Origin of the sequence: Sandarakinorhabdus sp. (assembly GCF_031430775.1) — a bacterium.
Taxonomy (GTDB): domain Bacteria; phylum Pseudomonadota; class Alphaproteobacteria; order Sphingomonadales; family Sphingomonadaceae; genus Sandarakinorhabdus.
Genome location: NZ_JANPCD010000077.1, coordinates 1 through 43,028, shown reverse-complemented (window position 1 = coordinate 43,028; position 43,028 = coordinate 1). Strand labels below are relative to the sequence as shown.

The window sequence follows — 43,028 nt, the reverse complement described above, 5'->3', positions numbered from 1 at the left end:
GAGCGAAGGGCGGTTCAAGGGCTCGGTCGTCGGGGTGCGCGATGTCATCGGTGAAATCGTGCTGGCGCATGACGAGCATATGCGGCCGCAGACCGACATGCAGTCGCTGGGTTCGCTGGCGCCGGCGTTCACCGCGATGGGTGAGCAGATGCCGGGTTTCGATGCCATTGCGCTGATGAAATATCCCGAGGTCGAGCGCATCGAGCATGTCCATACCGGCGGCAATTCATCGGGCATCGTCGATGGCGCCTCCGCCGTGCTCATCGGCAATAAGGAAATGGGCGAGAAATATGGTTTGAAGCCGCGGGCGCGGATTCGCGCCATGGCGAGCATTGGTTCCGAGCCGATGATCATGTTGACCGGGCCGGAGTTCGTCGCGGCCAAGGTGTTGCAGCGCGCCGGGATGACCAAGGACGACATCGACCTGTTCGAATTGAACGAGGCGTTCGCGTCGGTCGTGCTGCGGTACATGCAGGCGATGAATATTTCGCATGATCGCATCAATGTGAATGGCGGGGCGATTGCCATGGGGCATCCGCTGGGGGCGACCGGGGGCATGATCCTCGGCACGGTGCTCGATGAGCTGGAGCGGACCGGCAAGGGCACCGCGCTGATCAACCTGTGCGTCGGGGCCGGGATGGGCACCGGCACGATTATCGAGCGAGTATAGATCTTGGCTCAGAATGGTCCGCACCAAAAGACGATAAATGAACTCGCAGATGCAGACGCCGCGATTCACACTAAAGGTTTTTGGACTGCCGTCAGGAAGCTTGTTGGTTCACTTCCGAACGCGGATCTTTCAAATTTCACGCTCAGCACTTTTGTGCCTGATGCATACAAATTTGATCCTACAGCAAAACAGATTATTATTTATGAAGTTGAAAATACGAGTCGCCTCACAGCAGACAAGCTAGATGATCTTGCTTGGTTTTGGTTTGAATGGGACTGCTACGACTACGATGACTGGACCGTACAAGTATATGTTAAAGACTGTTTAGGTACGCCGGCCCGCCCTTTAAATATGCCGAACTTATACTATCAGCTTGTTGACCGGCAGATCGCACAAGATGCGCAAGAAGTGAGGGAATTGACATGACCGACACCGCAATCCGTTCCGAACTCGATGCCGATGGCATCCTGCTGCTCACCATCGATGTGCCCGGGCAATCGATGAATGTCATCACGCCGGAGGTGCAGCGCGACCTCGCCGCCGCCATCGTGCGGTTGAAGACCGACGATGCCGTCAAGGGCGCCGTGCTCACATCAGGCAAGGCCAGCGGCTTCATGGCCGGCGCCGACCTCAAGGGCATGGGCGCGCTGTTCGGAGGCGGCGCAAGCCTCCCCGAAGGCAAGAGCAAGATGGCCGCGCTGTTCGACGGCGTGTTCAGCCTCAACCGCTTGCTGCGCGATCTGGAAACCTGCGGCAAGCCGGTGGCGGCGGCGGTGAACGGCCTCGCGCTGGGCGGCGGGCTGGAGTTCATCCTCGCCTGCCATTACCGCGTCATCGCCGACAATCCCAAGATCACGCTTGGCCTGCCCGAGATCATGGTCGGGCTGTTTCCGGGCGCCGGCGGCACACAGCGCCTGCCGCGCCTGATGGGCGTGCAGCCGGCCTTGATGTATCTGTTGCAGGGCAAGAACATGAGCCCGCAGGAGGCGCTCAGCTTTGGCGTCGTGCAGGCGGTGGTGCCGGCAGCAGACGTTGTCGAAACCGCCAAGGCCTGGGTCAAGGCCAACCCGACCAAGAGCGTGCAGCCATGGGACGAAAAGAATTTCAAATTCCCCGGCGGCCCCGCCAGCGCCATGGCGCCGGGCTTTGCCCAGGCGTTCATGGGCGGCACCGCGATGACGCATGTCAACGCCGGCGACAACATGAACGCACCCAAGGCGATCCTGAGCGCAGTCTATGAAGGCACCCAGGTGCCGATGGACACCGCCATCCGCATCGAATCCAAATATTTCGCCAAGGTCGTCTCCGACCCGCAGGCCGGCAACATGATCCGCAGTCTGTTTGTATCCAAGCAGGCCGCCGAAAAGGGCGCGCGCCGACCCGCCGGCATTGCCCCGATGCCAACCAAGAAGATCGCCATGCTCGGCGCCGGGCTGATGGGCGCCGGCGTCGCCATGGTGACGGCACAGGCCGGTATCGAAGTGGTGCTGCTCGACCGTGATCTTGCTGCGGCTGAAAAGGGCAAGCAGTACACCGCCGACCGGCTGGCGAAAAAGCGCATGGACCCGGCCAAGGCGCAGGTCATCCTCGATCGCATCCACCCGACCGCCGATTACGCCGATCTCGCCGGCTGCGACCTGATCATCGAGGCCGTGTTCGAAACCCGCGAAATCAAGGCCGGTGTCACCAAGGCCACCGAGGCTGTGGTCGGCCCCGACACCATCTTTGGCTCCAACACCTCGACCCTGCCGATCACCGGCCTGGCGCAGGCCTGGAGCAAGCCGGAAAACTTCATCGGCATCCATTTCTTCTCGCCGGTCGAACGCATGCCGCTGGTGGAAATCATCGTCGGCAAGCAGACCGGCCCGGCCGCCATCGCCAAGGCGCTGGATTATGTCGCCGCCATCCGCAAGACGCCGATTGTAGTGAACGACAGCCGCGGTTTCTACACCTCGCGCTGCTTTGGCACCTATGTGCAGGAAGGCCTGGCGCTGCTGGGCGAAGGCACCGTGCCGGCGCTGATCGAGAATGTCGGAAGGCAGATGGGCATGCCCGTCGGGCCGCTGGCGGTGAACGACGAGGTCGGCCTCGACCTCAGCTACAAGGTCGGCCAGCAGACAAAGGCCGATCTGGGTGATGCCTACAAGCCCGGCCCCGCCGACGCGGTCATCACCAAGATGCACGAACTGGGCCGCCAGGGCCGCAAGAACGCCAAGGGATTTTACGTCTATCCCGAAGGCGGCAAGAAGCATCTCTGGCCTGAACTGGTGCAGACCGTCGCCGGCGCCCTCGCCGAAACGCAGCCGACACCGGCAGACGTCAAGGAACGCCTGCTGTATCGCCAGCTTGTCGAATGCGCGCGCTGCTTTGCCGAAGGCGTGCTGGAAACGCCGCAGGACGGCGATCTGGGGGCCATTTTCGGCTGGGGCTTTGCGCCGTTCACCGGCGGGCCGTTCAGCCATATGGACACAGTCGGGCTGGCCGGAGTCGTCGCCGTGCTTGACCGGCTGGCACAGGCGCACGGCGAGCGCTTCAGCCCGCCGCAGCTGCTCCGTGACATGGCGGCCAAGGGTGAGACCTTTTATGGCCGCGCCATGGCCAAGGCTGCGTGAAAACTGCCGGGCCGGGGCGCGCCCCAGCTTGGCAGCGGCGCAGCGCGCGATTAGCCTGCCCGCCAGAACAGGGGTCGATGCCGCATGAAAGTCGCCGAAGCGTTTTCGCTGAAATCGGGCCAGACCCTTCGCAACCGCATAGCCAAGGCGGCGATGACCGAAGGCCTGGCCGGCCGCGACGGCCTGCCCAACCAGGACCATGTCCGCCTGTATCGGCGCTGGGCCGCTGGCGGGCTGGGTCTGTCGATAACCGGCAACGTCCAGATCGACCGCGCACATCTTGAACGCCCCGGCAATGTCATAGTCGATGGCCCGCTTACGATAGATGCCAAAGCGGCATGGGCGCGCTGGGCCGAAGCTGCGCGCGCCGACGGCACGCGCGCCATCGTGCAGATCAGCCATGCCGGCCGCCAGACTCAAAAGGCGGTGAACCCCAGCCCCAAGGCACCGTCCGCGGTGCCGCTGGCGCTTCCGGGCGGCCAGTTCGGCATGCCGGTGCCGCTGCTTGAATCCGAAATCACCGTGCTCATTGCCCGTTTTGCCCATGCCGCAGTCGTCAGCCGCGAGGCCGGCTTCGACGGCGTTCAGGTCCACGCCGCGCACGGCTATCTCATCAGCCAGTTCCTCTCGCCGCTGGCCAACCGCCGCACCGATGCCTGGGGCGGCAGCCTTGAAAACCGGGCGCGTTTTCTGGTGGAGGCCGTCAAGGCCGTGCGCGCCGCCGCCGGCGCGGATTTCCTGCTGTCCGTAAAGCTCAACTCCGCCGATTTCCAGAAAGGCGGCTTTGCCTTTGACGATTGCATCGCCGTCGCCGGCTGGCTCAAGAATCTTGGTGTCGACCTGCTCGAAATATCCGGCGGCACCTATGAACAGCCGCGCATGATGGACATGGAAGGGCTGGAGGCGCGCGATGAACCGGCACAGGCCAGCACCCGGGCGCGCGAAGCCTATTTCGTCGATCTGGCCAAGGCATTGATGACCGGACAGACGCCGCCGCTGCTGGTCACCGGCGGGTTTCGCACGCTCAGGTCGATGGAAAATGCCGCCCAAAACGGCATTGCCATGGTCGGCGTTGGCCGGCCCTTGTGCGCGGCCCCCGAATGCGTCGCCGAATTGCTTGAGGGGCACAGCGACGAACTGCCCCGGCCCGAAGACAGCCTCGCCATCGGTCCGGGCTGGCTGGGGCCGCGCTCGCCGATCAAGCTGGTCCGCACCATGAACGGCTTTGCCGCGCAAAGCTGGTATTACCAGCAATTGCGCCACATTGCCTCCGGACGTGACGCGGTGAGCGGGCTGAACCCGTTCAATGCCTTTCTGGCCGAAAACCGCGAGAACAAGGCGCGAAGCTGATGGACAGGACGCGCTGCTAGCGCCAAAGCCGTGACCATGAGACGCCTGTTATTCCTGATGCTGGCGCTCGGCACTGCTGCGGGCCTGTTCATGCTTGCCACTGCGGTGCAGGACCCGGTCATCACCCGGTACCGCGTCCCCATCACCGGGTTGGCGCAGCCGCAGCGCATCGTCCATCTGTCGGACATCCATTTCAGCTGGATCGACATGCCGTCGGTGCGGCTGCGGCGCATCATCGCTCGCGCCAATGCCGAGCGCCCCGACCTGGTGGTCCTGACCGGCGATTATGCCGGCGCCAAGATCGTCGATTGGCCCGATATCCGGCTTGAAGATGCGCTGTATCCGCTGGCCGGGCTCAAGGCGCCGCTTGGTGTTTTTGCCGTGCCGGGCAACCATGATGAACCCTATTGGCTGCGCCGTGTCATGGCGCGCACGCCGGTCAGGCTGCTTGCGGGCGCATCTGTCGATCTTGGCCCGCTGGTGCTGGCCGGCGCTGATGACCTGCTGATCGGCGTGGACCCGATCGATGGCCTGAACAACGCCATCGCCGCCGTGCCGCCCGGCAAGCCTGTCATCGCCGCCAGCCACGAACCGGATTTCTTCGCGCGCCTGCCGCAGCATGCGCAGTTGCTGCTGTCCGGCCACAGCCATGGCGGCCAGATCAGCCTGTTCGGCCTCGCCTGGCTGCCGACCGAGTATATCGCGCGCCACCGGCGCGGGCTGTTTCGTGAAGGCCGCCAGACGCTGATCGTCAATTCCGGGCTGGGCACGACGCTGGTGCCGCTGCGGCTGGGTGTGCCGCCCGAAATCGTTGTGGTGGACCTTGTGCCGGCTCAGGCCGGCAGGAAGTCAGGGACCGAAAGATAGCGCTCGCCGGTGTCATAGTTGAACCCCAGTACCCGCGCGCCGGCGGGCAGTTCCCCCAGCTTGGCGGCAATGGCTGCCAGCGTCGCGCCGGATGAAATCCCGACCAGCATGCCTTCGACCGTCGCCGAACGCAGTGCCATCGCCTTGGCATCGGCGGCTTCGACCTGAATCACACCGTCAAGCAGTTGTGTGTGCAGATTGGCCGGGATGAAGCCGGCGCCGATGCCCTGGATGGGGTGGGGGCTGGGCTGGCCGCCCGAAATGACCGGCGAGGCCGATGGTTCGACGGCGAACACCTGAAGCTTTGGCCAATGCGGCTTCAGTGCCTGAGCGACGCCGGTGATATGCCCGCCGGTGCCGACACCGGTGACAATGGCGTCAATGGGCGCATCGGCAAAATCGTTCAGGATTTCCAGCGCGGTGGTACGGATGTGGACTTCGATATTGGCCGGGTTTTCGAACTGCTGGGCCATCCATGAGCCGGGGGTTTCCGCCACGATCTCGATGGCGCGGGCGATGGCGCCCTTCATGCCCTTTTCGCGCGGCGTCAGGTCAAAACTGGCACCATAGGCCAGCATCAGCCGGCGGCGTTCCAGCGACATGGATTCGGGCATGACCAGCACAAGCTGGTAGCCCTTGACCGCCGCCACCATCGCAAGCCCGATGCCGGTGTTGCCGCTGGTCGGCTCGACGATAATGCCGCCGGGCTTGAGGCTGCCGTCGCGCTCGGCCGCTTCGATCATCGCCAGCGCAATACGGTCCTTGATCGAGCCGCCGGGGTTGGAGCGTTCGGACTTGATCCACACTTCGGCGTCGGGGAACAGCCGGTTCATCCGGATGTGCGGCGTGTTGCCGATGGTTTCGAGGATCGATTGTGCCTTCATGCCTGTTCTCCGGTCTGAACCACGCTTCTATACCCCGGTGACGGCCTTGGCATCAATTTCATCGGGCACCACAAACCGGTCGGCGCGCCGCAATTCCGGAAACGCCCAAGCCCATATCACCGTCACGCCGATGGCGCCAAAGCCCCCGACCACGACTGCCGGCACTGCGCCCACCCAGGCCGCTGCCAGCCCGCTTTCGAATTCGCCTAGTTCGTTGCTGGCCGAAATGAACAGGCCGGACACGCTGCTGACCCGGCCGCGCATTTCGTCGGGGGTGTGCATCTGGATGAGGGTGCCGCGCACAAAGACGCTGACGGCATCGGCGGCGCCAAGCACGGTCAGCGCGACAAGGCTGAGCGGATAAGACGTCGACCAGCCAAAGACGATTGTGGACAGGCCAAAGATGCCAACACAGGCAAACATAACCGGGCCGACATTGCGCCCGAGCGGCCGTACCGCCAGCAGCAGCGCCATGGCAACGGCCCCCACCGCCGGTGCCGCGCGCAGTGGCCCCAGCCCCTCGACGCCGACATGCAGCACATCGCGGGCATAAACCGGCAACATGGCCGTGGCACCGCCCAGCAGCACGGCAAACAGATCAAGACTGATGGCGCCGAGCACGATGCGGTTGTGGCGGACATAGCTGATGCCATCGACCAGGCTTCGCCACGGCGACACGATCGAAGGCGGCGGGCGCGGCACCGGGCCGATCATCATCAGGCATATGAACGCCGAGCCAAACAGCACGGCGGCGACCAGATACGGAACGTGCGGCGCAATCGCATAGAGAAAGGCGCCCAGCGGCGGGCCGAGCACGGCGCCCGATTGCCAGCTGATCGAATTGAGCGCGATAGCCTGTGGCAGCAGCGCACGCGGCACCAGATTGGGCGCCAGCGCCCCCAGCGCCGGACCAACAAAGGCGCGCGCCACGCCAAGCAGGACAGCGACGACAAACAGCGACAGCATCGGCACGGTGCCGGATAGCGCCAGCCACCCCAAAGTCAGCGCGCAGGCCGCCTCCAACGCCAGCGCCGCCCGCGCAATGTATCGCCGGTCCATGCGGTCGGCGATGACGCCGACGACCAGCGACAGGCCAAACAGCGGCAAGAACTGCGCCAGCCCGATCATGCCGAGCAGAAATGCGGCATCCTTGGGAATCATCGTTTCGCGCGCCTGATCATAGACCTGCCAGCCGATGACAATGACCAGCATCATGCCGGCGACTGTTGCGAAAAAACGCGCTGCCCAGAATGCCCGGTAATCGGCGATTTTCAGCGGGGCGGGGATGGAAGGCACGACCTTGCCTTAAGGCCGGTGGTCCTGCTCCGCAAAACCTAAAGAGTTAACGAATCGATAACGCTGGTATCCGAAGGGCGTTTCTGGCAGTATCCGCTCGGGAGTTCAGTATGGACGGGTTGCGTTACGCACCGGGCTATTTGTTGGCGGCCGTGCTTGTCGTGGTCGGGCTGGCGCTTGGCTATGCGGCGTGGCTCGGCTGGGCCAAGGGGCTGGGTGTGCCCTGGGCGGCGGTGGCTCTGCTCATGAGCGTATTTGGTCGCCTGAACGTGTTCACGCTCGTCGGTGCCTATTTTTATGCCAATCTGCACCTCAACTGGAGCATCGAGCATTCGATTGCCTTTGCGTGTCTCGGCCTGATCTACATCACCCCCGGCGTGGTCGGTCATTTCATCGAGCTGTTCACCCGGCGCTACGACTGACCGGCATTCAGTCCTTTATTTCGACAAAGCTGTCGAGAACCCGCTTGCGCCCGGCATGGGTAAAATCGATTTCCAGCTTGTTGCCATCGACATGGACGACCTGGCCTTCGCCGAACTTGGCGTGAAACACTCGGGTGCCGGTCTTGACGCCGGGCCTGGCCTTCAATCCCACCGTGATAGCCGGCGCCGAGATCGCCGGCGCCCCGCCGCGCGGACCAAAATCACGCCCGTTCGAAGTGCTGCTGGCCCGGTTCCAGCCCGGCCCGCGCCCGCTGCCGCGCGCCACATCGCCAAACGGGTCGCCGCCCGCCAGCGCCGCGCGCCACAGGCTTGGCCCGCCGCTCATGGTGCTGATGGCTTCGATGTTGGCGGCGGGCAGTTCGGCGATGAACCGGCTGGGCAGGGCGGCCGTCCACTGGCCATAGACCTGCCGGTTGGCGGCATGCAGCACATGGGCTGATTTGCGGGCGCGGGTGATGCCGACATAGGCCAGCCGGCGTTCCTCCTCCAGCGCAGCAGTGCCGCCTTCGTCCATTGCCCGCTGGCTGGGAAACACGCCTTCCTCCCAGCCGGGCAGGAAGACATGGTCGAACTCCAGTCCCTTGGCGCCGTGCAGGGTCATGATCGTGATTTTCTCGGCCACATCGCCGGTGTCATTGTCCATCACCAGGCTGACATGTTCGAGGAACGAGGTCAGCGACGGATAATCGGCCATGGCGCGAGTCAGTTCGATCAGATTGTCGAGCTTGCCGTCTGCCTCGACCGATTTGTCGGCCTGCCACATGGCGACATAGCCGGATTCCTCCAGCACCAGTTGCGCCAGCGCATCATGCGCCATGGTCTCGCCCAGCGATCGCCAGCGCGCCAGATCGACCAGCAAGCCCTTGAGGCCGCGCCGCGCCATGCAGCGCCGCCATCGCCTTGTCGCCCAGCCCGCGTCTTGGCACGTTGACGATGCGCTCGAATGCCAGGCCGTCGTTTGGTGACACCATCAGGCGCAGATAGGCCAGCGCATCGCGCACTTCGGCGCGTTCATAGAAACGGAAGCCGCCGACAATGCGGTACGGCAGGCCGATGGCGATGAAACGGTCCTCGAACAGCCGTGTCTGGAACTGCGCCCGCACCAGGATCGCCATGTCGTTCAGGGATGCGCCATCGCGCGCCAGCCGCTCGGCGGCATCGCCCACGGTGCGCGCTTCCTCCGGCCCGTCCCATACGCCGGTGACGCGCACCGGATCGCCGGCGTTCAGTTCCGTGAACAGCGCTTTGCCCAGCCGGCCGCTGTTGTGCGCGATCAGCGCATTGGCGGCGCCCAGGATATGCGGCGTCGAGCGGTAATTCTGCTCGAGCCGCACCAGCCTTGCACCGGGAAAATCCGTATCGAAACGCAGGATGTTGGCAACTTCGGCGCCGCGCCAGCTGTAGATCGACTGGTCATCATCGCCGACACAGGCGATGTTGCGGCGGCTGCCGGTCAGCAGTTTCAGCCAGGCATATTGGGCGCTGTTGGTGTCCTGATATTCATCCACCATGATATACTTGAAGCGTCGCTGATAATCGGCCAGCACATCGGGATGCTCGGCAAAAATCGTCAGCATATGCAGCAACAGGTCGCCGAAATCCGCTGCGTTCAGGCCCTTCAGCCGTTCCTGATAGCGCGCATACAGCGCCGCGCCGCCCTTGCCTGGCACGCCATCACCAAAGCCAAAGCTTTCCCCCGGCGGCACTTCGGCGGGCGCCAGCCCGCGATTTTTCCAGCGGTCGATCAGCCCGGCCAGCTGCTTTGGCGGCCAGCGCTTTTCGTCCAGCCCGGCCTCGATGACGACCTGCTTGAGCAGGCGCAACTGGTCATCGGTATCAAGAATGGTGAACCGCTCGTCCAGCCCAACCAGCCCGGCGTGGCGGCGCAGCATTTTGGCGCACAGGGCATGGAAGGTGCCCAGCCACGGCAACCCTTCGGCCATGTCGCCCAGCAGCAGCCCCATGCGGTGGCGCATCTCGCGCGCGGCGCGGTTTGTGAAGGTCACCGCCAGCACTTCGGACGGCCACGCCAGCCGGCTGTACAGGATATGCGCCAGCCGCGCCGTCAATGCCTTGGTCTTGCCGGTGCCGGCGCCGGCCAGGATCAGTACCGGGCCTTCGGTGGTCAGCACGGCCTCGCGCTGCGGCGTGTTCAGCCCGGCCAGCCAGGGCGGCGGAGAACTGGGCGGCGAATCAGAAGGAAGCGGAACGGCCATAGGCGAACGATTAGGGAACATCGCGCGGCGATTCAACCCGGCGTGACCGCCGCCGTTGAAGCAGGGGAACGCAATTGTCGCTGGGGACGTCACCATGAGTTACATGTCACGGTCGCCGCGCCTGCGCAGACGGTCGCTGGGTTGGTTGCAGGTGCTGGGCCTTGGTCAGAGCAACGACAGCTTTTTCGCGCAGGTGCGCGGCGCCCAGACGGCGTTGCTCAACCGCCACGTGCCGTTCAATGTGCCGCTGCTTGGCCTCAATGTCGGAGCAGTCCTCTGGGCCTTTGGCGACGCTGCGCCCGCCGGTTCGCTGGCACCTTGGCTGACAGGCATTGCCGGCCTGGCAACCTTGTGGGTCGCGCGCAACATCATCGGACGCCGCCGGGCGCCGTCTGCCGAAACCAGCCAAGGTGCCTTTTGGCAGATAACCGCCGAAGTTGCCGCCTTTGCACTGTTCTGGACCGGCATTGTTGCGGCCCTGTTGCCAGGCCTGGGCACGACCGATCAGGCGCTGCTCATTCTCGAGACCATGCTTCTGCTTGGCGGTACGGGCTTTTGCACGGCCGTCATGCCGGTTGCCGCCATATTGGCCGCTTTGATCATCGGCGTTGGCAGCCTGATCGCTGTGCCGGCGGAATCGGCGTTGGCCGGCCCGATGGTGTCGCTGGCGGTGGGCACCTATGCGCTGCTGATCGCGCGCGGCGCCCTGGTGACCAGCTACACGATGATGGACCGCATGCGCAGCCAGATCGAGCTTGGCGAGCAGGGCGAGATCGTGCGGCTGCTGCTCAATGAATTCGAAGCCAACGGTAGTGACTGGCTACTGGAAACCGACCCCAAGGGCTATCTCACCCATGTCACATCACGCTTTGCCGATGTCGCCCGCCAGCCGCGCGCAGCGTTGCTTGGTCGGCCGCTCGTCGATCTGGTCGAAGGTGTCGCCGCGCCGGCGGCGCTCGCGGCGTTGATTGGCGCCGTCAGCGGCCGGCGCGCGTTCCGTGATCTTGCCGTGCCCGTCAAGATCGAAGGTGAAATCCGCTGGTGGAGCCTGTCAGGCACGCCCAAGAACGACCCGATGGGCCAGTTCACCGGCTTTCGCGGCGTCGGGCGAGATGTCACCGAAGTGCGGCAGGGGCAGGAACGCATTGCCCAACTGGCGCGGTTCGACCCGCTGACCGGGCTCGCCAACCGGGCCCTGTTCCGCGAAACGCTGGAGGACGCAGTGTCTCGCGCCGTGCGCACCCGGCACGATATTGCGCTGCTGTTTGTCGATCTCGACAGGTTCAAAATGGTCAATGACAGCCATGGCCATGATGCCGGCGACCAGTTGCTGCGGATGGTGGGGGAACGGCTCCAATCGGCGGTGCGCGGCGCTGCCACCATTGCGCGGCTGGGCGGCGATGAATTCGCCATTCTGCTGGCTGATGCCCAAGGCGACCGCGCCGAGAAAGTCGCGGCCCGCATCGTGCGTGTCCTGGCCCAGCCATTCACGCTGGATACGGGCCATGGCAATGTGCATGTCCAGGTCGGCGCCAGTGTCGGCTATGCGATGTCGCCCGTCGATGCTGCCACGCCGCAGCAATTGCTCAAATGCGCCGATCTCGCGCTGTACGAGGTCAAAAGCGCCGGGCGCGGCGCCGCCTGCCGGTTCCACGGCGCCATCCTGAGCCGCGCCGAAGACCGGCGTAGCCTCGAACGCGACCTTGCCCATGCCGAGGGACGCGGCGAACTGGTGCTGGCATTCCAGCCAGTCGTCGAGGCCAGCGACGAGCGCATCGTCGGCTTTGAAGCACTGCTGCGCTGGAACCATCCCGAGCGCGGCATCATCCCACCGCTCGATTTCATTCCCATCGCCGAAGAAACCGGGCTGATCATCCCGATCGGCCGTTGGGTCATCGACAATGCCTGTGCCTGGGCCATTCGCTGGCCCGAACACATCCGCATCGCGGTGAATGTGTCTCCGGCGCAGATGGGCGACACCGGTCTTGTCGATTTTGTCGCCGCAACGCTGGCGCGGCACGGCCTGGCGCCGGAACGGCTGGAGCTGGAGATCACCGAGCATCTGTTCCTGGCCGACCGGGCCGATATCACCGCGACACTGGCCGGGCTGCGGGCGCTGGGCGTGACCTTTGCCATCGACGATTTCGGCACCGGCTATTCGGGGCTTGGCTATCTGCACAAGGCCGCGTTCAGCCGCATCAAGATCGATCGCAGCTTTGTGACCCGCGCCGCCGAGCCGGGCAGCGACGCCAAGGCCATCATTCAGGCAATCGTGCGGCTTGCCGGCTCGCTCGATATGGCAACGACTGCCGAGGGCACGGAAACCCGCGCGGAATTCGAGGTCATCCGCGGGCTGGGCTGCGGCCAGGTGCTGGGCTATCTGTTCGGCAAGCCGATGCCGCCAGAAGAAGCGACTGCGCTGGTCGTGAAGCAGAAACGACTGATAGCCGTGTAATCGCAGACTGCCTCAGCTGTCCGCCCACGCCTTCAGTAGCGTATGCGCAATCGCCAGCGGCGGCGGCGCCAGCCATTCACCCGTGCCGGCCATGGCTGCGTGCACGTCCTCCTTGGTCACCCAGCGCGCCTCTTCCAGTTCCTCGTCGTCCAGCGTGATGTCGAAATTTTCGGCCTCGGCAAGGCAGGCGATCATCAGGCTTGACGGGAACGGCCAGGGCTGGCTGGCGAGATAGCGCACGCGGCCGGTGCGGATGCCGGCTTCCTCGAACAATTCGCGGCGCACGGCCTCCTCAAGGCTTTCCCCGGCTTCTACGAAACCCGCCAGCGCCGAGAAGAACCGGCGCGGAAAGCGCGGCTGGCGGCCCACCAGCGCATGGCCGCCCTTGACGGCCAGCATGATGACCACCGGATCGACACGCGGAAAATGCTCGGCGCCGCAGGCACCGCAATTGCGGGCATGGCCCGCCTTGGTCATTTGTGTCGGCGCGCCGCACACCGCGCAAAACCCGTGGCGGGCGTGCCAATCCAGCAATGACCGGGCATGGGCGATGGCGGCGGCCTGCGGCGCCGGCAGCATGGCGCCGGCAGCGCGCGCATCGACCAGCGTGCCGCCGAAATCACGCACCAGTTCATCGGATGGCGCGGCGGCGGCAAATCGCGGTGCCTCGCCGTCAAGGCCCAGGAACACCGATGGTGCGTCATGCGGCACATCAGACCGATAGGCCCATAAAATGGCGTCGGAGCTGCTGTTCAGCACCGGTTTCAAATCATCCATTACCAGCCAGCGCGCATTCGGGTGCGCGCGCAGTGCCACAAGGGCGCCGGCATCGCGCCTGAGGTGGTCGGCGCGGTCGAGCCGCGATCCGGTGAAGCCGGTGACCGGTGTGTCTGGCCCATCGAAAAACATTCAGACTGTCTCCATCCGCGCCGCTAATGCCCGCACCGCCGCCTTTCGGAACACCGTTGGCAGGCCGCTGTCCAGCAGCTTTTCCATCATCACCCATTCGCCGGGCAGGTCAGGCCGTGTCGGCAACATCGTCGCCGCCACCGCCAATGTCAGTTCGAAATGCGTGAAGCCGTGGCTGACTGCCCCCCAGTCCTGCCAGTCCGCAGCAAACGGGGGCAGGGCATCGCCGCTCCAGTTGCATGACGGCAGGGCGCGCATGCCGCCGAGCAGGCCCTTGGCGGGGCGAATAACCGTCAGCACGGCGCCGCCGCACTCGATCCACCAGATGGTGCCGCGCCTTTCAGGGCGGGCGCGCTTGGCCGGCTTGACCGGAAACGCCTGCGGTGTCCCCAGCGCGCGGGCGGCGCAGCCGCCGGCAATGGGGCAGGCGCTGCAATCGGGGCTGCGCGGCGTGCAGATGCGCCCCGCCAGATCCATCACGCCCTGTGCAAAATCGCCGGCATGTGCGGGCGCCATGGCCGCGATAGCCGCGCGAATGTCGGCTCGGGCACCGGGCAGCGGCGCGGTGATGCCGGCATGGCGGGTGATGACGCGCTCGATATTACCGTCGATGACGATGGCCTGCCGGCCAAAGGCAAAGGCGGCGATGGCGGCTGCGGTGTAATCGCCAATGCCGGGCAGTGTTCTCAAAATCGCCTCGTCGCAAGGAAACACACCGCCGAACCGCTGCGTTACCGCCCGCGCACAGGCCAGCAGATTTCGCGCCCGGGCATAATATCCCAGCCCGGCCCAGGCCTGCATCACATCGCCGTCATCGGCCGCCGCCAGTGCCGCCACATTCGGCCAACGCGCGGTGAAATCGGCAAAATAGGGCCGCACTGCCGCGACGGTCGTCTGTTGCAGCATGATTTCCGACAGCCAGACGCGATACGGAAAATCGGCATCATCGGGCAGCGCTGCGCCCGGCGGCACGCGCCAGGGCAGGGCGCGGGCATGGGCGCCGTACCAGGCGATCAGGCGGTTGGCAGTATCGGACACAGCCCTGCTATGGCATGAAGCCGCCATGCCCCGAAAGCCCGCCGATACCCCGCAACAGCCACCCGCGCGCACGCGCCGCGTCCGTGCCGTGGCCGATCTGGTGCCGGCAATCAGCGGTCAGGCCTTCAAGCGCTTCGGCTTTGCCCAGACCGCGATCGTGCAGCGCTGGACCGAGATTGTCGGCGAGAATTATGCCCGTCACAGCCGCCCCGAATCGCTGCGCTTTCCGCCCGGCGAAAAAACCGGCGGCACGCTGAAAATCGCCATCACGGGCGCGCTGGCCCCCATGTTGCGCCATGTCGAACCGCAGGTGTTCGATCGCGCCAACCGTGTGCTGGGCCACGGCGCGGTGGCGAAACTGGTGCTGCGCCACGCCGATATCGACGCGCCGCCGAAACCGCAGCCGCCGCAGCCGCCCGCCGATCTGGGCGACGAGACGCGCTCGACCTTGAAAGCCATCGCCGACCCCGATTTGCGCGCCAGCCTCGAATCGCTGGCGCAGGCGCTGGCGAGTGGAAAGGGACCGCCGATTATCCGGTGAGGTGGCAGCCCTCGCCCCGCCGCCTCTGGCCAGCGGTCGGCCCGCGCGCTACACATGCGGCATGCGCCAACTGACCTTCGCCGTGATCTTTTCCGCCGCCATCGCCGCGCCGCTTGTCGCCGCCCCCGCCAAACCGGCGGCTGTCCGCACCGCCGCCCGCGACTGGTCGGCGATGGTCAGCGCCACCCCGCAAGGCGGCATCCTGCTCGGCAATCCGGCAGCACGCGTCAAACTGGTCGAATTCGGCTCGTTGTCGTGCAGCCATTGCCGCGATTTTCACGGCCAGGCCATGCCGGTGCTCAAGGCGAAATATCTGAAATCCGGGCGGCTTTCTTACGAATTCCGCAGTTTCGTGCGCAACGGCGCCGATCTTGGCGCGTCGCTGGTGCTGCAATGCCAGACGCCGCGCGCGGCATGGGCGATGGCCGACCGTTTCTTCGCCGGCCAGGACCAATGGTTGCTGCCGTTCACGAAACTGACCGCCGAGGACACGGCAAAGATCAACGGTGCCTCCGAGGATGAAAAGGCGCTGAAAATGGCGGCGCTGGGCAAATTGCCCGAGCATGTCGCGACGCTGGGGGTGCCGCGCGCCCGCTATGACGCCTGTGTCGCCGACAAGCCCGCGACGCAGCGCCTGCTCGCCATCCGGAACGACGCCATTACCAACTGGGGCCTCGAAGGCACGCCGACATTCGTGCTGGCAGGCAAGACCGTGCCGAATATCTTCACATGGTCCGAGCTGGAGCCGCGCATCGTCGCGGCGCTGGCGGCGCGGCCCTGAACGGCGCTTGTTCTGGCGCTTGTTCCTTGCCGCGCAAGGCCGTAAACCTGTGCTCGCATAACCCAGTCGAAAGGCCTTTCATGTCGCTGCGTTCCGGTTCCGCCTTTGCCGTTCTTGCCCTGCTGTCCGTTGCCGGCTGCGGGGATCAAAAGGCCGCAGCGCCGGCGGGCGACACCGCCGCCACACCAATCGCTCCGCCGGCCGGGCAGGACTGGACGCAGATGATGGCCGCAACGCCCGAGGGCGGCTTTCGCGTCGGCAACCCCGATGCCCGCGTCAAGCTGGTCGAATTCGCCTCGATGACCTGCCCGCATTGCCGCGAGTTTCATGAAGAAGCCAATGCCGTCATCAAGTCCAAATATGTCGCCAGCGGCAACGTCAGTTATGAATATCGCAGCTTTGTGCTGAATGGCCCTGACTATGCCGCCTCGCTGCTGGCACGCTGCGGCGATGCCCCGACATTCTTCGGCCTGCTCGATGCCTTTTACGCCGATCAGGCGACCTGGACCGAGCCGTTTTCCAAGTTGACCGACGCCCAGAGCAAGACGCTTGGCGCCATGCCGCAGGATGAACAGATCAAGGCCATGGCCGAGCTTGGCGGGCTGGACGGGTTTGTCCGCACGCGCGGCATTCCCAAGGCCAAATTCGACCAATGCCTGGCCGACAAGGGCCAACTCGACAAGCTGCTCGAACTGCGCACCCAGGCCACCGACACCTACAAGCTGACCGGCACACCCGGCTTCATCATCAACGGCACCACCCAGGACGGCGTGTTCACCTGGAAGGAGCTGGAACCGCGCCTGCAGGCGGCGCTTCGCTAAGGCTCTGATTTGGAGTTCCGCAAACTTCGCCTGTCGGGATTCAAATCCTTTGTTGAACCGGTCGATCTGATGATCGAGCCGGGACTGACCGGCGTTGTCGGCCCAAATGGCTGCGGAAAATCCAACCTGCTCGAAGCCTTGCGCTGGGTGATGGGCGAAGGCAGCCCCAAGTCGATGCGGTCGGGCGGCATGGACGATGTCATCTTTGCCGGCACGGCGGGGCGCCCGTCGCGCGAGGTGGCGCAGGTGACACTCAGCCTTGCGGGCGCCGCCGGCGAGGAGGTCGAGGTCTCGCGCCGCATCGAACGCGGTGACGGATCGGAGTATCGCCTGAATGGCCGCGATGCCCGCGCCCAGGACGTGCGGCTGTTGTTTGCCGATTCGGCCACCGGCGCCCACAGCCCGGCCATTGTCGGGCAGGGCCGCATCAGCGCCATCATCGCCGCCAAGCCCGCCGAGCGCCGGCAATTGCTCGAGGAGGCTGCCGGTATCGCGGGGCTGGCCGTGCGCCGCCGTGAAGCCGAAATCCGCCTGCGTGCCGCCGAAGCCAATGTCGCCCGGCTCGATGATGTCGTGCGGGCGCTGGAAACCCAGGCCGCATCGCTCAAGCGTCAGGCGCGCACCGCCGAGCGCTATCGCGCCATTTCGGACCGGCTGAAAACCGCCGAAGCCAGCCTGATCTTTGCCCGCTGGCAGGCCGCCCGCCGTGCCAGCGAAGCCGCCACTGCCGCCGCCGCCCATGCCGAGGCCATGACCGGCGACCTGACCCGCGCCGCTGCCTCGCTGAGCGCCGATGCCGCAAACGCCAGCGCCGATTTGCCGGCCCTGCGCATGGCCGAGGCGCAGGCTGCTGCGGCTGTACAGGCGCTGCGCCAGTCGCGGGCGCTGCTGGATGCCGAAGCCGCCACCGGCAGCCGCCGCGAGGCCGAACTGGCCCAGACGCTGGTCAGTGTCGCACGCGATGACCTGCGCGAATCGGGACTGGCCGACGACGCCCGGACTGCTGAAACCCGCCTCGCGGCCGAAGCGGCGCGGCTGCAGGACGTGCTCGCCGCTGGCCGCGCTTCGGCACCTGCGGCCGACGCAGCGCTGTCTGCAGCCACTTCGCGTGCAGGTGTTGCCGAAGCCGCCCTGTCGGCTGCCGTCGATGCCCATGCCGCTGCTGCGGCCAGCGCCCGTGCCGCCGGCGATGCGGCAGCGGCGGCGACCACACGTCTGGCGCGTGCGCAGGCCGAGGCGCGCGATATTGCGGCAAGACTGGCACGGCTTGCGCCGGCGCCGGACACCGGCGGGCTGATCGGCGCCGTGGACCTTGCCTTGGCGGCGCTTGCCGAAAGTGAGGCCGCCTTGGCGCAGGCCGAAGCGGCACGGCCAGCGACCGAAGCCGCCAGGGCCGCCGCCGCCAGCGCCGCATCGGCCGCCGCCGCCACGCTGGCAAGCCTGGGCGCCGAAGCCGATGCACTTGGGCGCCGCCTTGCTGCCGATACCGCCAAAACCGCCCGAATCGCCGACCGCATCGAAACCCGCCCCGGCCACGAGGCCGCTCTGGCCGCTGCGCTGGGCGATGATCTTGATGCGGCGCCCGCCGATGCCGGCGCTGCCGCTGCCCGGCGCTGGGCCGGCGCGCCAGCGTTTGGCGATGATCCGCCACTGCCAGCCGGTGTTCCCAGCCTTGCGGCCATGGTGACGGCGCCGCCCGAACTTAGCCGGCGATTGGCCCAGATCGGCCTGCTCGATGGGGCGCCGTCTGCGGATCTGCTGGCGGCGCTGCGGCCCGGACAGCGCTTGGTGACGCTGGACGGCGCACTGTGGCGTTGGGACGGTCTGGTCGATGCTGGCGGGCGCAGCGATGCCGCAGCGGCGCGGCTGCGCGCCCGGCGCCGCGCCGCCGAACTCGAAAGCGAAATGGCCGCCGGCCGTGCTCAAGTCGCAGATGCCGCCGCCGCCCGCGCCGTCGCCGATGCCGCTGCTGTTGCCGCACAGTCCACCGAGCGCGCTGCCCGCGCCGCACGGGACAATGCCGCCCGGACACTGGCCGATGCCCGCGCCCGGCTTGCCGCCGCGCAAACGGCACAGGCGCGGCAGGCAGGCGAGGAAGCCAGCCTGAAAACGGCGGCCGAACGCAGCGCCGCCGAACATGCGCGGCTTGCTGCCGAGGCCGATGCCGCGCGCGCTGCCGTGCCGGATGCTGCGGCCTTGTCCGGATTGTCGTCGGCGCTCGTTGCGGCGCGAAGTGCAGCCGAGACGGCGCGCAGCGATTGCGCAGCCGCCCGCGCCGCCCTCGAAGCGGTGGTGCGCGAAAGTGCCGCCGCCAAGGCGCGCATGGATGCCATCGCTCAGGAGCGTGCCGGCTGGCAGCGCCGCCGCGACGCCAATATTGCCCAGCAGGCGGAGCTGGCGTCCCGCAAGGGAGCGGCCGAGGCCGAACAGGTGGCTCTTGCTGCGCGAAAACGCGAGATTGCGGCTGAAATCGCCGCTTTGGCCAGCCGCGCTGCCCAGGCTGATGCCGCCCGCGCCGACGCCGGTGACAAGCTGGCAGCGGCCGAATCGGCGCAGGCACGCATCGCCGCCCAGGCCCGCGCCGCCGACGAGGCTGTGGCTGCTGCCCGCGAGGCCCGCGCCACAGCCCGCGCCGAGGCCGAGCATCAGGAACAGGCGCGCGCCGAAGTCGAGCGTCTGTCCGGTGAGCGGTTCCAGTGCCCGCCGCCGGTGCTTCCGGGCCGGTTCGATTTCAGTCACGAGGGCGGCGACCCGGCGGCGCTGGCGGCAGCATATGAGACGCTGAGCGAGGACCGCGAACGGCTCGGCCCCGTTAATCTGCGCGCCGATATCGAGCTGAAAGAACTGGAATCGCAGGCCGAAACAACGGCTGCGGAAAAACAGGAACTCGATACGGCCATCGCGCGGCTGCGTGGCTCCATCGGCAGCCTCAACCGCGAAGGGCGGCAGCGATTGCAAGCCGCGTTCACGGCGGTGGATGCCCATTTTCGTGTGTTGTTTGCCGATCTGTTCGGCGGCGGCGAGGCCAGGCTGGCGCTGATCGAATCCGATGATCCCCTCGAAGCCGGGCTGGAAATCATGGCGCAGCCGCCGGGCAAGAAGCTGCAATCCCTGACGCTGTTGTCGGGCGGAGAGCAGGCGCTGACGGCCACTGCGCTGATCTTTGCGCTGTTCCTGTCCAATCCGGCACCGATCTGCGTGCTCGACGAGGTGGATGCGCCGCTGGACGACGCCAATGTCGAGCGTTTTTGCGACTTGCTCGACCGCATGGCGGCTGAAACCCGCACGCGCTTCCTGATTGTCACGCACAATGCTGTGACCATGAGCCGGATGCACCGGTTGTTCGGCGTTACCATGGGCGAGCCGGGTGTTTCGCAGTTGGTCAGCGTCGATCTGCAGGCTGCTGAAAAACTTCTCGCCACAGCCTGACCCATGGGTCCGTGGGCCGTTTCGATCGTTCAACGATTACGAAACGGGAGAACGAGAATGCCGTACAATATTCTTGGACGCTTGACTCTGGGCCGCCTGACTCTGGCCGCTGCTATGGCGGTGGCATTGGCGGGCTGCAGCGGCGGCTATGGCCGCATGGCCTACAACAGCGACTATGACCGCTATTATGGCGACAACCGGGGGTACAGCTCGGTTCCCTATGGCTACTCCGGATCGAATTTCGGTTGGTGGAACGGCTATTATTACCCCGGCACCGGCGCCTATGTTTACAATCGCCGCGGCAATCAGCGGGCCTGGTCGCGAAGCCAGCGCCGATACTGGGAAAACCGGGATGCCCATCGCGGCGACCATGGCAATCGGCCCGGCATGCACCGGGATCGCCGCAACTGACATGTGGCGCCGTTGCTGCTGATGCTTGCGCCGGGCTGGCGGCAGATGGCTGCCGGCCCGGCATCGGCCCAATTTTGCACTGCACTCCTTTGCTGATGTGCACTGCACAATGGTTGACACCGCGCCCCCCCACCTCTAGACGCCCCGCCAAGTCCTGACGGCCTGCCGCCAGGGCCTTCTGCCATAGGTGCCAGCCGGCGCCGCCGGCAGACAGGTGTTGACGACAGGGGTTCCCCCGCTTTGGCCAACGACCGCAACGACGAGGATGTTCTCGCGCGCCGCATCGCTGCGGCCCGGGCGGCAGAACCGTCGCGCAAGGACGGTGCCAAGCGCGAGGAAAGCCAGGGCTGGGCAATTGCCGCCGAATTCATCGGTGCCATGCTGGTCGGGGCTTTCATCGGCTGGTTCATTGACCGGCAGGCTGGGACCGGCCCCTGGGGTCTGATTGTGTTGTTGTTGCTGGGGTTTGCCACGGGCCTGCGCTCGGTGCTTCGCCAGCAGAAGAAGTTCGACGGGGAATAATACTCGCCATGGCCAACCCGATGGAACAGTTCACCATTGAGCGGATCATTCCGCTTGAAGTGGCGGGCCGTGACCTGTCCTTCACCAACAGCGCCCTTTGGATGCTGTTTGCGATGCTGCTGGTGTCGGCGTTCCTGTTCGTCGGCACTGCGCGCCCGCAGCTGGTGCCCGGCCGCATGCAGGCCGCTGTCGAATATCTCTATGAATTCATTCGCGACATGCTGCGCGAAAACGTCGGCAAAGAAGGCCTGCGCTATGCCCCGCTGATCTTTGCGGTGTTCGTGTTCGTGCTGGCCTGCAACCTGCTGGGTATGGTGCCGTTCATCGGCTCCTTCACGCCGACCAGCCATATCGCCGTGACCTTTGCGCTGGCCATGATCGTCTTCGTTCTGGTGGTGTTCGTCGGCTTTGCCCGCCACGGCCTGCATTTCTTTTCGCTGTTCCTGCCCGAAGGCACGCCGCTGTTCGTGGCGCCGCTGGTCGCGCTCATCGAATTCCTGTCGTTCCTGTCGCGGCCGTTCACGCTTGCCATCCGGCTTTTCGCCAACATGACCGCTGGTCACGTGCTGATGAAGGTGTTCGGCGGGTTCGTTGTGTCGCTGGGTGCGGTCAACCTTGGCCTCGGTCTCATTCCGCTGGGCGTCAATGTCGCACTGACGGCGCTGGAACTGCTGATTGCGGTTGTGCAGGCCTATGTCTTTGCCTTGCTGGCGTCGATCTATCTGAACGACGCCGTCAATCTTCACTGATTTCACTTACCACTCAATCTGAATCCACCTGGAAGGACTTAAAATGGACGTTGCATCTGCCAAGCTGATCGGTGCCGGTCTTGCTGCCATGGGCGCCGGCTTCGCCGCCATCGGCGTCGGCCTCATCTTCGGTATGTTCCTGCAGGGCGCGCTGCGCAATCCCGGCGCTGCCGACAAGCTCGGCGCCCGCCTGATCTTCGGCTTCGCCGTGACCGAAGCGCTTGGCCTCATCGCGGCGGTCGTCGCGCTCGCCCTGGCGTTCGGCTGATCCTGCTGGCCCCGGGCTTGCCCGGGGCCGACTGCTGCGCTCCGGCTTCGGCCGGGGCAACCTGCCGCATCACCGCTTTCATGAAGGCCAGATCCGTGCCTCAGTTCGACCCCGCCAATCTTCTGTCCCAGATGGTCTGGTTCATCGCGATCTTCGCGGTGCTCTATTTCGCTGTGGTGCGTCCCACCCTGCCCAAGGTTGGCCGGGTGATCGACGAGCGGGAATCGCGCGTCGGCGCCGATCTGGATGCCGCCGAAAAGGCCAAGGGCGAAGCCGATGTGGTGCGCGCGCGCTATGACGAAGGCATGACCTCGGCCCGCGAAGCTGCACAGGCGCAAGTTGCCAAGGCCAAGGCCGAAGCCGCTTCGGCTGTCGAAGCGCGCATGAAGGATGTCGCGGCCCGGCTGGATGCACAGGCAGATGCCGCCGCAGCCACACTCGGCGCGGCGCGCGCTGCTGCCCGTGACAGCCTGTCGGCAACCACCACCGAACTGACGGCGCAGGCCGTGGCGCGGCTGACCGGCCTCGATGTGCCGCCGGCCGAAATCGCCGCTGCCATCGCTGCCCAGAAGTAAGGACCAAGCCGTGGCCGAAGAACACAGCGTCACTGCCGGGACGCAAGCCGCCGGCCATCACGAAGAAGCGACCCTCATGGGGTTCGGCGCTGAAACCTATGTCTATGTCAGTGTCGCGATTTTCCTGGTGCTGGCCATCTGGCTCGGCAAACTGCCCTCGCGCATCACTGGCGCGCTTGACGAACGTATCGCGGCCGTCAAACGCCAGCTGGCCGAAGCCACGGCACTAAAGACCGAGGCCGAGGCCCTGCTCGCCGATGCCAATGCCAAGAAAGCCGCTGCCGAACGCGATGCCGCTGCTATCCGCGCCCGCGCGGTTGCCGAAGCCGGCGAACTGGTTGCCGAAGCCGAAAAGGCCGCCAGCGACACCATCGCGCGCCGCACCGCTGCCGCTGCGGCAAAGATCGACGCTGCCGAACGCGCCGCCACGGCCGACCTGCGCGCCGATGTTGCCGCCCAGGTCACCCGCGCCGCTGCTGCCATCATCGCGGCCCGCGCCGACAAGGACATGCAGAACCGTCTGACCGACGACGCCATCGCCGGGCTCGAACGCCGCCTGCATTGAGACTTCCTGGGTCCCGACCCTAGAACGGATCGATATAACAGGCCGCCACACCCCCGCTGGCACATGCCGGTGGCATGGGCAGGGCGCCCGGATAGCTTGGCAATTCATGGCAGCTACCGTTGCAGGTTGGCCCGTTCTGGGTGTTGCGCCATGCTGGCTGGCTGCTGATTGGCACATAACGCGCTGTTCCGCCGCTTGCTGCTGAACCGCTGTTGTCGGTCGAGGCCCTGACGCGCAGCGTGAAATTGCCATGGTCGACGCCGGTCATCGCGCGCCGCAGCAGCTTGGCCCATGTCGGATCGTCGGGCGACACCAGGTACACATTGTTGCCGGTGTGGCAGCCGGTGCAGTTTTCCGACAGCATGTCGCCGTCCTGAAGCTCGGCAATGCGCAGGATCGTGCCGCCGCGCCAGTCCACCGGCGACGCGGCCACGCCATCACTGCGGAGCTTGTTGTCCCAGAAACAGGCCGCGCCGGTCATGGCGCTCTGGCAGATGATGCCAGCGGCGGTGCTGCCATTCACCGGCGCGCGCGGCAGCGCCACACAGGCACCGCGCACAGCCGGATCATGATAGGTGAACACCCCGGCATATTCGCCGTTTCGCAGCAGATTGCGCCCCAGCGCTCCCTGATCGACCCAGGCCGTGCCGGTTTGCGCCCAGTCCGGCGGGATTGGCACTCCGGCAGCGCGGCAGCGCGCCATATAGCCGGTATCGGGGGCCGGGCGCACCAGGTCGGGCCACCATTTCCGTATCAGCTCCGATATGCGGTCCGAGATGCGCAGCGGCCTCAGCCAGCGGATATGGCGCAACAACAATTCGTTCTGGAGCCGATATTTGAGGGCTTCATTGCCTTCGATCTTGCTGGCGATTGCCGCGATGACTGCCGCATTGAGCAGCATCCGGTCGGCTGGCGAGACATCGCCGCTGGCCACCACCTTGTCATATTCGGCCTTGATGGCGATGTGCCTGCTGTCCTTGGTCGCTCGCGCCTCGACGGCCCCGAGCAGCGCGGCCTGTTTGGCGAGCAGGCTTTGGTCGTCAAACCGTATCTCTCGCATCGCGGCGTCGAACACCATGCCATGGCCGGCATTGGCGATCTGGAGCGGGTCGGCGTTGGCCTTTACCGGGATACGCCTGACAGCCGCGCTGGTGTCGGCGATGTCCTTGGGCGTACATGATGCAATGATCATGGCAGCGGCGATCATCAGTACAGGCAAAACAGCATTGCGCATCTGGGCACTCCCGAAACACAAAGGGTCGCGGCGCATAGTGCATCACGGAACGCGGGTGCCCGCAAGTACCGTGCCCGGCCGCCGGACGGGCATTCATTGCAGCCAGCGCCTGTTTTTGTTATTGCCGGCATTGTGATCACGCAGCGCGCCTTGATGAGCCGATGAGGCTGACGCCATGCCACCCAGCCGGTGGCCTGGCGAATTGCCTGTTGTCGCTCGTCGAAAGTTGCCGCCATGCCTGAATTCGCGATCCAGTTTGCCAGCCTGTTGCCTGCCGATGTTCTGGATATCGATATGTTGCTCGATGCCCGCTTTGGCCCGGCCCGGCGAGGCCGCACCGCCTATCGGTTGCGTGACGGCATGGCAGCGATACCGGGCCTGTCGTTTGTCGCACGGAATGGCGCGGCGCTGGTCGGCAGCCTACAAAGCTGGCCGCTGCAACTGCGCGCCGGCAATGCGGTGCATCCGCTGATCCTGCTCGGGCCAGTGGCGGTTGCGGCCGATCGGCAGGGTGAAGGCATTGCATCGGCGCTGATGAGCCGCGCGCTGACGGCCGCCGATGCGGCTGGGGCGCCGCCCATCGTGCTGATCGGGGATGCGCCATTTTATGGCCGTTTTGGCTTTGCGGCGGATGCGACCCGGCATTGGGTGTTGCCCGGCCCGGTGGACCGGGCGCGGCTGTTATTGCGCGGCGGTGCGGCGCTGCCTGTGCACGGCGCGCTCGAACCGGGGGTTTCGCGCCGCGCCGCGGCATGACTTCCCCTTTGCGTGCGCGTCTGCGCCCCCTATGAACAGCTGCGTGACCACCGACTCCCTTGGCCGCACCCTCGCGGAACTGATTGCCCTGCAAAAACAGGGCAAGGCGCCGCCTGTGCATCTGTGGCACCCGGCCCATTGCGGCCCGTCGGACATGCGTATTGCGGCGGATGGCACCTGGTTTCATCAGGGCAGCCCCATCGGCCGCAAGGAACTGGTGCGGCTGTTCTCCACCATCCTGCGGCGCGAACCGGACGGCAGCCATGTGCTGGTGACGCCAGTGGAAAAGCTGGATATCGCCGTCGATGATGCGCCGTTTGTTGCCGTGGAGGCGACCAGCGAGGGCGAAGGCCGGACGCGCAGCATCGTCTTTCGCCTGAATACCGACGCACTGGTTGCCTGTGGCCCGAACAACGCGCTGACCGTTAATACGGCGCCCGATGGCACGCCGCGCCCCTATCTGCATGTGCGCGGCGGCCTGATGGCCCTGGTGAACCGTCCGGTGTTCTACCAGCTCGCCGACATGGCGCTGGCCGAAGGCGGCAGCCCGCCTGGCATCTGGAGCGACGGCGCCTTTTTCCCGTTCATGGCCGCCTGATGCATGTGTCCGCCCTTCGTGCCGCGCTTGCTGCGGCGGGACCGCCAGGGCAGGGCGGCGACTGGGATCTGATGGCCAATCCAGCGCCGGCAACGACGGCGCTGACCCCGGCGGCCGTGCTGATTGCCGTCACCAACGAGGCGCAGCCGCAATTGCTGCTGACCCGCCGCACCGCGCATCTCAAGGCTCATGCCGGGCAGGTCGCCTTTCCCGGTGGCCGCGTCGATGCGGGCGATGCCGATCCGGTCGCAGCGGCCCTGCGCGAGGCAGACGAGGAAGTGGCGCTCGACCCGGCGCTGGTCGAAGTGCTCGGCACGTCCGACCATTACCGCACCGGCAGCGGCTATCTCATCACGCCGGTGATCGGTGTGGTGCCGCCGGGCATCGTCTATCGCCCGCATCCCGGCGAGGTTGCCGAGATTTTCCATGTGCCCTTTGCCCATGCGCTGAACCCGGCGCACCATGAACGCCACAGCGGCATGTGGCAGGGCGAGACCCGGCATTATTACATCATTCGCCACGAAGGCCGCGCAATCTGGGGCGCGACGGCCGGTATGCTCGTGACCCTGTCGCGGCGGCTTGGCCTGTGAGCGCATTGCTGTGACCGCGTTGCCGCAAACGCTGCCGCCGCGTCCATGGGCCGATACGCCGGCCGGGGTCGCGCTTCTTGCCGCGCTGGACTGCGCAGCCGGGTCAAGCCGGCTGGTCGGCGGCGCAGTGCGCGACGCGCTGCTGGGATTGCCCGTCAAGGATATCGATCTGGCCACGGTGTTTGCGCCTGAGGAGGTGATGCAGCGGCTGCGCACCCATGGCCTCAAGGCTGTGCCGACCGGACTTGCGCACGGCACGATCACGGCGGTCGGTGACGGTTTGGCGGCCGAGATCACGACGCTGCGCCGCGATGTCGCGACATTCGGGCGCCATGCCGAGGTCGCCTTTACCGATGACTGGCGCGAAGACGCGAGCCGGCGCGATTTCACCATCAACGCCCTGTATGCGACGCTGCCCGGCGGCGCGATCAGCGATTATTTCGGAGGCCGTGACGATCTGGCCGCCGGGCGGGTGCGTTTCATCGGCGATCCGCTGGCCCGCATTGCCGAAGATCATTTGCGCATTTTGCGGTTCTTTCGATTTTCGGCGCGTTTTGCCGGCGTTATCGATGAAGACGGGCTGGCGGCCTGTGCGGCCCGTGCCAACGACCTGATGGCCCTGTCGCGCGAACGCATAGCGATGGAGATCAAGGGCTTGCTGGAAACCGGCGACCCGCTGCCCACCCTGGCGCTGATGCTGGAGCGCGGTGTGCTGTCGCCGGTGTTGCCGGAAATCACGTCGGACCGGCTGGCTGTGCTGGCCCGGACCATCGCGGCCGAGACACAAAGCGGAGTGCCTGCCGCCTGGCAACGCCGCCTGGCCGCCTTGCTGCCGCCGGCGTGCGCGCCTGAAGTCACGGCGCGGCTGCGCTTGTCCAATGCTGATCGCGCCCGGCTTGTGCTGGCTGTGCAGCCCATGCCGGCCGGCCCGGCAACAACAGCAGCCTATCGCGACGGAACGGCTGTTGTGGTGGACCGGCTGTTGATGGCCGGCGATGCCGAAGCAGCGGCGGGCATTGCGGGTTGGCAGCGCCCGCGTCCGCCGGCATCGGGCAAGGATATCATCAGCCGCGGCATTGCGCCCGGCCCGGACGTCACGGCTCGCTTCAACCGGTTCGAGCGGGCCTGGGTCGCTGCCGGCTTTCCTGTCGATGCAGCAGCGGTGGCGGCGCTGCTGGATGAAGCCGCGCGCTGATGGCGTTCGCCGTCAACCGGCCCTTGGCCGCCCCCGGCGCGGCGCCGGCGACAGCGCGGCCTTGACACCGCGCCGGGCCAGCGCTTCACGCAGCAACACTTCGATCTGGGCATTGACACTGCGCAATTCGGCCGCCGCGACCCGTTCCAACGCTTCGTGAAGCGCCGGATCGAGCCGCAGGGCGAAAGGCTTTCTGGTTGTCACCAGACTAGTAAAGTGTGCCTGTATTGAGCACTGGCTGGGTGTCACGCTCGCCGCACAGCACTACCATCAGGTTGGACACCATGGCGGCCTTGCGCTCGTCATCCAGCTCGACGACCTTTTTCTCGCTGAGCATCGCCAGCGCCATCTCGACCATGCCAACCGCGCCTGCCACCAGCGTTTCGCGGGCCGCAACAACGGCTGCGGCTTGCTGGCGCCGCAGCATGGCGCCGGCGATTTCCGGCGCATACGCCAGATGCGTGAAGCCGCATTCGTCGACGGTGATGCCCGCCACCGTCAGCCGCGCGATCAATTCGGCCCGCAACTCGCCGCTGACCTGGTCGTGATGGCCGCGCAGGGTGACCTCCTTGTGTTCGAAATCATCATAGGGATAACGCGCCCCGATGGTGCGGACCGACACCTCGATCTGGGCTGCGACAAAGCCGCGATAATCATCGACGTCGAACAGCGCCTGTGCCGAATCGGTCACGCGCCACACTACCTGCGCCGCCATTTCAATCGGGTTGCCGCGCTGGTCGTTGACCTTGATCGTTTGTGAAATCAGGTTGTTGGCGCGCATCGACAGTTTTGACTTGCTCATCCATGGCCAGGTCCAGCGCAGGCCGCTGGTGCGGTCGGTGCCGTGATAGTCGCCAAAAAGCGTCAACGCCGCCGCTTCGTTGGGCTGGAGGCTGTAAAAGCCGGGTGACAGGAGAGCCGTCAGCAGCATCAGTCCGCCAGCAACAAATGGCGGGTGCTTGTTCATGATCGCCTCGATCAAGCTCAATGCCGTCAGCACGACAAGCAGCAGCACGATTCCCAACATGAAAAGGCCGTTCAGGCCCGAGCCGGGCAGCTCGCGGCTGGGCTCGCGGACGATGGTATCAGACATGAAATTCCGTGCCTCCCGTTTAATACGATATCATAATTATATTGTATTAAACCGGTTGGCAAGCGGTTTTGCAGGCGCCCTAAACCATCACTCGCCGGCTTCGGGCGGCTCCGTGGGCGGGGCAGGGCGGCCCGTGCGGCTCATGAGCACGACAACGACAAGACTGAGCAAAAGCAGGACGACAACGGCCATGGTCCTGTCAGCGTTTCGTGGTGTCGGTGTCGGTATCGGTTTCGGGAACCGGCACATCGCTCGGTCGGCCCTTGAACAGGTTGGCGGGATCGCGATACGCCAGCCAGACGAACCAGGCGATCATGGCAAAGAATGAGACGATGAGCAGGATGACGCCGCCAGTGAACATGCAAGAACCCCAGATGATGTGTGTCCAGAAAATAGCCCGCGCCCGGCCGCGTCAACAATAGCGGGCCGAGGCGTCTTTGGCGAGACAGGCCGGCGCTTCGCGGAACGTTGTGTCAGTCGCCCCCGCCGCCATCACCGCCGCTATCGCCAGCATCACCGCCGCTGTCATCCCAACTGCCGCTGCTGCCGCCGCCGCCAAAGTCTCCGCCGCCAATGTTTCCACCGCCCGAGTCCAGCGCGAAGTCGCCAGTCTGGTCGCCGCTCTGCTCACCACTCTGCTCATTGGCGCCAGCCAACCAGCCGCCACCGCCGATGTCCCGTTCGTCTGCCGGGCCGCTATCCATGACGCCGCCGCCGTCGCTGCCACGGCCAGCCGCCTTGGCGGGTGCGGCCAGCAACAGCAGAACCACGACGACGACGATGATGATGGCAATTGTCATGCGGCGCCTTTCGATTGCTTATCCAAACCGATTGTCGCGCGGAAAGCCGGTCGGCGGCAAGCGGCCGGCGCTGGCCCGCGCACCTTTCCAGAAGGTCAGGTCGTTTTCGGTGCGGGTGCGGCCCGAAGCGCCGCCCATCGCCCAGCTCAGCCCCTCGGCCATCACAAAGCTGCGCGCATCGCCCATGCCGCCATCCTTGTATTTCTGCAGGGCGACGCCCTGGCCGCGCTGCATGACCGGCAGTTCGGCAAGGTCGAACACCAGCAGCTTGCGGTTCTCGCCTATTACCGCGACCATGTCGTCGGTGGCGGCAATCGGGCGCACCACCATAAGCTTGGCACCGGTGCGCGGCGTCATCACTTGCCGCCCCTTGCGTGTTTCGGCCAGCAATTCAGCAGATTCGACCAGGAATCCGCGTCCGTCATTGGCCACCAGCATCAGCCGTGCTTCGGCCTGCCAGACCGACAGGCTGACAATCTGCGCCTCCTCGACCAGGTCGATCATCAGGCGCACCGGCTCGCCAAAGCCGCGCCCGCCGGGCAGTTTGTCGGGGCTGAGCGTGTAGAAACGCCCGTCGCTGGCCGCCATCATTAACCGGTCGGTGGTCTGGGCATGAAAGGCAAAGGCCGGGCCATCGCCTTCCTTGAATTTCAGCGCGTCGCCGGCGCCCAGATCGATGTGGCCTTTCATGGCCCGGATCCAGCCCTTTTCCGAACAGATGATGGTCAGCGGCTCGCGGTCGATCATGGCTTCGAGCGGCACGAACCGCACGATCGGCGCGCCCATGACATCGGTGCGGCGCTTGCCGAGCAGCGTATCCGGGCCATAGGCGGCGCGGATCGCCGACAGATCGCCGATCAGCCGTGCCGTCTGGATTGCCGGCGAAGCCACCAGTTCGCGCAAGGTGACGGCTTCGGCGGTCAGCGCGGCATTCTCGCGCGTGATCTCGATTTCCTCCAGCCGCCGCAGCGACCGCAGCCGCATGTTGAGAATGGCTTCGGCCTGCACATGCGTCAGGTCGAACGCCGCCATCAATTCAGCGCGCGCATCATCGGCCTCGCGGATGATGCGGATGACTTCGTCGAGATTGAGATAGGCCTTGAGCAGCCCGCCCAGTACTTCCAGCCGCGCCTCGATCTTGCCGAGCCGGAAACCGGCGCGTGCCAGCAGCACGTCACGCTGATGCACCAGCCATTTCGACAGCACCTGTTTCAGCGACAACACACCGGGGCGGCCACCGTCGAGCACGTTCATGTTCAGCGGCACGCGCACTTCGAGATCGGTCAGCTTGAACAGGCTTTCCATCAATATTTCGGGATCGACATTGCGCGAGCGCGGCTCGATGACGATGCGCACCTGGTCGTCGCTCTCGTCATCGATGTCGCCCAGAATGGCGAGCTTTTTCTCCGACACCAGTTCGGCCAGCGCCTCGATCAGCTTGCCCTTGACCACCTGATAGGGAATTTCGCTGATGACGATGCGCCACATGCCGCTTTTCAGCTCTTCGCGGTGCCAGCGCGCGCGCAGCCGATAGCCGCCGCGCCCGGTCATGTAGGATTCGGCAATCGACCCCGCCGGTTCGACCATCACGCCGCCGGTGGGGAAATCCGGGCCTTGCACCGGCCCGCCGCCCGATGCCAGCAGCGCCGCATCAGGCGTTTCCGGATCGGCAAGCAGCAGCAGCGCCGCGTCGCAGATTTCGGCGGCATTGTGGGGCGGGATGCTGGTCGCCATGCCCACCGCAATGCCCGATGAACCGTTGGCGAGCAGGTTGGGGAACATGCCGGGGAACACCTCCGGCTCCTCCTCCTCGCCATTGTAGGTGGTGCGGAACGGTACCGATTCCTCGTCCAGCCCGTCCATCAGCGCCGTGGCCGCAGCCGTCAGCCGCGCCTCGGTGTATCGCATGGCGGCGGCATTATCGCCGTCGATGTTGCCGAAATTGCCTTGGCCATCGACCAGCGGATAGCGCAGCGCGAAATTCTGCGCGAGCCGCACCATGGCGTCATAAACCGACTGGTCACCGTGCGGATGGTATTTGCCGATGACATCGCCAACAACGCGGGCGCATTTCTTGTAGCCTTGCGCCGGGTCGAGCTTGAGCAACCGCATCGCCCACAACAGGCGGCGATGCACCGGTTTCAGGCCGTCGCGCAGGTCGGGCAATGACCGCGCCGTGATCGTGGACAGCGCATAAACAAGATATCGCTCGCCAAGGGCGGTATCAAAGGGTGCATCGACGATATTGTCGGTCAGTTCGGGAGGGGATGATGCCATTCCCTACCCTTAGCCGGGGAACAAAACGGGGTCCAGCGCTGCCAGCCTGTCGATGAAGCGTTGCCGTGTCGGCACCAGCCGCTGCGCGCGCGGCCCCAGCAGGTCACGGGCCAGGAAAAAGCCGCTGAGCCGCAATCCGCCGGCAACATCTGCCGCTGTCGGCGCGCCATTTCCCAGCACAAAGGCGGGCAGGGGCAGCAATTTGGCCGCGTGGGGCAGGCCGGCGCCCAGGCTGACGGCCTGGCGTGAACGCGGCGAGACATAGGCGAGTTCGTCACGGGCACCGGTGGCCGCGCAGCTGCTCAGGTCAAGCCCGAGGCCCAGCCTGGCGAGCAGCAGCAATTCATAGCGCACCATGGTTTCGCCGAGCAGTCGCGGCGGCGCATCGGCCGCAATCGCGGCCGTCATGGCGTCCAGCCCTGCATAAAGATCCGGGTGGCTGTCTCCTTCGGCCAGCGTGGCTGCGGTCACTGTGGTGGCCCAGTCGAGAGCTGCGAGACCCAGGCCGCTGCCCGCGAGCGCCGCGCGTGCGCTGTGCAGTTCGACCTTGGCTTGCCCCATGCCGCCACCGGCCCGTGGCCGCAGCACAAGCGAGACAAGGTTGCCCGGTTGCAGCGTGCCGCGCAGGGCGCGCGATCGTCCGCCAATGACATAGCCCGCCACCAGGCCTTGATCGGGCGTCAGGAAACGAACCACCGCGCCATGCTCACCATGGGGCGCCAGGCTGAGCACGAGTGCGAGGCCATCGATGTGCAACATCCACCCTCGTCTAGGCCAGGAGCGGCCTTCGCGGCAACGGCCGCGCCGACGCGAATCGGCTTTGGGCGCGCCAAAAGGTTGCTGATCGCCGCGCCTGCTGCCAAGCCATTGATGAACAAGACACTTCCACAGTGCTAATCTTTCTACTTGATTAAGAAAACGTAAACACTTAGAAAGGAGTTATAGGTTTCAGGGGTTTTCAGTATGTTTCGTTCGATTGTCGTTGCAGCCGCTCTGGTTGTTGCTGCGCCGGCCGTGGCCATCACGGTGCCCAGCACGCCATTCTCGGCAAGCGCGATCGGCAACAGCTTCACGGTGAATTATGGTGCCGGTTTCCTCGGCGGCACGCCCCAGGCCGGCCTGACGGCCAAGTCCATCTTTCGCTTGAGCGCGCTCGGCGGCTCCAACGGCAATGGCGCCTGGACCGACTGGACTTTCACCATCGACTATCTCGGTAACACGTCGGGCGGTCCTGTCCAACGCTCCCGCCTGTCGGGTTTTGGTTTCAACGTCGCTCCCAACATCGTTGGCAAGTCATCGACGGGCATGTTCGACATCACCGGGGCCGGCCAGATTTCCAATGGCGTCAATGTCGAGGTCTGCTTCCGCGATGCCGGCGGCGGCAATGGCTGCTCTGGCGGTGCCAACGGTGGCCTGTGGGGCGGATCGTTGGTCACCAACCAGTCCATCCCCAATGGCAACAATCCGGTCAACACCTTCACGCTGCGTTTTGGTGCGGCCCAGAGCACCATCATCCTCGACAATTTCGTCGTCCGCTATCAGGCAATCGACATCGCCAATGGCCAACAAGGCGGCTCCGGTATCGGTGTATTCGGCGCAGCGCCCGTGCCGGAACCGGCAAGCTGGGCGATGATGATCGCCGGCTTTGGCCTGGTGGGTGCGGCCGCGCGCCGCCGCAAGCTGCAGGTAGCCTGACAGCCGCTGGCTGCGAACAGTCTTAACCTCAGTCCGTCCAGTCGAGCCCGGCGTCGCGATAGACGCCGCGGTCTTCGGCCCAGTCTTCCTTGACCTTGACGTGCAGGAACAGATGCACCGTCTTGCCGGTCAGTTCGCTGATACCGGCGCGTGCAGCCGAACCGATTTCCTTGATGCGGCTGCCGCGATTGCCCAGCACAATGGCCTTTTGCGTGTCACGTTCGACCAGGATCTGCTGGTGGATGGCGATGCTGCCATCGCGGCGTTCCTCCCATTTTTCGGTCTCGACGGCACTGGCATAGGGCAGTTCGGCGTGCAGTTGCCGGTACAATTGCTCGCGGGTGATTTCGGCGGCCATCAACCGCGTCGTGGCATCCACCAACTGGTCTTCGGGGTAGGCCCATGGCCCCGGCGGCATCGCGCCCGCCATATGCGCCTTGAGCTGCGGCACTCCGTCGCCGGTATGGGCGGCAACGAAGAACACATCGGTGAAATTGACCTTGGCGCTGGCCGCTTGCGCGAGGATCAGCAGCTTTTCCTTGACGGTGATATCGACCTTGTTGAGCACAAGGATCTTGGGTTCGGGCCGGTCGGCCAGCGCTGTCAGGATCGCTTCGGATTCGCCGCGAAACCCGGCCTTGGCATCGACGACCAGCGCGATGAGATCGGCGCCGTGCGCGCCGTCCCAGGCGGCCTTGACCATGGCCCGGTCCAGCCGGCGGCGCGGTGTGAAGATGCCCGGCGTGTCGATCAGCAGCAACTGCGATGCGCCTTCGACGGCAATGCCGATCAGGCGCGTGCGGGTCGTTTGCACCTTGGCCGAGACAATGGCGACTTTCTGGCCGACCAGCGCGTTGACCAGCGTCGACTTGCCGGCGTTGGGCGCACCGACGATGGCGACAGAGCCGCAAAAGGTCGGCGGCAGGACGGTGTCTTCGGTCATCGCTTCGGTATTGGCTTCAGTCATGGGTCAAGTCTTTCCAGAAGCGCCAGCGCGGCGGCCTTTTCGGCTTCCTGTTTCGATGCGCCTTCACCAGTTGCCGGCTCGTCGCCGCGCACACTGGCCTCGATGGTGAAACGCGGGGCGTGGTCGGGGCCTTGCCGGTCGATGACAATATAAACCGGCATGCCGCGCCGGTGCTTAAGCGCCCATTCCTGCAGCCGGCTTTTGGGATTGGCAAGATAGCCGCTGCCTTCGGTCGCAAGCCGGCCCCATTCGCGCCTGACAAAGGCTTCGGCGACCGCCCAGCCGCCATCGATGTACAAGGCCGCAACCAGTGCCTCGGCGACATCGCCCAGCACATTGTCGGACAGATGCAGGCCCTGAACCTTGGCCTTGCGTTCCATGATGACATGACCCGGTACCCCCAGCGCGCGGGCCACGCTGGCATTGGCCGATCCCTCGACCAGTGCATGCAGGCGCGCCGTCAAGCCGCCCTCGTCCTCGCCGTGCTGCTGGTACAGGAACGTCGCCACGACACAGCCCAGCACCCGGTCGCCCAGGAACTCCAGCCGCTGGTAATTGTCCGGCCCCATGCTGCTGTGCGTCACGGCGCGCAGCACCAGTGACGGGTCGGCAAAATCATGGCCGAGGGCCGATTTGGCCCATAGGGCGAGTTCGGCATCTGTCTGGCGGGCGTTCATCGCTGTTGCCGTGACCGCAGATGCCGCATCGGTCAAGCGTCTGTTGCCCGCCATGCGCCTGTCACATGACGCGTGCAGTGCGCGCCGCAAGGCTGGACTTCGCCGCCAACCGGGGAGACACAGGGTATATGACCGTCCAGCAGCGCCTCCGCACCCTTGCCGCCAGCTCCTTGAACATCGCCGGCGCCTTTGCCGCCGACCCTGACCGGTTGGCGCGGCTGTCGGTCGATGTCGCCGGCATCCACGCCGATTTGTCCAAGCTGGCAGTCACGCCCGAAATTCTGGACGCCCTATTGGCATTGGCGCAGGAAAGCGATGTTGCCGGCTGGCGGGCAAAGCTGTTTGCCGGCGAAATCGTTAATCCATCCGAAGGCCGCAGCGCAACCCATGTCGCGGAACGCGGCCTTGGACCGGGCGCTGCCAATGCCGCCGCTGCCACTGCCCATGCCGACATGCTGGCATGTGCCAACAGGTTGCGCGCCGATGGCACACGCTATCTGGTCCATATCGGTATCGGCGGGTCCGGGCTGGGGCCGGCGCTGCTGGTCGATGCACTGGGCCGCGACGGCGACGGACCGGCTATCGAGATCGTCGCCAATGTCGATGGCGAGGCGCTGTCCCGGGCCTTGTCGCGCTGCGATCCGGCGCACACCAGTTTTGCCGTGGTGTCCAAGACGTTCACCACCACCGAAACACTGACGAACGCGACAAGCGCGCGGGCATGGTTGGCCGCCGCCGGGATTGCCGATTCGGCTTCGCGCTTCATCGGCATCACCGCCGCCCCCGAACGCGCGCAGGCATGGGGCGTGGGCGAGGTGCTGGCGTTCGCGCCTTCGGTGGGCGGGCGCTATTCGCTCTGGTCGGCTGTCGGCTTGCCGTTGGCGGTGCGCTGCGGCCCGGCGGCATTTGCCGATCTGCTGGCCGGCGCGGCGGCTATGGACCGGCATTTCCTCGATGCCCCGATGGCGCGCAATCTGCCGGTGCTGGCCGGCATGGCCGATGTCTGGGCGGCGCGGTATTGCCGGCAGCCGGTTCGCGGCGTCTTTGCCTATGACGAACGGTTGCGGCTGCTGCCCGCCTATCTCCAGCAGCTGGAGATGGAATCGAACGGAAAATCCGTGACGCGCGACGGCGCCGCCACAGATAGACCCACTGCCGCCATCACCTGGGGCGGCACCGGCACGGACGCCCAGCATGCGGTGTTCCAGTTGCTGCACCAGGGCAGTGTCATCGGCCCGACCGAGTTTCTGGCGGTCCGCACACCCGGCCATGACATGACCGGCAGCCATCACCGGCAGTTACTGGCGAACTGCCTTGCCCAGGGCGCGGCGTTGATGTGCGGCCGCACGCTGGCCGAGGCGCTGGTGCTGGCGGGCGGCGATGCGGCGCTGGCGGCTGCCAAGACCTTTACCGGCAATCGCCCGTCGGCAACTTTGCTGCTGGACCGGCTGGATGCCCGCACGCTGGGCGCGTTGATTGCCTTTTATGAACACCGCGTGTTCGTGGCGGCGGCACTGATGGGCATCAATCCGTTCGATCAATGGGGCGTCGAACTGGGCAAGGAATTGGCCATCGCGGCCCTCTCCGGCGCCGCGCCGGATTTCGATCCTTCGACGCGTGACCTGATGGCGCGCGCCGGGCTTTGATCGGGCCGCGATTTCCTGAACATCAGGCGATTGCGCCCGATTGGAAATGGTTCAGTCCTGTTCGCGCCAGACACCGCCGATCAAGGCTTCGACCGGCTTGAACCTGGTCTTGTATGCCATGCGGTCACAGCCTTCGATCCAATAGCCGAGATAGACATAGGTCATGCCGGCGCGGCGGGCGCGCATGATGTGGTCCATGATGATGAAATTGCCCATGCCCGCGCGGTCCGCTGTACCGGGCCTGCCGACTGCATCGGGATCATAAAAGCTGTAGATCATGCTCAGCCCGTCCGACTGCTTGTCGGTAAGGCAACATCCCACCAGCCGCCCCGGTCGGCCATCCACCGACGGTTCGCGATATTCGACCACCACGGTATCGACCGGTGATTGTTCTATCATGTCGGAGAAATCATGCGTGTCCATCGCCGCCATGCCGCCTTGTGGGTGGCGCGCCGCCAGATAGCGGCGCAGCAGCGCCCATTGTTCCTCGGTCGCCCAGGGCTGGCAGGCATGCACTTCAAGGTCGGCATGGCGGGCCAGCAGTTTCTTCTGGCTGCGACCCGGCGCAAAGCGTTGCACCGGCACGCGCACCGACACACAGGCCTGGCAGCTGTCGCACGACGGCCGATAGACGACATTCTGGCTGCGGCGAAAACCGATGCGGCCCAGGGCTTCGGCCATGTCGCGGGCATCGTCACCCTTGATTTCGGCAAAGACCTTGCGCTCGGTCCGACCCGGAATATACGGGCAGGGACTTGGCGCCGTCACGAAGAAGCGCGGAAAGCGGTAGCTCTGATCGGTCAAGCCGCCCTCCCTGGCGCTGGCCTATGAGTTCAGCTGGTCCGGCCCGACTCCGCTGCATGTGTGCAGTCTAATGCGTCCAAACCGCCAGAAGCTACACGCTTTTTCAACGTTAACGATTCTTTACCGTGATCGGGTGCCCGCCGAAAGGGCGATCAATCGGTTTCGATCGAACGCACTTCATAGCTTGCTGCGCGCAGCGCCTCGATCAACCGGTCGAGATGATCGCGGTCGCGGGTTTCGCATTCGATATCGGTGATCAGGCCCTTGGCCGGCAGGTTGGTAAACACCCGCTGGTGATAGATTTCGATGATATTGACCTGCTGCTGATCGAAAATCCGCGCCACTTCGAACAGGGCGCCCGGCCTGTCCTTCAGGCGGATGCGCAGCCGCGCCAGCCGGCCCGACCGCGCCAGTTCGCGCAGCAGCACATTGGCCAATAGCCGCGTGTCGATATTGCCGCCGCACAGCACCAGCCCGACCTTCAGCCCGCGAAACCGGCGCGGATGCGCCAGCAGCGCCGCAAGACCAGCCGCGCCCGCACCTTCGACCACGGTCTTTTCGATGGTCAGCAGCATGGACACCGCCGTTTCCAGATCGCGTTCGCCGACCAGCACAATGTCATCGACCAGCGCGCGCACAACCTGCGATGTCAGCACGCCCGGCGTCTTGACCGCAATACCTTCGGCCAGCGTATCGCCGTCGCACACCATCGTCTGGCCCTTCATCAGGGCATACATCGATGGGTAAAGCTCGGCCTCGACACCGATCACTTCGATGCCCGGCTTCAGAGCCTTGGCAACCGTCGAAATGCCCGAAATCAGCCCGCCGCCGCCGATCGGCACGACCAGCATATCCAGATCGGGCACATCGGCGAGCATTTCCAGCCCGACCGTGCCCTGGCCCGCCATGACACGGGCATCATCGAAGGGGTGGACAAACACAAAGCCGCGCTTGGCCGCCAGTTCATGGGCATGCGCGTCGGCATCCTCGAACTTTTCGCCGTGCAGCACGACATGGGCGCCGTGCCCTTCGGTCTGCTGCACCTTCACGATGGGGGTGAAGCGCGGCATGACGATGGTGGCCGGGATGCCCAGCCGCCTGGCGTGATAGGCAAGCCCTTGGGCATGGTTGCCGGCCGAGGCCGCGATAACGCCGCGCGCCCGCTCCTCAGGGGTCAGGCTGAGCAGCTTGTTCAGTGCGCCGCGCTCCTTGTAGGCGGCAGTGAACTGGAGATTTTCGAACTTCAGCCAGACATCGGCGCCTGTCACCTGCGACAGGGTTTCGGATCGCAGGCACGGCGTGCGGATGACGGCGCCTTCGATCGCGATGGCCGCCGCTTCGACATCGGCGAGGCAGATGGGCAAATTGTTATGGGCGAGGGGAGAGGGGACGGTCATGGCGCTGTGTAACTGGCAGCGTGCGGCAATTCTACCCCTGCCGACCAGGCGCCACCTCTTGGCCCTTGCCCGCGCCCGCCACGCGGCGCTATCGCTTGTCCATGAAGATCAGCTTTCTCGGCCTCGGCGTCATGGGCGCCCCCATGGCTCGCCATCTTGTCCATGCCGGCCATGATGTCACCGTCTACAATCGCACGCCCGCAAAGGCCGATGCGTGGGTGGCGGCGCACGGTGGCCGCGCAGCCGCCACGCCCGCCGCTGCCGCTGATGGTGCCGACGTGGTGCTGGCCTGTGTGGGCGCCGATGCCGATCTGCGTGCCGTGACGCTGGGGCCGGATGGCGCCTTTGTCGCCATGGCGCCCGGCAGCCTGTTCGTCGATCACACCACAGTGTCGGCCGCCATCGCCCGCGAACTGGCCGATGTTGGCGACCGGCGGGGTTTGCTGGTGCTCGACGCGCCCGTTTCGGGCGGGCAGGCGGGCGCTGAAAACGGCGCGCTGACGATCATGTGCGGCGGCAGCGAGGCGGCGTTCGCCGCTGCAAGTCCGGTGATGCAGGCTTATGCAAAACGCATGGGCCACATGGGCCCGGCCGGCGCGGGTCAATTGACCAAGATGGTCAACCAGCTGTGCATCGCCGGCGTGCTGCAAGGCCTGTCCGAAGGGCTGGCGCTGGGGCGCGCTGCCGGCCTTGATCTGGATGCGGTCGTCGATGTGATTTCCAAGGGCGCGGCGCAAAGCTGGCAGATGGACAACCGTGCCGGCACCATGGCGCGCGGGCAATTCGATTTCGGATTCGCCGTGGACTGGATGCGCAAGGACCTCGGTTTGGCGCTGGATGAAGCGCGCCGGCTCGGTGTGCCGCTGCCGCTGGGCGCGCTCGTCGATCAATTCTACGCCGATGTGCAAGGCATGGGCGGCGGCCGCCAGGACACGTCGTCGTTGATCCGCCGGCTGGTGCGCTGATACCAGGTTTGCGGCAGGCGGCTTGCGGCAAGGCGGCAGCCGTCCTAGGCTGCGAAGATGGGGAAAATACACGCATCACTGGCCGCTTTGCTGGCCTTCGTAGCGGCGCCGTTGGCGCTTGCGGCTTCGCCGGCCATTGCCGACACGCTGTATATCAACGCCAATGGCTACACGCTGGGCGGCGACGGCGCCCTTCAGCGGTTCGCTGCGCTTCAGGTCGGTGATGACGGCCATGTCGTGGCGACTTTTCCTGCCGGCGCGGCATTGCCCAAAGGCAAGAAGATCAATCTCAAGGGCGCCACGCTGCTCCCTGGCCTGATCGACGCGCACGGCCATGTCATGGGATTGGGGGAACTCAAGCTCGCCATCGACCTGAATGGCACGACCAGCATCGCGGAAGCGCAGGCCCGCATCCGCAAGGGCACGCCGAAAAGCGGCTGGATCAAGGGCAGCGGCTGGAACCAGGAACGCTGGAGCGAAGGCGGCCAACCCATCGGGCGCTTCCCCACCGCCGCCGAGCTGGACGCTGCCACCGGCGGCCGCCCGGCCTTTCTCGAACGCGTCGATGGCCATGCCGGCTGGGTGAACAGTGCTGCCATAAAGGCGGCCGGCATCACCCGCGACACGCCGGATCCGGCTGGTGGCCGCATCGAAAAGGACGCCGCCGGCAATCCGTCGGGCGTGCTGGTCGATGCCGCCATGAAACTGGTCACCGATGTCATGCCGGCGCCGACAGTGGCCGAGGGCGATGCAGTGCTCGACGCGGCCCTGCGCACCATGGCCAGCGTAGGCCTGACCAGCGTGCATGATGCCGGCATGGACCGGCAAGTTTGGGACCGTTACGTCCGCTATGCCGACACCGGCAAGCTGACGACGCGCATCTATGCCATGGCCTATGGGCCGAAAAATCGCGCCGAAGTTGCCCCGTCCGGCCCCATCGGCTGGGGCTGGGACGACCGGCTGGCGATGATGGCGATGAAGCTGCAAGCCGATGGCGCCTTGGGCAGTCGCGGCGCCTGGATGATGCAGCCTTATACCGACGCGCCCAATTCGCGCGGGTTGCCGTTCTTCCCTGAAACCCAGTTGCGCCAGATGATCCTGCAAGGCTCTGCGGCCGGCTTCCAGGTCAATGTCCATGCCATCGGCGATGCAGCCAATGGCGCGGTGCTCGCCGCCTTTGCTGCCATGCCCGAAAGCCAGCGCAGCGCCCTCAGGCACCGCAACGAACACGCGCAGATCGTCGCTGTCGAAGATTTGCCGCGCTTTGCCCGGCTCGGCATCATCGCCAGCATTCAGCCCACCCACGCCACGTCCGACAAGGGCATGGCCGAAGCGCGCGTCGGCGAGGCCCGGCTGGCGGGCGGTTATGCATGGAAAACAATCATCGACAGCGGCGCGCGCATTGCCGGCGGCAGCGATTTCCCGGTCGAGCCGCCCAATCCCTTTTTTGGTTTGCACGCCGCCGTCACCCGCCAGTCGCGCGATGGCCTGCCGCCCGAAGGCTGGCGCATGGCCGAGGCAATGACCCTGCAGCAGGCATTCGCCGCCTTCACCACGGACGCGGCCTTTGCCGGCCATGCCGAGAACAAGGTCGGCACGCTGACTCCGGGCAAATGGGCCGATTTCATCATCACCGACACCGACCCGTTTGCCTCACCGCCGGGCGATCTGTGGAAAATCGCCGTGCGTGAAACCTGGGTTGCGGGCCGCCGCGTGTTTCGCAAAAGCAAATAGCCATGGAACTGCGTCTCGATCGCCGCCAGTTGCTGGCGGCCGGCACTGCTGCGGCCCTGCCATTGCCGGCGCTTGCCGCAGTGGCCGTGCCCGATGACACCCAGGCGCTGGCCCAGCACATCATCGCTGGCCACACCAGCGCCCGCGCCGTCACCGAAGCTGCGATCACCCGGCTGGAAGCGGCGCAGGCCAAGCTGAACTGCGCCGTTTTGATCGACCGGGCTGCGGCCGACCGCCTGCCCAAGGTGCCCGGCGCCGCCCCGGTGCTGCCGACGCTCATCAAGGACTTGAACGATTGGCAGGGCCAGCCGACCCGTAACGGCAGCCGCGCCTTTGCCGATGTGCCGCCCGCCAAGGCCGACGACCCGTTTGTCGCGGCGTTGACCGGCCTTGACCTGAACCCCATCGGCAAGAGCGCGACACCCGAATTCGGCCTGATGTGCGTGACCGAGCCGTTGGCGCGCGGGCCGACGCGCAACCCATGGAACCCCGACCTGTCGCCGGGCGGGTCATCGGGCGGCAGCGCGGCGGCGGTGGCATCGGGCGTCGTCACCATCGCCCATGCCAATGACGGCGGCGGCTCGATCCGCATCCCGGCCTCGCTGACCGGGCTTTTCGGTTTCAAGCCGTCACGCGGGCGATCAAAAGGCATGACGCCCAAGGATGATGCCGCCGATATCGCCGTCGATCATGTGCTGACGCGCAGCGTGCGGGACAGCGCCTTTGCGCTGTTGCGCCTGCAACAGGCCGGCGCCGAAGGGCTGGCGCCGCTGGTTCCGGCGGGGCAGACCGGCCCGCTGACCATCGGCGTGCTTACCGCCACTGCCAATGGCACCGTGCCCGATGCCGAGGTGATGGCCGCCATCGCCGGTGCCCGTGCGTTGCTGACCCGGTTGGGCCACAAGGTCGTCGATGCCGAATGGTCGTTCTCGCCATCTGATTTTGCGCGTGATTTCACCGATTTCTGGGCGATGGCCGCGGCACGCTCCGCTGGCGAGGTTCGCAGCAAGCTTGGCGCCGATGCAGCGGCAAGGCTCGAACCGCTGACAGCGTATCTTGCGGCACGCGGCGCCGCGATTGCCCAGGCCGATGCCCGCGCCATCATCGGCCGCTTGTTTAGCTACCGCGAGGCCTATAATGCCAGCTTTGCCGGCATGGACGTGCTGATGACTCCGGTGCTGACCCGCCACGCCATTCC

Annotated in this window: 40 protein-coding genes and 2 pseudogenes; 26 read left to right on the top strand and 16 right to left on the bottom strand. The window is 65.7% G+C overall.

Translation table 11 applies throughout. From position 1 onward, the window contains the following. From RMQ73_RS04620 to RMQ73_RS04600, 5 genes and pseudogenes are all read left to right on the top strand, one after another. Positions 1 to 670 (top strand): annotated as a pseudogene (locus RMQ73_RS04620) (acetyl-CoA C-acyltransferase); the annotation flags it as partial. Between the two features lie 3 nt (positions 671 to 673). Beyond that, entirely contained in the window at positions 674 to 1,096 is a 423-nt protein-coding gene (locus RMQ73_RS04615; RefSeq protein ID WP_310496885.1) for a hypothetical protein, read from the top strand. Further along, complete coding sequence (locus RMQ73_RS04610; RefSeq protein ID WP_310496884.1) at positions 1,093 to 3,282, top strand: 3-hydroxyacyl-CoA dehydrogenase NAD-binding domain-containing protein; 2,190 nt, start codon at positions 1,093 to 1,095, stop codon at positions 3,280 to 3,282. Before RMQ73_RS04615 ends, RMQ73_RS04610 begins: the two co-directional genes overlap by 4 nt. An 84-nt stretch (positions 3,283 to 3,366) precedes the next feature. Beyond that, positions 3,367 to 4,632: an NADH:flavin oxidoreductase/NADH oxidase family protein gene (locus RMQ73_RS04605; protein WP_310496883.1), complete on the top strand. Its 1,266-nt coding sequence runs from the start codon at positions 3,367 to 3,369 to the stop codon at positions 4,630 to 4,632. A 36-nt stretch (positions 4,633 to 4,668) separates the two neighbouring features. Then, positions 4,669 to 5,499, top strand: a complete 831-nt coding sequence (locus RMQ73_RS04600; RefSeq protein WP_310496882.1) for a metallophosphoesterase — start codon at positions 4,669 to 4,671, stop codon at positions 5,497 to 5,499. On the opposite strand, the gene cysK is transcribed toward RMQ73_RS04600, so the two are convergent. Both cysK and RMQ73_RS04590 read right to left on the bottom strand, forming a co-directional pair. Further along, entirely contained in the window at positions 5,466 to 6,383 is a 918-nt protein-coding gene (gene cysK / locus RMQ73_RS04595; protein ID WP_310496881.1) for a cysteine synthase A, read from the bottom strand. The genes RMQ73_RS04600 and cysK overlap by 34 nt on opposite strands. A 27-nt stretch (positions 6,384 to 6,410) precedes the next feature. Next, positions 6,411 to 7,679, bottom strand: a complete 1,269-nt coding sequence (locus RMQ73_RS04590) for an MFS transporter (protein WP_310496880.1) — start codon at positions 7,677 to 7,679, stop codon at positions 6,411 to 6,413. A gap of 110 nt (positions 7,680 to 7,789) precedes the next feature. Here RMQ73_RS04590 and RMQ73_RS04585 point away from each other — a divergent pair, with 110 nt between their 5' ends. Further along, positions 7,790 to 8,101, top strand: coding sequence for a hypothetical protein (locus tag RMQ73_RS04585; RefSeq protein ID WP_310496878.1), 312 nt, complete (start codon positions 7,790 to 7,792; stop codon positions 8,099 to 8,101). Positions 8,102 to 8,108: 7 nt separating this feature from the next. On the opposite strand, the pseudogene RMQ73_RS04580 reads toward RMQ73_RS04585, so the two are convergent. Next, positions 8,109 to 10,338, bottom strand: a pseudogene (locus RMQ73_RS04580) (ATP-dependent helicase). A gap of 103 nt (positions 10,339 to 10,441) precedes the next feature. On the opposite strand from RMQ73_RS04580, the gene RMQ73_RS04575 reads away from it, so the two are divergent. Further along, positions 10,442 to 12,793: an EAL domain-containing protein gene (locus RMQ73_RS04575; RefSeq protein ID WP_310496877.1), complete on the top strand. Its 2,352-nt coding sequence runs from the start codon at positions 10,442 to 10,444 to the stop codon at positions 12,791 to 12,793. A 12-nt stretch (positions 12,794 to 12,805) separates the two neighbouring features. Here RMQ73_RS04575 and nudC read toward each other — a convergent pair whose 3' ends face one another. Further along, positions 12,806 to 13,702, bottom strand: a complete 897-nt coding sequence (nudC, locus tag RMQ73_RS04570) for an NAD(+) diphosphatase (protein ID WP_310496876.1) — start codon at positions 13,700 to 13,702, stop codon at positions 12,806 to 12,808. Then, positions 13,703 to 14,767, bottom strand: coding sequence for an A/G-specific adenine glycosylase (locus RMQ73_RS04565; protein WP_310496875.1), 1,065 nt, complete (start codon positions 14,765 to 14,767; stop codon positions 13,703 to 13,705). It lies immediately after the preceding gene. On the opposite strand from RMQ73_RS04565, the gene RMQ73_RS04560 reads away from it, so the two are divergent. The 10 genes from RMQ73_RS04560 to RMQ73_RS04515 all read left to right on the top strand — a co-directional run bounded on the left by RMQ73_RS04560 (position 14,766) and on the right by RMQ73_RS04515 (position 23,402). Next, on the top strand, positions 14,766 to 15,281 hold the full coding sequence (locus RMQ73_RS04560) for a DUF721 domain-containing protein (protein WP_310496874.1): 516 nt from the start codon (positions 14,766 to 14,768) through the stop codon (positions 15,279 to 15,281). The genes RMQ73_RS04565 and RMQ73_RS04560 overlap by 2 nt on opposite strands. A 61-nt stretch (positions 15,282 to 15,342) precedes the next feature. Beyond that, on the top strand, positions 15,343 to 16,062 hold the full coding sequence (locus RMQ73_RS04555) for a thioredoxin domain-containing protein (protein WP_310496873.1): 720 nt from the start codon (positions 15,343 to 15,345) through the stop codon (positions 16,060 to 16,062). Positions 16,063 to 16,142: 80 nt separating this feature from the next. Then, positions 16,143 to 16,883 (top strand): thioredoxin domain-containing protein, encoded by a 741-nt coding sequence (locus tag RMQ73_RS04550; protein ID WP_310496871.1) that lies wholly within the window; start codon positions 16,143 to 16,145, stop codon positions 16,881 to 16,883. A 9-nt stretch (positions 16,884 to 16,892) separates the two neighbouring features. Beyond that, positions 16,893 to 20,312 (top strand): AAA family ATPase, encoded by a 3,420-nt coding sequence (locus RMQ73_RS04545; protein ID WP_310496870.1) that lies wholly within the window; start codon positions 16,893 to 16,895, stop codon positions 20,310 to 20,312. A 57-nt stretch (positions 20,313 to 20,369) separates the two neighbouring features. After that, positions 20,370 to 20,723, top strand: coding sequence for a hypothetical protein (locus tag RMQ73_RS04540; protein WP_310496869.1), 354 nt, complete (start codon positions 20,370 to 20,372; stop codon positions 20,721 to 20,723). A 240-nt stretch (positions 20,724 to 20,963) separates the two neighbouring features. Then, a complete protein-coding gene (locus tag RMQ73_RS04535) occupies positions 20,964 to 21,245 on the top strand; it encodes an AtpZ/AtpI family protein (protein WP_310496868.1) in 282 nt (93 codons plus the stop codon). Positions 21,246 to 21,265: 20 nt separating this feature from the next. After that, on the top strand, positions 21,266 to 21,994 hold the full coding sequence (locus RMQ73_RS04530; RefSeq protein WP_310496867.1) for a F0F1 ATP synthase subunit A: 729 nt from the start codon (positions 21,266 to 21,268) through the stop codon (positions 21,992 to 21,994). A 43-nt stretch (positions 21,995 to 22,037) separates the two neighbouring features. After that, positions 22,038 to 22,262, top strand: coding sequence for a F0F1 ATP synthase subunit C (locus RMQ73_RS04525; RefSeq protein ID WP_310496866.1), 225 nt, complete (start codon positions 22,038 to 22,040; stop codon positions 22,260 to 22,262). An 80-nt stretch (positions 22,263 to 22,342) separates the two neighbouring features. After that, positions 22,343 to 22,837 (top strand): hypothetical protein, encoded by a 495-nt coding sequence (locus tag RMQ73_RS04520; protein ID WP_310496865.1) that lies wholly within the window; start codon positions 22,343 to 22,345, stop codon positions 22,835 to 22,837. Positions 22,838 to 22,847: 10 nt separating this feature from the next. Next, positions 22,848 to 23,402, top strand: a complete 555-nt coding sequence (locus RMQ73_RS04515) for a hypothetical protein (RefSeq protein ID WP_310496864.1) — start codon at positions 22,848 to 22,850, stop codon at positions 23,400 to 23,402. Positions 23,403 to 23,421: 19 nt separating this feature from the next. On the opposite strand, the gene RMQ73_RS04510 is transcribed toward RMQ73_RS04515, so the two are convergent. Further along, positions 23,422 to 24,636: a hypothetical protein gene (locus RMQ73_RS04510; protein WP_310496863.1), complete on the bottom strand. Its 1,215-nt coding sequence runs from the start codon at positions 24,634 to 24,636 to the stop codon at positions 23,422 to 23,424. A 234-nt stretch (positions 24,637 to 24,870) separates the two neighbouring features. Between RMQ73_RS04510 and RMQ73_RS04505 the strand changes: the two genes are divergently transcribed. The 4 genes from RMQ73_RS04505 to RMQ73_RS04490 are packed head-to-tail and all read left to right on the top strand — an operon-like array spanning position 24,871 to position 27,775. Next, positions 24,871 to 25,392, top strand: coding sequence for an N-acetyltransferase (locus RMQ73_RS04505; protein ID WP_310496862.1), 522 nt, complete (start codon positions 24,871 to 24,873; stop codon positions 25,390 to 25,392). A 31-nt stretch (positions 25,393 to 25,423) separates the two neighbouring features. Continuing rightward, positions 25,424 to 25,990 carry a DUF1285 domain-containing protein gene (locus tag RMQ73_RS04500; protein WP_409049832.1) on the top strand — a complete coding sequence of 189 codons (567 nt, stop codon included), beginning with the start codon at positions 25,424 to 25,426 and terminating at the stop codon, positions 25,988 to 25,990. Further along, complete coding sequence (locus RMQ73_RS04495; protein ID WP_310496860.1) at positions 25,990 to 26,580, top strand: CoA pyrophosphatase; 591 nt, start codon at positions 25,990 to 25,992, stop codon at positions 26,578 to 26,580. Before RMQ73_RS04500 ends, RMQ73_RS04495 begins: the two co-directional genes overlap by 1 nt. 10 nt (positions 26,581 to 26,590) lie before the next feature. After that, positions 26,591 to 27,775, top strand: a complete 1,185-nt coding sequence (locus RMQ73_RS04490) for a CCA tRNA nucleotidyltransferase (protein WP_310496859.1) — start codon at positions 26,591 to 26,593, stop codon at positions 27,773 to 27,775. A 12-nt stretch (positions 27,776 to 27,787) separates the two neighbouring features. Here RMQ73_RS04490 and RMQ73_RS04485 read toward each other — a convergent pair whose 3' ends face one another. The 6 genes from RMQ73_RS04485 to recO form a co-directional block, all read right to left on the bottom strand. Further along, a complete protein-coding gene (locus RMQ73_RS04485; RefSeq protein WP_310496858.1) occupies positions 27,788 to 27,979 on the bottom strand; it encodes a toxin-antitoxin system HicB family antitoxin in 192 nt (63 codons plus the stop codon). A gap of 4 nt (positions 27,980 to 27,983) precedes the next feature. Continuing rightward, entirely contained in the window at positions 27,984 to 28,868 is an 885-nt protein-coding gene (locus RMQ73_RS04480; protein ID WP_310496856.1) for an SPFH domain-containing protein, read from the bottom strand. 199 nt (positions 28,869 to 29,067) lie between these two features. Further along, entirely contained in the window at positions 29,068 to 29,229 is a 162-nt protein-coding gene (locus tag RMQ73_RS04475; protein ID WP_310496855.1) for a hypothetical protein, read from the bottom strand. Positions 29,230 to 29,341: 112 nt separating this feature from the next. Beyond that, a complete protein-coding gene (locus RMQ73_RS04470; RefSeq protein WP_310496853.1) occupies positions 29,342 to 29,668 on the bottom strand; it encodes a hypothetical protein in 327 nt (108 codons plus the stop codon). Between the two features lie 18 nt (positions 29,669 to 29,686). Continuing rightward, entirely contained in the window at positions 29,687 to 31,945 is a 2,259-nt protein-coding gene (parC, locus tag RMQ73_RS04465; protein WP_310496852.1) for a DNA topoisomerase IV subunit A, read from the bottom strand. 9 nt (positions 31,946 to 31,954) lie between these two features. Continuing rightward, positions 31,955 to 32,704 (bottom strand): DNA repair protein RecO, encoded by a 750-nt coding sequence (gene recO / locus RMQ73_RS04460; RefSeq protein ID WP_310496851.1) that lies wholly within the window; start codon positions 32,702 to 32,704, stop codon positions 31,955 to 31,957. Between the two features lie 204 nt (positions 32,705 to 32,908). Between recO and RMQ73_RS04455 the strand changes: the two genes are divergently transcribed. Next, on the top strand, positions 32,909 to 33,640 hold the full coding sequence (locus tag RMQ73_RS04455; RefSeq protein ID WP_310496850.1) for a cistern family PEP-CTERM protein: 732 nt from the start codon (positions 32,909 to 32,911) through the stop codon (positions 33,638 to 33,640). Between the two features lie 28 nt (positions 33,641 to 33,668). On the opposite strand, the gene era is transcribed toward RMQ73_RS04455, so the two are convergent. Together era and rnc are read right to left on the bottom strand one after the other, a co-directional pair. Further along, positions 33,669 to 34,607, bottom strand: a complete 939-nt coding sequence (gene era / locus RMQ73_RS04450) for a GTPase Era (RefSeq protein WP_310496849.1) — start codon at positions 34,605 to 34,607, stop codon at positions 33,669 to 33,671. After that, positions 34,604 to 35,320, bottom strand: coding sequence for a ribonuclease III (gene rnc, locus RMQ73_RS04445; protein WP_310496848.1), 717 nt, complete (start codon positions 35,318 to 35,320; stop codon positions 34,604 to 34,606). Before rnc ends, era begins: the two co-directional genes overlap by 4 nt. 92 nt (positions 35,321 to 35,412) lie before the next feature. Here rnc and pgi point away from each other — a divergent pair, with 92 nt between their 5' ends. Then, positions 35,413 to 36,930 (top strand): glucose-6-phosphate isomerase, encoded by a 1,518-nt coding sequence (pgi, locus tag RMQ73_RS04440; protein WP_310496847.1) that lies wholly within the window; start codon positions 35,413 to 35,415, stop codon positions 36,928 to 36,930. Positions 36,931 to 36,981: 51 nt separating this feature from the next. Here pgi and RMQ73_RS04435 read toward each other — a convergent pair whose 3' ends face one another. Together RMQ73_RS04435 and RMQ73_RS04430 are read right to left on the bottom strand one after the other, a co-directional pair. After that, positions 36,982 to 37,734: an arginyltransferase gene (locus RMQ73_RS04435; RefSeq protein WP_310496846.1), complete on the bottom strand. Its 753-nt coding sequence runs from the start codon at positions 37,732 to 37,734 to the stop codon at positions 36,982 to 36,984. A gap of 152 nt (positions 37,735 to 37,886) precedes the next feature. After that, a complete protein-coding gene (locus tag RMQ73_RS04430) occupies positions 37,887 to 39,131 on the bottom strand; it encodes a threonine ammonia-lyase (RefSeq protein ID WP_310496845.1) in 1,245 nt (414 codons plus the stop codon). A 101-nt stretch (positions 39,132 to 39,232) separates the two neighbouring features. On the opposite strand from RMQ73_RS04430, the gene RMQ73_RS04425 reads away from it, so the two are divergent. From RMQ73_RS04425 to RMQ73_RS04415, 3 genes are all read left to right on the top strand, one after another. After that, positions 39,233 to 40,096: an NAD(P)-dependent oxidoreductase gene (locus tag RMQ73_RS04425; RefSeq protein ID WP_310496886.1), complete on the top strand. Its 864-nt coding sequence runs from the start codon at positions 39,233 to 39,235 to the stop codon at positions 40,094 to 40,096. Between the two features lie 57 nt (positions 40,097 to 40,153). Beyond that, complete coding sequence (locus tag RMQ73_RS04420) at positions 40,154 to 41,830, top strand: amidohydrolase family protein (RefSeq protein WP_310496843.1); 1,677 nt, start codon at positions 40,154 to 40,156, stop codon at positions 41,828 to 41,830. Between the two features lie 2 nt (positions 41,831 to 41,832). After that, positions 41,833 to 43,028: amidase family protein (locus tag RMQ73_RS04415; protein ID WP_310496842.1), on the top strand; the 1,196-nt coding region annotated here is incomplete at its 3' end.

Coding starts and splice junctions, on each gene's coding strand:
- RMQ73_RS04610 (WP_310496884.1), top strand. CDS start 1,093: ATGACCGACACCGCAATCCGTTCCGAACTCGATGCCGATGGCATCCTG.
- RMQ73_RS04605 (WP_310496883.1), top strand. CDS start 3,367: ATGAAAGTCGCCGAAGCGTTTTCGCTGAAATCGGGCCAGACCCTTCGC.
- RMQ73_RS04600 (WP_310496882.1), top strand. CDS start 4,669: ATGAGACGCCTGTTATTCCTGATGCTGGCGCTCGGCACTGCTGCGGGC.
- cysK (WP_310496881.1), bottom strand. CDS start 6,383: ATGAAGGCACAATCGATCCTCGAAACCATCGGCAACACGCCGCACATC.
- RMQ73_RS04585 (WP_310496878.1), top strand. CDS start 7,790: ATGGACGGGTTGCGTTACGCACCGGGCTATTTGTTGGCGGCCGTGCTT.
- RMQ73_RS04575 (WP_310496877.1), top strand. CDS start 10,442: ATGTCACGGTCGCCGCGCCTGCGCAGACGGTCGCTGGGTTGGTTGCAG.
- nudC (WP_310496876.1), bottom strand. CDS start 13,702: ATGTTTTTCGATGGGCCAGACACACCGGTCACCGGCTTCACCGGATCG.
- RMQ73_RS04560 (WP_310496874.1), top strand. CDS start 14,766: ATGCCCCGAAAGCCCGCCGATACCCCGCAACAGCCACCCGCGCGCACG.
- RMQ73_RS04565 (WP_310496875.1), bottom strand. CDS start 14,767: ATGGCGGCTTCATGCCATAGCAGGGCTGTGTCCGATACTGCCAACCGC.
- RMQ73_RS04555 (WP_310496873.1), top strand. CDS start 15,343: ATGCGCCAACTGACCTTCGCCGTGATCTTTTCCGCCGCCATCGCCGCG.
- RMQ73_RS04550 (WP_310496871.1), top strand. CDS start 16,143: ATGTCGCTGCGTTCCGGTTCCGCCTTTGCCGTTCTTGCCCTGCTGTCC.
- RMQ73_RS04540 (WP_310496869.1), top strand. CDS start 20,370: ATGCCGTACAATATTCTTGGACGCTTGACTCTGGGCCGCCTGACTCTG.
- RMQ73_RS04530 (WP_310496867.1), top strand. CDS start 21,266: ATGGAACAGTTCACCATTGAGCGGATCATTCCGCTTGAAGTGGCGGGC.
- RMQ73_RS04525 (WP_310496866.1), top strand. CDS start 22,038: ATGGACGTTGCATCTGCCAAGCTGATCGGTGCCGGTCTTGCTGCCATG.
- RMQ73_RS04520 (WP_310496865.1), top strand. CDS start 22,343: ATGAAGGCCAGATCCGTGCCTCAGTTCGACCCCGCCAATCTTCTGTCC.
- RMQ73_RS04510 (WP_310496863.1), bottom strand. CDS start 24,636: ATGCGCAATGCTGTTTTGCCTGTACTGATGATCGCCGCTGCCATGATC.
- RMQ73_RS04505 (WP_310496862.1), top strand. CDS start 24,871: ATGCCTGAATTCGCGATCCAGTTTGCCAGCCTGTTGCCTGCCGATGTT.
- RMQ73_RS04500 (WP_409049832.1), top strand. CDS start 25,424: ATGAACAGCTGCGTGACCACCGACTCCCTTGGCCGCACCCTCGCGGAA.
- RMQ73_RS04495 (WP_310496860.1), top strand. CDS start 25,990: ATGCATGTGTCCGCCCTTCGTGCCGCGCTTGCTGCGGCGGGACCGCCA.
- RMQ73_RS04480 (WP_310496856.1), bottom strand. CDS start 28,868: ATGTCTGATACCATCGTCCGCGAGCCCAGCCGCGAGCTGCCCGGCTCG.
- RMQ73_RS04475 (WP_310496855.1), bottom strand. CDS start 29,229: ATGTTCACTGGCGGCGTCATCCTGCTCATCGTCTCATTCTTTGCCATG.
- RMQ73_RS04470 (WP_310496853.1), bottom strand. CDS start 29,668: ATGACAATTGCCATCATCATCGTCGTCGTCGTGGTTCTGCTGTTGCTG.
- parC (WP_310496852.1), bottom strand. CDS start 31,945: ATGGCATCATCCCCTCCCGAACTGACCGACAATATCGTCGATGCACCC.
- recO (WP_310496851.1), bottom strand. CDS start 32,704: ATGTTGCACATCGATGGCCTCGCACTCGTGCTCAGCCTGGCGCCCCAT.
- RMQ73_RS04455 (WP_310496850.1), top strand. CDS start 32,909: ATGTTTCGTTCGATTGTCGTTGCAGCCGCTCTGGTTGTTGCTGCGCCG.
- era (WP_310496849.1), bottom strand. CDS start 34,607: ATGACTGAAGCCAATACCGAAGCGATGACCGAAGACACCGTCCTGCCG.
- pgi (WP_310496847.1), top strand. CDS start 35,413: ATGACCGTCCAGCAGCGCCTCCGCACCCTTGCCGCCAGCTCCTTGAAC.
- RMQ73_RS04430 (WP_310496845.1), bottom strand. CDS start 39,131: ATGACCGTCCCCTCTCCCCTCGCCCATAACAATTTGCCCATCTGCCTC.
- RMQ73_RS04425 (WP_310496886.1), top strand. CDS start 39,233: ATGAAGATCAGCTTTCTCGGCCTCGGCGTCATGGGCGCCCCCATGGCT.
- RMQ73_RS04420 (WP_310496843.1), top strand. CDS start 40,154: ATGGGGAAAATACACGCATCACTGGCCGCTTTGCTGGCCTTCGTAGCG.